Genomic DNA, 57671 nt, shown 5'->3' with positions numbered 1-57671 from the left:
GATCTCCTTAACGCCCGTCAGAGCCATAAACTCATCGTAGACCTTGTTGACGGTACCGGTACCGAAGATGATCATGAGCTGGCCGCTGTTGTACAGCACGCCCTTGACGCCATCGATGTTCTCGAGCTCGGCCTTGTTGTACTTGCTCGTATCCTTGAGCACCAGACGCAGACGCGTAACGCAATGCGTGGCGCCCTCGATGTTCTCCAGACCGCCGACGTTATCGACGACTTGCTGAGACACTACTTTGTAGTCCATGTTCCTCTCCATTCCTTTACGAAATCATAAGACGTTTTGATGCCATTACAGAGACGCGATCGTTGCATTTGCGCACTTAAGCGTACCGTCGGTGACCGTCAGCGCCACACCCTGGCCCTGCTTATTGCAGAATCGAGCGTTAAGCGCAACATCATCGACAAAGATGGTCGCGATATCGTCGTCAACGACCAGGCGCACATGATGAGTGCCCTCGCCCTTAAAGAACAACGGACGCTCGAGGCCCATGTTGTTGACCTGGAACCACGGATACTGGGGGGCCGCCGTAAACTCGAGCTTGCCCTCACGCAGGTTGGCGCGGAACTCATAGGCAAGACCGGACTCGGCGTCCTCGGCAAGCTTCACCGAGAAGCCGGCAGCGTCACCGGCGAGCTCGATGTCGGCGTCGAGCATATAGGTGGAACCGGCATCCGCGGCGAGCACCTGCTCGACCTTGCCCGACTCGCAGGAGAGCTCAAAGGCCTCGACTGCCTTAGCCTCGCCAAAGGCGCCAAGCATGCTGTCAGGAAGCTTGGTGCCGAGCGTTCCGTCGGCACGCTGAACGATCTCGAGGGGCATAAAGGTGCCACCCCACAGGTAAGAGCTGGGGTCGCCGCCCTCGTCACGCGTAGGAACCCAACCAAAGAGAACGCGGCGCTCGCCGTCAAATGCGGTACGCGCGGCATAGTACGCGCGGCCATCGAAGGAATCGTCCGCAGGAGTGATCCAAGGACCGTTGATAGAGCGAGACATGCGATAACGGGTCTTGTTGCCATCACTGTACTCGGAGAACACCAGATACCACCAGTCGCCCATCTTAAAGAGATCAGGCATCTCGAACATGGTGTACAGGCCCGGATTCCACCAGTCGCCTTGGAACTCCCAGGTATCCAGGTCCTTGGAGGTGAACTTGACCAGACGACCGGTCATCAGACGCTTGTCCTCGCCCACACGCGTGCCGAGGATGAGCATGTACTCTTCGTTCTCCTCATCCCACAGCACAAAGGGATCGCGCCAGTTGCGGTCATCGTAACCCTCCTGGGGCGGAAGCAGCGTCTCGGCGATGTTCTTCTCCCACTTGACGGCGTCGTCACTCGTTGCGTGAAGAAGAACCTGCTTCATCAAGCGTGCCTTGACCTTATCGCGATTGCAACCAGTGTAGAGCGCATGGTACTTGTCGCCCACCTTAAACACCGTGCCGGCATAAACATACTGGTCGACTTCCTCGTCGCCGCCACGCTCAAGGCTCTCGCCAAAGTCTTTGTAATTGACGAAGTCCTTGGTTGTCGCGAGTGCCCAGCCAAACGGCTCTCCGAAAGGTCCGGGGTTTCGCGTGTCACGCTGATGATAGAGATAGAACGTGCCGTCCTCGCCGTACGGCATGATGTCGCCTACCCAAATTCCCTCAGGCTGGTAATACACCTTGTGCATCCGAGACTTCCTTTCTCACGAGATACTAACTCGGTACAACTGCAAGATATGTCAATCGTTTTCATATGTCAAACGTTTTCACACCAATACGTCTTTTCGCAGTTCCAGTCGTCGGCAAACGGTTGACATATGCCGGCGAACGGTCATCAGAGGTGTTTGAGGAATTCTTTTGGCACGGGATGAACTACGCGGTTTTACCCTCAATGAGTTCAACGGGGAGCTTGATATTCGATTCGGGCTTTTCGCCGTTAATAAGAGCAATGATGGATTGCGCCGCGAGCTCTCCGATGCGATCGATATCTTGGCGTACGGTTGTTAAGTCAGGCATAAACGTCATAGTGCGGCGGGCACCATCCGCGCCCACGACCTTAATATCGCCCGGAGCGCTCAAGCCGCGCTGCTTCATCACGTTAAGACAGATAGCCGCCATCGTGTCGTCTCCCGCAAAGATGCCGTCAATATCGGGGTTCTCATCGAGGATCTTCGCAACGACCGCGCTCTTTTCGTCGTCGGGCTTAACGAACTCAACCTCACGGACAAGCGCGGGCAAACCGGCCTGCTCAACAACATCGAGGTAGGCATCGGTACGCTTATTGGCAGGCATGCGCATGCGGCTATTGCTGCGCAGGCACAGGATGCGTGAACATCCGTCATCGATCAGGCGACGCGTGGCAAGTTCGCCGATGCTATAGCTGTCGCTCGCAATCTGAACAGAGGCTTCGCCAAGGTCGCAGTCGATACCAACCAGACTCAAGCCCATCTCGGCATACGCTTCGGCACCGATATTAAGCGAGTTGACGATGACGCCATCAACCATATTGCGTCGAAGCATGTCGATATAAGAGCGCTCAAGCTCGGGTCGATTGGCGCTATTGCACAGCAGCATCTTAAAACCGTTTTCGGCCAGGGTATGCTCAATGACTTGAACCACTTGGGCATGAAACGGACTGCTGACATAGGGGACGATCATACCGATAAGATTCAGGCGACCGTTGAGCATGGCACGGGCGATATCGTTGGGCGTATAGTTGATGCGCTTCATCGCGGCATGGACCTTATCGCGGGTCTCTTGGCTAATATAGCCGCGATTATTAAGCACGCGAGATACCGTAGTAGGCGAAACCCCCGCCACCGCTGCAACTTCCTTGATGCCAGGCTTAGCAGAATCCTTAGAACGAGCGCCCTCGCGAGCCATAGCACCCTCCCCCATCAACATGTCAAACGTTTACATACGAACAAAGCATACCCCAACAACAGCGGGAAGACGGTAACAGCACAAGTAAGTAAACGACTCATCCAAATAATTAGGAGAGTTCCGCCTAAAGGGTGACTACACAGGACCCCCGCCGGGCCGCTTTGGGTTACTTTCCAAAACATTTCCGCAGGACGCAAAGGGCTCCGCCGCGCGAAGCGCGCAGCGGAGCCTCTTTGCATGCCCGAGGACGTTTTGGGAAATAACCCAAAACCGGCCCCAGTAATCCTACAGGAGTTGAACCCTTTAGAACTTGTCGTGGAAGGTACGCGCAATGACCTCGTCCTGCTGCTCCTTGGTGAGCGTGTGGAAGTTCACGGCGTAGCCGGAAACGCGGATGGTCAGCTGCGGATACTTCTCGGGGTGAGCCTGAGCGTCGAGCAGCGTCTCACGGTTGAAGACGTTGATGTTCAGGTGGTGGCCACCCTTCTCGGCGTAAGCGTCGAGCATGTGGACCAGGTTATCGGCCTGAGTCTCGGAAACTTCAGAAACCTTCATAATGTGTCTCCTTCGATCGATAGGCGCCGGCCGAAACCGGCGCACTAATCAGTAATCGTTATTGTTAGTATAGCACTAACAATAGTTACTCGCCCAGCTGATCAAGGTCGATATCGCCAAAGAACACCTGATCCTCCTTGCCGAGCGCACTCGGGATGATGGAGAAGGTGTTGGAGATGCCGTCCTGAGCATCGCGGAACGGGAGCTTGGAAACCGAAGACAGCGAAGCGATGGCGCCGTGGCTATCGCGCTTGTGCATGGGGTTAGCACCCGGGGCGAACGGCTGGCCAGCCTTGCGGCCGTCGGGCGTGGAGCCGGTCTTCTTACCGTACACGACGTTGGAGGTAATGGTCAGAACCGAGGTCGTGGGCACGGAGTTGCGATAGGTGTCGTTCATGCGGATGTACTCCATGAACTGGTGCACAACGTCGTGAGCGATCTGGTCGACGCGGTCGTCGTCGTTACCGTACTTGGGGAACTCGCCCTCGGTCTCGAAGTCGACGATGATGCCGTTCTCATCACGGACGGGGTGAACCTTGGCGTACTTGATGGCGGACAGGGAGTCAGCCACGACGGAAAGGCCAGCGATGCCCGTAGCGAACCAGCGGTGCACGTGCTTGTCGTGCAGAGCCATCTGGATGCGCTCGTAGCAGTACTTGTCGTGCATGTAGTGAATGATGTTCAGCGAGTTGACGTACACGCCAGCAAGCCACTTCATCATGTCGTTGTACTTGGCCACAACGTCGTCGTAATCGAGCGTATCGCCCTCGACGGCGCGATACTTGGGGCCGACCTGCTTCTTGGAGACCTCGTCAACACCGCCGTTGAGTGCGTACAGCAGGCACTTGGCCAGGTTGGCGCGAGCGCCGAAGAACTGCATCTCCTTGCCGATGCGCATGGAGGACACGCAGCAGGCAATGCCGTAGTCGTCGCCGTGATAGACGCGCATGAGGTCGTCGTTCTCGTACTGGATCGAGGAGCTGGCGACGGAAGTCTTGGCGCAGAACTTCTTGAAGTTCTCGGGCAGACGGGTCGACCACAGAACGGTCATGTTGGGCTCGGGGCTGGTGCCCATGTTCTCGAGCGTGTGCAGGTAGCGGTAGCTCATCTTGGTAACGAGCGTACGGCCGTCAACACCCATGCCGCCGATGGACTCGGTGACCCACTGCGGATCGCCGGTGAACAGGGCCTGGTACTCGGGGGTACGGGCAAACTTGACCATGCGGAGCTTCATGATGAAGTGATCCACGAACTCCTGGATCTGCTCCTCGGTGAAGGTACCGTTGGCAAGGTCGCGCTCAGCGTAGATGTCGATGAACGTGGAGGTACGGCCGATGGACATAGCGGCGCCGTTCTGCTCCTTAACGGCAGCGAGGTAGGCGAAGTACATCCACTGGATGGCCTCCTGCGTGTTGGTAGCAGGGTTGGAAATATCGAAACCATAGGTCTCGGCCATCATCTTAAGCTCGCCGAGGGCGCGGATCTGCTCCTGCAGCTCCTCACGATCGCGGATGTTGTCGGCGGTCATGACCGTCGGGGTGGAAGCCTTCTGGGCCTCCTTGTCCTTGATCAGGTAGTCGACACCGTACAGGGCAACACGACGGTAGTCGCCGATGATGCGGCCGCGGCCATAGCCATCGGGCAGACCGGTGATGATGTGGGCCGAGCGGCAAGCACGCATCTCGGGGGTGTAGACATCGAAGACACCGGCGTTGTGGGTCTTGCGCTCGAAGGTGTAGCGCTCGACAACGTTCTCGTCGACCTTATAGCCGTGCTGGCTGGCAGCCTGGCAAGCGATGCGGATACCACCGTTGACGTGCAGAGCGCGCTTGAGCGGCTTGTCGGTCTGGAGGCCGACGATGGTCTCCTTCTCGCGGTGGGCGTTATCGATGTAGCCAGCGGGGTGGCTCACGATACCCGTAACGATCTTGGTGTCCATATCGAGGACACCGCCCTGCTCGCGCTCCTTAAGCAGCAGGTCGAGAACCTCGCCCCACAGCTCCTTGGTACGCTCGGTCGGGCCGGCGAGGAACGACTCGTCGCCCTCGTAGGGGGTGTAGTTCTTCTGGATGAAGTCTCGGACGTCAACCTCTCCCGTCCAAATGCCTTCCTTGAAGCCTTCCCATGCCTCCTGCATTGTGTAACCACGCTCCTAGTTACGTGTAATGCGGCGCTCTCTCACACCGCTGCTTATTGAATTCTTGAATGTTCGGCTTGCACTACCGGCTTCTTCCGTTCTTCACCACACGTTGGTGTAGGGAAAACGTTTATCCACCTTGGAACTACAACCCAAAACCCAAGATTTCACCCGTTTGAGAAGGATAACATAGCCACCCCCTTCATCATGGCTATTATATGTTTCTTTTTTTATACCATTAGGACGTTTTTAACAAATCCGCAGGAAATGCGAGCGTGAACAACTACCGTTCACCGATTTGTTTGGTTTTTTCCTTGCCTTTGTACGACGTTCACTCTAGCTGTTATGCCAGCTTTATCAGGGTAAAGTGTCCCAGAGACCCTACAGAAACTGCAGGGCGGCCACGGGATTCCCCGTGGCCGCCCTGTGGCGTAGCTAGTTTTTAGCTTTGATTGCCGCTTGGCATTAGGCGGCTGCGGCGGCCTTGTCGGTCGTTGTCTTGCTATCGCCGTTGCCCTGGCCCTCAAAATGCTTGTAGCACCAGCTGGTGACCAGCGGGGTCAAAATAGCCGTCACGATTGCGCAGGCAGCAACCTGTGCCGTAGCCGTCGCGAGCACCGCACCGCCATACAAGGCCTCGTTGACGCTTGCCATGGCAGCAGGCGTGGCCACATTGGCTCCGGCGCAGCTCGAAATGGCCGCACCTGCGACACCCGTACCGCCCGTGAGCTTATCGACCGCGATAACGGGAATTGCAAAGACCACCGAGCAGATCACGCCGAGCAGAATACCGGGGAGACCGCCATTAATGAGCTGGCCAAAGGTCATGGTCGAGCCCATGGCAAAGAAGACGAGCACGATGACGGCGGAAAGTGCCGGTGCCATCATCTTCTTAAAGCTCGGGAAGAGGTTGCCCAGAATAATGCCGACGACGATCGGTAGGATGGCGCCCACGAGCGACCAGCCGATCGGAGCCTGACCGGCAGCGCCGAGCACGATCATCGTGACCGGAGGGCCGACAACCAGCGTGGTGATGGCGACGGCGCCACGCTCGGCCTCATTGCCCATGGTGCCCATCAGACCAGCGTACATAGCGTTGTTGGCGCCGGTGCAAGCCGCCAGCATCACCATAGCAGAGATGCCAAACAGGTTGTCGTTGAACACATAAAGGATGAGCAGCGACACGGCAACGACCACGATCTGCTTGACGGCGATGATGATGGCGCCGCGTGCAGCGGCGGCAGGAGCACTCTTAAACGAAATCGTCGTACCGACGATGAGCAAAAAAGCGCCCACGAGCGGGCCTGCGCCCTGCTGGGTCATACCAAGCGTAAAGCTGCCGAGCGTTTTGAACAGGTCGGGGAATAGCGTGTTGAGCAGGCAGCCCAGCAAAAGCGGCACCAAAATATTGGCACCCGGGATGGAGGACATCTTAAAGAACGGCTCCTTTGCCGCCGGCGCCTCCACCGCAGTCGATTCACTCATATATATCTCCTTTGGATGCATGCGAATCGTAGCCGCACGCGCCTATGTCAGAAAGAAGGCGACGGTCCCGAGTCGCAGGAGCCGTCGCCGAATAATCATCGCGGGGTATTACCCGTCCAGGACGATGCCGCCGTCGCAGTCACCGATCTCGCCGTTCACGAAGCTGGCGAGGTCGGAAGCGAAGAACAGCACCATCTGCGCAGGCTCGCTGGCCTGGGCAGCGCGGCCCAGAGGAATACCGTTGATGATGCGCTGAGAGTTCTCGTCAGAGAGAATCGAGGTCATATCGGTCAACGTGAGCGACGGGCACACGGCGTTGCAGCGAACGCCAAACTTGCCGCCCTCCTTGGCGACCGCCTTGGTAAGGCCGTTGACACCGGCCTTGGAGCTCGCGTAGGCAGCGGTGCCAAGCAGGCCGCCGCCGATCTTGCCAGCAACGGAGCTCACGTTGACGATAGTGCCGGCATGCGCCGCCTTAAAGTGCGGGTACACGGCGTTCATCATAGTGAAGGTACCGTTGAGGTTGATATCGATAGTGCGGCGCCACTCGGTGTCATCGATCTCGTCGAACTTCTTGGTGCTGATGACACCGGCGCAGTTGATCAGGATGTTGGTTTGCGGCAGGTCCGTAAAAATCTGCTCGACGGTCTCGCGCGCCTTGGGTGCATCAGCGACATCGAGCTGATAGAACTTGTTGCCCTCGCCAAGCTCGGCCACCGCGGCCTCGCCCTTAGCAGCGTTCCTTGCGATGAGCGCGACGTGTCCGCCGCCCGCGACGATGCCCTTGGCGATCTCGAGGCCAATGCCCTGAGTGCCGCCCGTGACAATCGCGGTCTTGCCCGTGAAGTCAAATGCCATGACTCCATCCCCCTTTAATTTAGGTGTCTCCTTGCGGGAAGTTGGAGCATCGCACGTGGCGATTATATGAGTCCCAGTCGTCATGGTGGTGACAACCCCTCGCCTAACCGCGTGTATAATAGTTATTTGAAACGCTTCATCAATTGAATGATTTTAAGTCTTAATGAGCTCTTAATATTGCCCACTGTATGAGGCCCGCGTATTGGGGTATCATCTTCCACCGAAAATAGTTTCTAGTGTTAGGGGTTTTCGGTGGAAGATACCGATTTCCGTGAGCTTGGGAGTCAGCTCCTTACCGAGTTCGGCAGCATGCATCAGCGCATTTCGCGCTTTGCGGACAAAGCCCTCGGCGGCGAGATGGCCGTCATGCGCGCCCTCATGCGCGCCGGCGGCTCGCTCACGCCGAGCGAACTCGCCGATCGTGCCTGGGTCTCGAGCGCCCGCATCGCCAATATCCTGCGCGCCCTCGAGGCCAAGGGCTGGATCGAGCGCGAGCACTCAAAGACCGACCGTCGTCGCGTACACGTCACGGTGACCGACAAAGGATTCCAGGATCTCGAAATCAAACGTCGGGAATTCGAGGACCGCACCGCGGCCTTCCTCGAGCAGCTTGGCGAAACAGATACCCAAGAGATGGTGCGCCTTCTTAGACGTGCCAACGAAATTATCGACCGCAATCAAGAAAGGAGAGATGCCGAGTGAGGATTCTCAAGCTCTTTAAAAAACATGTCCCGGCACTGTTTGCAGCTATCGTACTTATCGTAATCAGCTGCAACGCCGATCTGGCACTGCCTACCTATATGAGCGACATCGTCGACGTGGGCGTGCAGCAAGGCGGCATCGCCTCGCCCGTGCCCGACACCATTCGCGCCAAATCGCTCGACGACCTCGAACTCTTTATGAGCACCAAGGACGCCAAAGCTGTGGAGGCCGTGTTTGGCAAGGCGGACAATAACGGCATTCGAACGTACAAGGGCACCGAGGAGGAGCGCGCCGACGGCGGCAAGATTGCCGACATCATGAGCCTCCCCGAGACTGTCGTCCTTTCGTTCAACCAGGGCATCGATGCCAACTCCATGGGCGACATGACCGGCGCATCTACCGAGGCAAGCGATGGCGGCGCCGCTCAGGCCATGCCCACGCCCGAGCAGATGGCGGCGATGACGCCCGAGCAACTCGCCGAGATGCAGCAGAAGGCCGCTGCGGCGCAGAACATGCAAAAACAGATTGATGCCGACGGTGGCAAGATCACCATGAAGAGCCTGCGTCTAGGCGTTGAAGGCGGCCTAATCGACCAGGGCAAGCTCGTCGAGGGCGCCAACGATATGGCGGACAAAATGGGCTCCATGTCGGGCTCCATCGTGACCCAACGCGCCGTGAGCTATGTGCAAGACGAGTACAAGGCGCAGGGCATCGACCCCGCCGACGTGCAGAACGCCTACCTGGGCCGCATGGCGACCACGATGTTTGGTCTGTGCCTAATCTCGCTCGTCGCCACCATCCTGACCGGTGCCGTGGCTTCGCGCACCGCCTGCTCCATCGCCCGCGACCTGCGCCGCGAGACCTTCAACAAGGTTATGCACTTCTCGCCGGCCGAAGTGGGCAAGTTTAGCCAGGCCTCGCTCATCACCCGCTGTACCAACGACATTCAGCAGATCCAGATGGCCGCAACCCTGTTTATCCGCATGTGTCTGATGGCCCCCGTCATGGGCATCGTCGCCGTCATGCGCGTCCTGGCCAACCATACCGGCCTAGAGTGGACCATCGCCGTGGCCATCATCGCGGTCTCGGCCGTCGTCGGCGTGCTCATGGGCCTCACCATGCCCAAGTTCAAAAAGATGCAGAGCTTTGTGGACCGCGTGAACCTTACCGCCCGCGAGCTGCTCGACGGCCTTATGCCCATCCGCTCGTTCAACCGCGAGGAGCATGAGCTCGAGCGTTTTGACAAGGCTTCGCTCGACCTGATGACCACGCAGCTCTACACCAACCGCGCCATGAGCTTCATGATGCCGCTCATGATGCTCGTCATGAACTGCATCACCGTGCTTATCGTCTGGTTTGGCGCGCAGGGCGTGTCCGACGGCGTGATGCAGGTCGGCAACATGATGGCGTTCATCTCCTACACCATGCAGATCGTCATGGCGTTTATGATCCTCACCATGGTTTCGGTCATCCTGCCCCGCGCCGAGGTCGCAGCCGAGCGCGTGGAAGAGGTCATCACCTGCCCCACGAGCATCAACGACCCCGCCTCGCCCAAACTGCCCGCTGCCAGCGCGCCGCGCGGCGAGCTCACCTTCCGTGACGTGAGCTTCCAGTATCCCGATGCCCGCGCAGACGTCATTAGCGGCGTGAACTTCACCACGCATGCCGGTCAGATGCTCGGCATTATTGGCTCCACGGGCTCGGGCAAGTCCACGCTTGTGCAGCTCATCCCGCGCCTGTACGACGTCACGGGCGGCAGCATTTCGCTCGACGGCATCGACGTGCGCGACATGACCCTTTCCGAGCTGCGCCGCCGCATCGGTTATATTCCGCAGCAGGGTCGTCTGTTCTCGGGTACCGTCGAGAGCAACCTCAAGTTTGCCGGCGACATGGTGAGTGACGAGGATATGCGCCAGGCAGCACGCGTCGCCCAGGCGGAGGACTTTATCGCCGAGCGCGAAGACGGTTACGACTCCCCTATCAGCCAGGGCGGCTCCAATGTTTCGGGTGGTCAGCGCCAGCGTCTGGCCATCGCCCGCGCGTTGGCCAAAAAGCCCGAGGTCGTGGTGTTCGATGACTCGTTTAGCGCCCTCGACTACAAGACCGACGCGCGCCTACGCGAGGAGCTGGCCAAAAACGTTACCGACGCCGCGCTCGTGGTCGTGGCCCAGCGCATCGCGACCATCATGCACGCCGACCAGATCATCGTGCTCGACGACGGCCACGTAGTGGGCACCGGCACGCACGAGGAGCTGCTGCGCAGCTGCCCGGCGTACCTGGAGATCGCACAGTCGCAGCTTTCCGCCGAGGAGCTGGGGCTTACCCAAGAAGAAATTGCAGCCGTCATGGAAGGAGGCGAGCGCTAATGGCAGACGAGACCAAGACTCAGATTCCCAAGCCCACCCGCCAGCGTGGTCCCATGGGCCGCATGGGCGGCATGCGTCGCGGCGAAAAGGCCAAGGACTTTAAGGGCACCATGAGGCAGCTGCTCGGCTATATCGGCCAGCACAAGATTGCCGTGTTTGCCGCCGTCGCCTTTGCCGTGTGCTCGGTCATCTTTAACATTGTGGGACCCAAGGTGCTCGGCCAGGTTACGACCAAGCTGTTCGAAGGCCTGGTCGCCAAGGTCAACGGCACCGGCGACGTTGACTTTGACTGGATCGCCAAGACGCTCGGCTTTTTGCTCTGCCTGTATCTGGCGAGCTCTGTCTGCAGCCTGATCCAAGGCTGGCTCATGACCGGCGTCACGCAAAAGATCTGCTATCGCATGCGCAAGGAGATCGCCGCCAAGATCGCTGTCGTTCCGATGAGCTACTTCAACGGTCACAGCAAGGGCGATGTGCTCAGCCGCATCACCAACGACGTCGATACGCTGGGTCAGTCGCTCAACCAGAGCGTGACCCAGCTCATCACGTCGGTGACGCAGATTATCGGCGTGCTCGTCATGATGCTGTCGATCAGCCTGCCGCTCACCGGCGTCACCGTGCTCACGCTGCCGGCCGCTGCGATTATCCTGACCGTGATGATTCACTTCTCGCAGCCGTACTTCCGCGAGCAGCAGCAGGTTCTGGGCGCCGTCAACGGCATTATCGAGGAGGATTTTGCCGGCCAGAACGTCATTCAGGTGTTCGACCGCGCCGAGGCCTCGATCGAGGAATTCGACCGCCAAAACGACCGCCTCTTTATTAGTGGCTGGCGCTCGCAGTTCCTGTCGGGCCTGATGATGCCGCTCATGAGTTTGGTGGGCAACATGGGCTACGTGGGCGTCGTCGTGGTGGGCGCACAGCTCGCGCTGACCGGCAATGCCACGCCCGGCGACATCCAGAGCTTTATCCAGTACGTTCGCAACTTTACGCAACCCGTGCAGCAGCTGGGCAACGTGAGCAACACGATGCAGTCGATGGCCGCCGCCACCGAGCGCGTCTTTGAGTTCCTGGCCGCGCCCGAGGAGGAGCAGAAAGCCGACGCGCAGATTCCCGAAAAGCGCCCCGGCCATGTGGAGTTTGATCACGTCAAGTTTGGCTATACGCCCGACAAGACCATCATCCACGACTTTAGCTGCGAGGCGCAACCCGGCCAGACCATCGCCATCGTCGGCCCCACCGGCGCCGGCAAGACCACGCTCATCAAGCTGCTGCAGCGCTTCTACGATGTGGACGGCGGTTCGCTGCGCGTCGAGGGCGTCGACGTGCGCGACTGGGACCGCGCGGCGCTGCGCGGCGAGTTTGCCATGGTGTTGCAGGACACCTGGCTGTTTAACGGCACCATCCGCGAAAACATCCGCTACGGACGCCCCGATGCGACCGACGCCGAGGTCGAGGCCGCCGCACGCGCCGCACGCTGCGACCACTTTATCCATACGCTCGCCGGCGGCTACGACTTTATGATCAACGAAGAGGGCACTAACCTGTCGCAGGGTCAACGCCAGCTCGTGACCATCGCCCGTGCCATTTTGGCCGACCGTCCGGCGCTGATTTTGGACGAGGCGACTTCCAACGTCGACACCCGCACCGAGGAGCTTATTCAGCGCGCCATGGATGCGCTGATGCAGGGCCGCACGAGCTTTGTCATCGCGCACCGCCTGTCCACGATCCGCAACGCCGACGTAATCTTGGTAATTCGCGACGGCGACATCGTCGAGAAGGGCACACACGACGAGCTACTCGCCCAGGGTGGCTTCTACGCCGACCTGTATAACTCGCAGTTCGACGAGGCGGCGTAACAACCGGCGGCAAACAACCGCAATGCCCAGAAAACGGGGGCGCAGGACAGCCTGCGCCCCCGTTTTTGCTCTGCGGCCCTCAAACCGTCTCCCCTGGGACCTGATTGGCAGCCCCTTCGAGGCCCCGTGGGCAAAAAAGGGCAAATATGAGTACTGTTACCTTTTTAGTAACAGCCAAAACAGCCCCAAATGCCGTTTTCACGGCTTACACGCGTCCCTAAATTGATCAAACAGCCCTATAGCGGACTTATATGTGTTTGCGTTAATAAACATATTTTGCTGTTATGTCTATTATTTTGCGAAGGCAATATGATACTAAGATAGCAACCGTACTCATATTTGGCATTTTTTGCCCACAGGGCATTTCCTGGGGAACTGACAACAGCCTTAGGGTCCCGCGCGGCGCCGCTCCCTCCCGGCATTCGCCGACGTTTGCCCAGATAAAACCTGCCAAAATAAACCTGTCCCTTTTTGGTAGGTTTCGGGGTGACAAAGGCTTGCACTTTAGCGTGCGACAGCGGATAATGCCGAGCATTCGACAATACGCTTATTGCTCTTTCTATAGATTGAGGAGGCCCCTATGGCCATGGAATTCAAACGCAGGCTGCCGATACCCATGGAGATCCGCGAGGAAATGCCACTTTCTGCCGACCTTACCGCCAAAAAGCAGGCATTTGACGCCGAGGTCGCCAAAGTCTTTACCGGCGAGGACGCACGTAAGGTGCTCATCATCGGCCCGTGCTCTGCCGACCGCGAGGATTCAGTGCTTGAGTACATGAACCGACTGGCCAAGACCGCCGAGGAGGTCAAGGACAAGCTCATCATCATTCCGCGCGTCTACACCAATAAGCCGCGTACCAAGGGCACCGGCTACAAGGGTCTTCTGCACAACCCCAACCCCGAGGCTCCCGACGACCTGCTCGAGGGCGTCAAGGCCATCCGCCATATGCACCTGCGCGTTATTGAGGAAACGGGCTTCTTCACCGCCGACGAGATGCTCTATCCGTCCAACTACCAGTACCTCGTTGACCTGCTGAGCTATGTGGCCGTGGGCGCACGCTCGGTCGAAAACCAGGAGCATCGCCTGGTGTCGAGCGGCATTTCGGTACCCGTCGGCATGAAGAATCCCACTGCCGGCTCTACTACCGTCATGCTCAACTCCATTTACGCCGCACAGGCGCACCAGAGCTTCATCTTCCGCAACTGGGAGGTCGAGTGCGACGGCAATCCGCTCGCGCACGCCGTTATGCGTGGCTACATCGGTCTCGATGGGCGCACCTACCCCAACTACCACTACGAGCACCTGGAACGCCTGGCCGAGCGCTATACCGAGCATGCCGGCTACGCCAATCCGGCAGCGGTCATCGACTGCAACCATGACAACTCGGGCAAGCGTCCGCTGGAGCAGTATCGCATTTGCAAGGAGGTGCTCGACAGCTGCCGCCGCAACGAGTCCATCTCCAAGCTAGTCAAGGGCTTTATGATCGAGTCCTACCTGGAGGACGGCAACCAGCCGGTCGACGGCGGCGTCTTTGGTAAATCGATCACCGACCCGTGCCTGGGCTGGGAAAAGACCGACTACCTCATCCACGAGATCGCGGAGCGGGTGTAGGTTACGGCGTTTTACCAAACGCCGTAACGGCTCGACGCTGCGCGGGCCGCACCTGGACAATCTGACGTTCAACTTCAAGGGCGCGACCAGAAGGTCGGCGCCCTTTCGTTTGATGTGGCAGTTAGGGACGCTCCTTTTCTGCCGGCAGTCAGGGACATTCCTTGGGGTAGTCATTGGGGACGTTCTTGTTTGACTAGTCGTTTAAGAACGTCCCCAACGACTACCCGGGGGAGTTGCCTTCCCTCGTGGCGGTCTTCTAGCAGAAAAACCAAGTGAGTAGGCTTTTTGCAGGAGGCCAAGCACGCCCCAAAACGCCACAGCTCTGACCTGCAGTTTTATAGATCATTTGTCACGATGTGCTCGGCAGGTTCAAAAAAGTCTACTCACTTGTATCTGAGACGCACCAGATTGGCAAAAACCGCCGCGAAAGGGCCCCTGGTCCCTTCGCGGCGGTCATACACCTCTAATTTTGCGACGGTTTTGCCCGCTTGTTACTCGCTGTAGCGGGTGGCGATGGCAGCTTGTACCATGCCGGTGCTCATGAGGTAGGTCACCAGGAAGTAGCCACCGTATGCTGCCAGGAAGATTGCACAGGTGAGGCCCACGGTACCGCCAATGCTCATATTTCCGAAAATGCTCACCAACTCGATGATCACCTTAAGTGCCACAAAGGAGTGCGCCAGGCCCACTGCCAGCGGGAACAGGAAGAATACCGCTTGCTGCGCCATCACCGAATGGCGAATCTGGCGGTCGTCGCAACCGATCTGTGCCAGTACACGATAGCTGCGGCTGCCGTCGGCCACGTTGGAGAGTTGCTGGATCGACAGAATCGCCGCGCATGCAACGACCAATACAAAGCCGATGTAGATGGCTAGATAGCTAATAAGACCGTTCATTTGCGCTGCTTGCGCGTACATCTCGGAGCGTGTGATGAAGGTTCCCCACGACCCCGGCTCCTTGCCGTCAACGAGCAGATTGTCGAGCACAGTGTATTTAATACTCTCGTCTGCCTCGGTCGTATCCATCCCCTGTTTGTAGTTAACGAGCAGGCTACTGGAATACGGCTGCAGATTAAGTTGGGACAACAGCTCGTCGGCAACGACAACGGTACCCGGATTACTGCCCATCGCCGAGTTGGCGATGGCCGCCGCATCTTCGTCCGACTTATCGGTTGCGGGCTTGAGCGTATGCCCGCCCAAGGTAAGGGCATGGCCGCCAGCCATATACTTGGTGTACAGGTCGACCAGCTCGCCGCCCATATCACACGTGAGCAGATACTGGTCGTGACCGATGTGCACCGGCTCCTCGCCCATCATCTGACGCAGTTTGTTGTACTGGCTCGCCGGCGTCACAAACAGACCCATCGTATCGGCATTGCTACCCCCGAACGCCTTGGGAAGCTTTTCGCCCATGGCCTTGCACATTTCACTTGGAGTCACCGAAGGATCCGAACCGCCAAGCGGGTAACTCAGATACGAATCGATCTGCACATGCTCACCGGCAACATCGGCAATATTGACCTTCTTGCCGGTCTCGTCGTTGTTGTCCGCCGACTTGCCCTTACGATCGCCGTGCCATGGATCGCCGTGCCATGCGGAGTACAAATCGACCGTACTATCGGCCAGCACCATGCGATCGGCTTCAGACGGATTGATGTACTCTTTGTAGTAGTCGAGCGTATCGGGCGTGTAATAGACATACGTCTGTGACACGTCAACAGGGTTATAGCGCTCCAGGTTTTCGTTCATCACATTGGCAATCGACATACCGCACGTCACCGAGGTGATGGCCAAAAACAGGAGCATCGCGATGACGCCCATCGAAAAGCACACCGTGTTGACCTTGGCCGCAAGCTGGCGCACAGTAAACATGTTGAGGCCGCGCCAATACACGCCGCGCAGGCTCTGCAGCAGCTTGATGAGCATGCCCGAGAGTCCCCAGAACAGGGCAAAGGTGCCCACGGTAACCATAGCGGTCGTAATGCCAAACTGGTTCATGGCCTCTTGCAGCTTGCTGTCCGTCGCGGTTAGCGGGAACCCATCACGTAGCAGACGGTAATAGGCCACGCCCACAAGCACCACGCCCACGGCAAAGATGGCAATCGCAATCCAGGGGTTGCGCGTCTTGATGCTCTCGTTGCGACGCTCGGCACCCATAAGCTCGATGAGTTTGGTACGACGCACGGCGCGAAGGTTCAGCAGTAGCGTGAGCACAAACATTACGAGCATGCAGGCAAGGGTCAGATTGAACGCATGCACCGAGAAAAAGAAGTGGAAATTGGCAATCTGTGTCTTAAAAAGCGAGGCCGTAAAGAACGTCATGAGCTGGGAGAGTCCCACACCCAGCACAATGCCGGCGACAAAGGCCACGACCGAAACGATCACGGTCTCGAGCGCCATGATCGTGGCGACGCGCCCGCGCCCCATGCCGAGCACCTGGTACAGGCCAAACTCCTTCTTGCGGCGTTTCATGATGAAGTTATTGGCATACACCATCAAAAAGGCCATGACACCGGCCAAAAAGTACGTCAGGTCGCCGAGCATGCTGCCCATTACCTGCGCCAAGCCCTTTTCATCGATTCCGGCGATGTCGACCTGCATCGAGATGGTGTTAAAGGCATAGAAGACCGTGACGCCCAGGGTGAGCGTCAAAAGGTAGACGAGGTAGTCGCGGCCGGCGCGGCGGACGTTACCCCAAGCGAGTTTACAGAGCATCGGAGCCCTCACCGCCCATCATGGCAACGACCTCCATAATGCGGTCGAAGAACTCTCGGCGGTCGGTGTCGCCGCGGCGCAGCTCGGTGAAGATCTTGCCGTCGCGGATAAACAGCACACGGCTCGTGTAGCTGGCGGCAAAGCTGTCGTGCGTGACCATGAGTACGGTGGCTCGCAGGCGGCGGTTAAGGGCCTCCAGGCTCTCGAGCAGCAGGCGAGCGCTCTTGGAATCGAGGGCGCCGGTGGGCTCGTCGGCCATGATCATGGTGGGGTCGGTGACGAGTGCGCGAGCCGCGGCAACGCGCTGCTGCTGCCCGCCGGACATCTGGTAGGGATACTTGTCGAGCACCTGACTGATGGACAGGCGCGCTGCCACATCCTGCACGCGGGTCGAGATCTCTGCCGAGTTTGTGCGGGCAATGGTGAGCGGCAGGGCGATGTTCTCGCGTGCCGTGAGCGTATCGAGCAGGTTGGAGTCCTGGAAGATAAAGCCGAGCTCCTCGCGGCGAAACTGCGAGAGCTTGGCCTGCTTCATGCGCGTCACGTCCTGCCCGTTGATGCGGATCGTGCCGCTCGTGGCGCTATCGATGGTCGACACGCAGTTGAGCAACGTCGACTTGCCCGAGCCCGAAGCGCCCATGATGCCAACAAATTCACCGCGGTTGACGGTAAAGCTGACGTCGTTGAGCGCACGGGTCACGTTGCCCAGCGCTCCATATATCTTTTCGAGATGCGCGACCTCCAGTACCGGGGTCGCCATGTGCGTGGTTTGCATACCGAGTCCTTTCTTGCGATTAGTCTACGGCATCTATAGTCGCAAGAAGACGAGTCGGCTACCATCGATATGGCTTACGCTTGCCTTACCGTTGTGTAAGGTAGGGGTAGTCTTTTTGGGACGGGGCTTTTTAGCTACCCCATCCGAAGCCTTCGAAGCATGAGGCCGCATTTGACATAGGGCAGCTAAAAAAGCCCCGTCCCAAAAAGACTACCCTGCCACTTGTTGATGTTGAGGGAGGACTCCTGTTGAAGACTGTTCATGTTGCCGCTGGGATCATTCGCAAGGAAGGATCTGACGAGCTGCTTGCCGTGCAGCGCGGCTACGGCGACATGCAGGGACTTTGGGAGTTCCCCGGTGGCAAGCTCATGCGCGGCGAGTCGCCCGAGGACGCCGTACGCCGCGAGCTTATGGAAGAGTTGCAGGTCAAAGTCACCAATCTGCGCGATTTCTATACCGTTGAGTACGACTACCCCGATTTTCATCTCTCCATGGAGTGCTACTACTGCTCGCTGGCTAAAGAGTCTGGCGAGCCCCAGAAGCACGACCGCCAGCTCGATATCCGCTGGATTCCGCGCACCTCGCTTGCCACCGTTGAGTGGATGCCCGCCGACAAGGGACTCATTGATGCCCTAATTGAGTTGAAGGAAGACCGGCTTGAGGCCAACGGCGTTGCCAACGACGCCGAGGCCACCGCGACCGACGAGCCCGCCACCAAGCCCAAGCGCGCACCTAAGCGCCGCAGCAAAAAGCGTCCAAAGCCCGGTCTGTTGGACGGCATCGACACCTCGGACCTTTCCGCCGACGAGCGTGAACTCGTGCGCCGTCGCGCCGCCATCAAAAAGTCCATGAAGGGCAACAAGCGCGCCAACACCAAGCCCGAGCTGCTCGTTCGCCAGTGCCTGCGGGCAGCAGGCCTTACGGGATATCGCTTGGAATGGAAGGTTCCCGGCAAGCCCGACATCGCCTTCCCCGGGCGCAAGATCGCCATCTTCGTCAACGGTTGCTTTTGGCACCGCTGCCCCAAGTGCAACCCGAGCCAGCCCAAGCGCAACGTTGAGTTTTGGGAGGCAAAGTTCCGTCGCAACGTCGAGCGCGACCGCGCTGCCGTGGCAGCACTCACTCAAATGGGCTGGACGCCCATCACCGTCTGGGAATGCGAGCTCAAAAAAGGCCGCATCGACGCCACGATGGAAAAGGTCATCGAGCAGGTGCGCGCCGCAGAGCCGCAGCGCTAGGAACGAGCCATCCACACGCCCCGCACAGGCGAGCCACATCCGCACCACAAACCTTAGAAAGTCCTTAAGCTCAAAACCTTTCAAGAGTGTTACTCGATACTTCTGACCTGCAGTTTCATCGTAAAACCAAACCAGGTTAAGCCTTTCTTTAGCGCTTCTTTGCAGCAGCCGCGGCATAATACTGCCAGCGCACGGGACCTAGCAGCACACCCCATGCGCAACCTTTTGGTGGACATCGAGGAGGCCGCATAAGCATGCATTCTTCCAATGCCGTAGCACGGCAGCCATCCCTAAAACATGCAGACCTTTTCTCCTTCCCCCCGACACAGAGAAACGGCCTCCTCGACTCCCCCACCACAAAAGCCAAACGCTCAACCGACCAGAGCCTCAACCTGCGAGCATCGTTCGAAAAGCTCCAAGCATCCCTAGACAAGGCGTTCCCCGAACAGGCAAGAGCAATCTAAGCCCATCGCGCTTTATACTGATGCCATGCGAAACATGGATCACATAGAATTGCACCGCGGAGGACGCGAGGAAGCGTTTCCCGAGACCGCCGAAGACTGGCCCTATATTGCCGAACGCGCAGAATTCGCTCGCTATCCGGGCAATTCCGTCCCCTGGCACTGGCATTCCGAGGTTGAGCTTTTCTACATGGAGCAGGGAGCGATTGACTATCGAACGCGCGCGGCTCATGAGCACGTACGCTTTGAGGAAGGGTCCGCCGGCTTTATCAACGGCGGTGTTTTGCACAGCACGCTGCAATCACCCAATTCGGCACCAGCCATTCAAATGTTGCATATCTTTCAGCCGTCGATGCTCGGCGATCCCGCGGGACGCCTTCAAAAGCGCTATATCAATCCTTTGCTGCAATGTCGAGGCGTCGATGTGCTCAAATGGTCGCCCACCAATCCCGACGATATGCCCTTTATTGATTTGCTGAAGAGCTCCTTTAGCCACGACCTTCAACGGCCGCAGAACGAGATGGCGCTTCGAAATAGTTTGTCAGAGCTCTGGATTCAGATTAACGCCAAGGCCGAACCGCTCTTTTCCTCCGACAACGCCTCTTGGATGACCAACCGCGACGTACAGTTCAAGGCAATCCTGGACTATATCCGCGCAAACTATGCAGCCGCTATAGATGTGCCCCAGATGGCATCTGCAGCCGGCGTAAGCGAAAGAGAGTGTTACCGCATTATCGAAGCTTGCGCAGGAACGACCCCGGCGGCATATCTGCGTGCATACCGCGTAAACCGTGCTTGCGAACTTTTGGCACACACCACGCGAACGGTCCAGACAGTCGCGCGCCAATGCGGCTTTGCGACAGCAAGCCATCTTGGCCAGGTATTTAAAGAACAAATGGGATGCACTCCTTCGAGCTATCGAGCAGCGAGGCAGAATCTCGATAGTACCAGGCAGAAATCCCGCTAGCCCTTCTTCTGTCACTGCATCAAACTTGCAGGCAAACAACGGATAGGAGCTACTATATGAAGTACTTTGACCATATCGTGTTTGACGTTGATGGGACATTGGCAGATACAGAAGAAAGCGTGCTGTCATCGCTTGGCCAGATTGTCCAAGAAGAAACCGGCAAAACGCTCCCCCGACACGAGCTTGAATTTGCCCTCGGCATACCCGGCAAGAACGCCCTTGAGAAACTTGGGATCTACTCACAGGCAACTTTGGATCGCTGGTGCCAAGTTGCCGCCAGTTTTAAAAGCACCATCAGCGTGTTTCCAGGTTTGCCTGAAGTCATCGCAACACTCGCCGATAGCGGCTGCAAACTTGGCATCATCTCCTCACGTGCGCGCGACGAATACGCAAAAGAAATTGCACCCCTTGGTTTCGATAGGTATTTTGAGCACATCATCCTTGTCGAAGACACAACCGAACATAAACCGGCACCCGCACCCATGCTCGAATATCTCCGGCGTACGGGCGCGAATCCTGGCAACGTCGTCTACGTTGGCGACACTGTCTACGACGAACAATGCGCAACTTCGGCAGGGGTCAGTTTTGCCAGAGCAGCATGGGGATCACACCAAGACATCCCAAATGCCACCTACAACCTCGAAACCCCCAACGACCTGCTAACCCTAACAACCAAGTAACCCACGCGTCCCACCCTTTCAGCCCCAACGCCACAAGGGCGATTGAGCAGGACGGTTTGGGCGGGTCCCGTACTTAGTTTCCAAAATCATTCCGCAGCGCGAAGGCTTCTTATTATTTTTCCGCCCTAACGCCACAAGGGCGACGACCTCGAGAAGGTCAACTTGGGAGGGACGAGGGCTTAGTTCCCCAATCTTTCCGCAGGGGGCAAAAAGCCTCGCCGCACGAAGTGCGCAGCGAGGCTTTTTGCATGCCCGAGGACGATTGGGGGACTAAGCCCTCGTCCCTCCCCGGGATATGTAGCGAGCCGGAGTACCCTTGCTGTTACTCTGCTTTGCCCACGGAGTTGAGGTTGGTCATGCGGATCTTAACCAGCTCGGTGATCTCACGCATGCCCTCCTTGGCCGGCTTCTTGGGATCGAAGCAGGCGGGGTTCTCGGCCATGTAGGCCATGAAGCCCTTGGTGTAGGCCTGACGCAGCTCGGTAGCGTAGTTAACCTTGCAGATGCCGTTCTTCACGGCCTCGGCGACCTGCTCATCGGGCACACCGGAGGTGCCATGCAGAACCAGCGGCACGTCGACGGCGTCGCGGATGGCCTTGACCACGGACTGCTCGATGTGCGGATCGCTCGTGTACACACCGTGGCTGGTGCCAACGCCAATAGCGAGGGAGGTGCAGCCAGTGCGCTCGACGAACTCCTTAGCCTCGGCAGGATCGGTGTAGGGGCTCTCGCCCTCAACCGCGGGACCGTCGTCCTCCTTGCCGCCAACCTTACCGAGCTCGGCCTCGACGGGCACGCCCATGGCGCAGCCAGCGTCGGCGACGGACTTGGTCAGGGCGATGTTGTCCTCGAAGGACTCGTGCGAACCGTCGATCATGACAGAGGTGTAGCCCGTGCGGAAAGCCTGCATGCAGCGGTCATAGCCATCGCCGTGATCGAGGTGCAGAGCGACGGGCACGGAAGCGCGCTCGGCGGCAGCCTTGACCATACCGTAGAAGTAGTCCAGACCAGCGGTCTTGATGGTGCCCGGGGTGGTCTGCATGATGACGGGGGACTTGGTCTCCTCGGCGGCGGCCAGAACGGCCATAACAAACTCGAGGTTCTCGACGTTGAACGCGCCGACGGCGTAGTGGCCAGCCTGAGCGTCCTTGAGCATCTTTTCGGTGGTAACAAGTGCCATGAGCGTTTGCTCCTCTCCCTCGCCCGCATCCGGACATCGGGCGTAGTTGTTCACAAGGCGTTTTACCTTGCGTTTTGCTGCGCTCATTGTATGAAAATCGATGGTGTCGCACGCATGAGATATCACCGGCACACAGGTCAAGACGCTCGTTTTTGAAAAGCAAACGGAAGAGATTCGCACCGGATTCCTCTATACGACATTGCAGTTTTCAAGCGAATCATCTTTCTTTTATAGAAAAGATAAGTAATCGAAAGGTGTTTTCTTACTCAAAAAGAAAATGAACGAAAATGGACTCAACACAATTCCTGCAAATTTCAGTTGAGGATGGAGCAGCTATGGCCCATGTAACAACCCGAGCCTTCGCCGATGAGCGTCGTGCCGCCATCATGGAGATGCTTGAGCATAACGCCTCGGTGCAGGTGGCAGAAATTGCCCAGACCTTTGGCGTGTCCTCTGTCACCGCTCGCGCCGACCTGGACGCACTCGCGGAGTCCGGCAAGCTGCGCCGCACGCATGGCGGCGCCGTATCGCTCCACAAGCGTCTGACTGTTTCCACGCAGGATCGCCGCATCAATGTCAACGTCGCCGCCAAGCAGGCCATCGCGCAAAGCGCCATCGAGCTCGTCAATGACGGCGACACGCTGCTCGTTGACTCGGGCACCACGGCGCTCGAGTTCGTCCGGCTCCTCGATCAGCGCGACGGCATCACCGTTATCACGGCCGACATTACCATCGCCGATTACATCGACGAAAGCATGCCCTCGGTCGATGTCGTCATGCTGGGCGGGGCGCTGCGCAAAGGTCATCGCTATCTGTACGGCCCGCTCACTATGCAAGCGCTCCAAATGGTCCACGCCGATCTTGCCGTCATGTGCCCTGGAGCTTTTGTTCCCGGCTGCGGCTTTACGACCGACTTTCCGCAGATGGCCGAGACCAAAGCGGCTATGGTCGGTGCCGCCCGTCAAAGCGTCGCCCTTATGGACGCCAGCAAGGTTAACGGACGCGGCATGTACCGCTTTGCCGAGCTGACCGATGTCGACACCATCGTGATGGACCGTGATCCCGATGGCGCCGTCGCCACCTCAATCGCCGAGACCGTCGACGACGCCCGCCCAAATCTCGTCATCGCCGGCGCTTAAACAAAAACCACCACAAAGGTGCCTGTCCCCTTTGTGGTGGTTTTGCTCGTTAAAAGCGAAATATCGCTACTTGGAAAGCTCGTCGGCGAGGACCTCGATCTGAGCGCGCGAGGCGTCGTTGAGCGAGCCCAGCACGGTCACCTTGTTCTGCGCCAAGGTGATGTCCTTCATGCCCTCGAGCTCCTTGGCCATAACCTTGGCAGCGGTGGGCGCCCAGGAGCCGGCCTCGACGAGTGCCACCGTACGGTTCTGATAGGCGTGCTCGGCAAGCGTATGGATAAAGGTGCTCATGAACGGGAAGATCTCACCCTGATAGGTGATGGAAGCGAGCACCAGACGGTCGTAGCGGAACGCATCCTCAACGGCCTCGGCCATGTCGTCGCGAGCCAGGTCAAAGACGGAGACCTTCTGGCCGCGAGCCTCAAGCGCTGCGGCGAGCTCCTCGACGGCAGCCTTCAGATGGCCATACACACTCGCATAGGCGATCGTGATGCCCTCGTCCTCGGGCTGATAGCTCGACCAGGTGTTATAGGTGTCGAGGTAATAGCCCAGGTTCTCGGTCAGTACGGGGCCGTGGAGCGGACAGATGATCTGAATGTCCAGGTCGGCGGCCTTCTTGAGGACGGCCTGCACGAACTTGCCGAACTTACCGACGATGCCAAAGTAGTAACGGCGCGCTTCGCAAGCCCAGCCCTCGGGATCCTCGATGTCGTTGGCGCCAAACTTGCCAAAACCGTCGGCACTAAAGAGCACCTTGTCGGTGGACTCGTAGGAGAAGAGCACCTCGGGCCAGTGAACATTGGGGGCACCGACAAAGGTTAGGCTGTGGCCGCCCAGGTCGAGCACGTCGCCATCTTTGACGACCATCTTGCGCTCGGGGAAGTCGGTGCCAAAGTAGTTGACCATCATACGGAAGGCGCCCATGCTGGCAACAATCTGCGCCTGGGGATAGCGCTCCATAAAGGCGGCGATGCCGGCGGAGTGATCGGGCTCCATGTGATGGACGATCAGGTAGTCGGGCGTGCGGCCATCGAGCACGGCCTCGAGGTTGCCGAGCCACTCGTCAACAAAACCGCCGTCGACTGAATCGGCGACAGCGATCTTTTCGCCCAAGATAACGTAGCTGTTGTATGCCATGCCGTTCTCGGACACATCGTACTGGCCCTCGAACAGGTCAATGTCGTGATCGTTAACGCCAATGTAGCGGATATCCTTGGTGATCTCCATCAGGCAAAGCCTCCTAGATAGACAAAAGAGCCCGTCTATCATAGCACTCGTCTTCATAGCCACGGCTATCTGCCAGCATCCTTATCGATTGTTATTGAGGCGGAATATATCGCCATTGACCTGCAAAAACTATGTGCGCGGAGCTGCCGTGGTATGTCGAACGATAAGCTGGCCGGGAATACGAATGGCAACGGTTTTGTCCGTTGCCCCCGCCTTGGGAACCGCGTGCTCGAACACCTCGCGTCCACGCTGATGCAAATCGAATCGAACGGTCGTGAGCTCGTTGTGTGCCACAAAATCATCGAGCGAATCGTCGACGCCCACCACGCTCACGTCCTCGGGCACGCGCAGACCGCTATCGCGCAGCGCTGCAATCGCGCCATTTGCCATCTGGTCGTTTGCCGCGTAAATCGCCGTCATGGTGCGATCGTGCTCGGCCAGGTACCTGCCGGCCTCGTAGCCGCTGTTGGCAGACCAGTCGCCCTCGAGCGGCTCTGCCGGCTCGATGTGTTTACGCTCGAGTGCATCCTGCCAACCGGCGCGACGAAATTGCTCGTCGACCGAGAATGACGGGCCGCCAATATAGCGAATCTGCTCGTGCCCTAGCTCAAACAGGTGATCCATAAGCAATAGCGAGCAGCCGTAATGGTCGGAATCGACCGTGGTCACCCGCGGGTGCGCGTACATGGTAACGATGACCGTGCCAATGCCCGGCAGTGGATCAAACGTCTCAAAATCGGGCGCCATGCGACTCATACCGATGATGATGCCGTCCACCGGCAATGCGGCCATACGACGCGTGGCCTCGGCAAGCGAAAACTCCTCGGTCTTGGACATCTCGACCAGCGTGATGGCGCAATTATGCTCGCGAGCAGCGCTGGCGATGCCGTCGATCATTGAGAGGTTGCCAAACTTGGTGACATCGTTGACGCACAGGCCGACCGAATGATAACGGCCGTCGCGCAGCGAGCGACCGGCATAACTCGGACGAAAGCCGAGCTTTTGCATAGCGGCCTGCACGCGCTGGCGCGTCTGCTCGTTAACGTTAGGCAAGCCGTTGGCGACGCGCGAAACCGTCTGCTGCGAAACGCCGGCAGCGCGGGCGACGTCGGCCATGGAGACCGGACGCGAACTGGTATCGTTGGACGGGCGCCTTGCCACAGGATCACCTTCACCCTTGCGAGATCTGAATAGCGTGAATGCCGGCCCGGGCAGAAATACATCCCGCGCCGAGGCCCGCTATCGTCGGACGCATGTTAACGTACTCTACTTTTTCTATCTGCATCTCTTCTGCTTTATAAGTCCATACGGCAGTACCGTTCACGGCTGAATTTCTACCGATTACCAGATTCTCAAAAAGTGATAAGCGATGTGTTATGAGTACGTTAACATAGCCCGTAACGTGCGGTATTGTGAACACTTGGTTCATGCCGCTTCAAGTTGTTAACGTACTCATAACGACGCAAAACCCACCCGTGCGCGCCAAGGAAAGGACTCCCATGACCACCCCCGACGAAAAGACATTCGCCACGCTCACCAAGCTGTTCGAGGAGGAGTTTGGCCCCATCGGCGACCGCCAGGTGCTCTACGTGCATGCGCCCGGCCGTTCCGAGATCAGCGGCAACCACACCGACCACGAGGGTGGCCACGTTATCGCCGGCTCGCTCGATGTCGCCGTCGACGGCATCGCCGTGGCAACCGATTCCAACAAGGTTCGCGTAGCCGACGAGGGCTATCCCACGTTTGAAATCGCGCTCGACACGCTAGACGTTCAGGAGTCCGAGAAGGGCACGTCCGCAAGCCTCGTCCGCGGCATGGCACACGAGATCGCAGCCCTTGGCGTTGAGCCCCACGGCTTCGACTTCGCCTTCACCTGCTCCGTCCCCTCGGGCGGCGGCCTTTCCAGCTCTGCCGCCGTCGAGGCCGCATACGGCCGCGCCATGGAGACGCTCTGGGGCGCGCCCGCCATCGAGCCCGTCACGCTCGCTCAGATGAGCCAGCGCACCGAGAACAGCTACTACGGCAAGCCCTGCGGTCTGATGGACCAGGCTGCCGTGTGCCTGGGCGGCCTCGCCTACATGGACTTTGAGGATCAGGCCCAGCCTAAAACCCAGAAGCTCGAGCTCAACTTTGAGGATCACGGCTATGCGCTCGTGCTCGTTAAAGTGGGCGCCGACCATGTGGCAGCTACCGACGACTACGCCGCCGTTCCGCGCGAGATGCAGGACGTCGCCGCCGAGTTTGGCAAGGCACGCCTATGCGAGGTAAACGTGGCCGACTTTGACGCCAAACTCCCCGAGCTGCGCGCCAAGCTGGGCGACCGTGCTTGCCTGCGCGCCGTTCACTACTGGTACGAAAACGGCCTGGTCGACAAGCGCTGGGCTGCCCTGAACGCCGGCGACATCGATCAGTTCCTGGTCCTGACGCGCGAATCCGGCGCCAGCTCTGCCATGTACCTGCAGAATGTCATTGCCAAGCTGGGTTCCGAGCAGCCTTCGATGTATGCCCTGGCACTGGCCGAGCATGTACTCGACGGCCGTGGCGCCGTTCGTATTCACGGCGGCGGCTTCGGCGGCACCATCCAGGCCTTCGTGCCGCTCGATCTGGTCGACACTTTCATTGCCAAGATGAACGGCTGGCTGGGCGAGGGTTCTGCCCGCCACTACGCTATCTCTGACAAGGGGGCTTACGCGGCATGGCTGTAATGACTGACGTGCGCGAGGCCGCGCAGAACCTGATCGAGTACGCTATCCACCGATCGATGATCGGCCAGGACGATCGCATCTGGGCGTATAACACCATTCTCGAGTGCATCGGTGCTACGGGCCCGGCGCTCGACATGGCCTGGGCGCTCCAGGCCGAAAAACTCTCGCTCTTGCACCCCGACACCCTGCCCAACTTTGACCTTGAAGGCACACTTGCCGCGCTTGCCGAGGCGGCTGTTGCCAACGGCGCCGCCGAGGACACGGCATCGGGCCGCGACCGCATCGCCATGCGCATCATGGGCGCGCTCATGCCAAGGCCTTCGGTTGTAAACGAGGAGTTCAACGGACGCATGGGCGTCAACGAGCCCCGCGCCGCGACCGACTGGTTCTACGGCCTGTGCTGCGACGCCGGCTACGTGCGCCGTGCCGCCATCGCGCGCAACATCAAATGGAGCACCCCCACCAACTGGGGCGACCTCGAGATTACCATCAACCTGTCAAAGCCCGAAAAGGACCCGCGCGATATTGCCGCGGCCGGCGCCGCCAAAAACACGGGCGAGAAGTATCCCGCCTGCCAGCTCTGCATCGAAAACGAAGGCTATCCCGGACGCTCCGCTGCAGCCGACGGCGGCGCCCATCCCGCCCGCCAGAATCTGCGCGTTATCCCCATTAAGCTCGACGGCGAGCGCTGGGGCTTCCAATACAGCCCGTACGCGTACTTTAACGAGCACTGCATTGCCATGAGCTCCGAGCATCGCCCTATGCACGTTGACCGCAAGGGCCTGACGTGCCTGCTCGATTTTGTGGACCTGTTCCCGCACTACTTCATTGGCTCCAACGCCGACCTGCCCATCGTGGGCGGCTCGATTCTGTCGCACGACCACTTCCAGGGCGGCGCGCACGAGTTCCCCATGATGCACGCCGCCGAGGTCTCGCAGTTTAGCGTGCCGGGCTTTGACCAGGTCATCGGTACCGTGTTACAGTGGCCGCTTTCGGTGCTGCGACTACGATCGCACGACCGCGCCCAGCTGCTCGACGCCGCCGAGAAGATTATCCTTGCCTGGCGCGAGTGGACCGATGAGTCGGTTGGCGTCATCGCACACACGGCCGACGGCGTGGCCCACAACACCGTGACGCCCGTCATCCGCCGCGTCGACTCCCGCGGCAACGCCGGCGGCGAAATCTACGAGGCCTACCTGGCGCTTCGCTGCAACATCACGACCGACGAGCATCCGCTGGGCGTATTCCATCCGCATGCTGAGTACCACCACATCAAAAAGGAGAACATCGGCCTGATCGAGGTCATGGGCCTGGCCATTTTGCCGCCGCGCTTGGTTCCCGAGCTCGGCGCTGTCCGCGAGCACCTGCTGGCGGCCAAGGCAGATGCCAGCTACGACCTTGCCGGCGCGCTCGAGGGCGACGACCTTTGCCGCAGCCACGCCGCATGGGCTGAGGACGTCTTTGCCCGCCGCGCCGACGAGCTTACGGCCGACAACGCCATCGACATCCTGCACGAAGAGGTCGGCGTGGTGTTTGGCCACGTGCTCGACAACGCCGGCGTCTTTAAGTGGGACGAGGCAGGACGCGCCGCCCAACAGCGCTTTATCGACTCGCTATAGCATGCGAGCTCGAACGCACGCACTCAACAAATAGCGTCTACACGACAACGGCGCCCGCCGGCAACATCACCGACGGGCGCCGTTTTTGAGTGTAGTCATTGGGGTCATTCTTAAGGGGCGTTCTTAAACGACTAGTCATTAAAGAGCGTCCCCAATGACTATTTGCGACCAAGGCAACGCCGGTGTCTTGGCAACGACAGCGAAAACGCCCCTAAGCGAGCAAGGTGACGTGAAAGAGGAGGGCATTGACCTTTTGGTCATGCCCGACGATTGAACGTCAGATTGCCGCTTAGGGGCGTTTGCAGCGTCGCGCCGTTACGCGGTTTGGTAAAACCGCGTAACCCTACAGTTCAGTCACGACAACGCTGTTGTAGACCTCGTCCCAGCGGTCCATGACCAGGTGGCCGGTCTTGGGATCCATGGCGTTGAGCTTGCCGCAGGCATTGGCAGTCTTGAGCACCGTAACGTCGTTGGCGCCAGCAGCAATCGCATGCGCAAAGCCGGCGATGGTCGAGTCACCGGAACCCGTCGCGTTCACAGCCGCAATCGCGGGCGTCTTGGCGCGGAACGCGCGACCCTCATGGAAGCCCACCGAACCGGCAGCGCCCATCGAAACGACGACCCAGGGAATACCGGCAAAGCGGTCATCGGCGGCAAGCGCCTCGCGCAGGGCATCGACATCATCGGTCGTAAAGGACGTACCCAGCAGACCGTTAATCTCGGTCAGGTTGGGCTTTACGAGCTCAGGCTTAGCGTCGGACTCCAGCGCGGCCTCCAGCGATGCACCCGAGGTGTCGAGCAGCACCTTGGCGCCCGCCTTCTCGGCGATCTTGACGAGCTCGGCATAGTAGCCGGCATCGACGCCACGCGGCAGCGAGCCCGAAAGCGTCACAACGTCCGCCTTCGCTGCAAGCTCGGCAAACTTGGCCGTAAAGGCCTCGAGCTCGGCCGGGGCGATCTGCGGGCCGCTCTCCAAAAGCTCGGTCTGATTACCCTCGTGCAGAATATTCAGGCAAATGCGCGTCTCACCGGCGATGGGCACAAAGTCGTTCTTGACGCCGTCGGCATCCATAAGCTCGGCCATATAGGCACCCATGTGGCCGCCGAGCAGACCGGTCGCGAGCACATCGTCGCCCAACTGCAGCAGCACACGGCTCACGTTGAGGCCCTTGCCGCCAGCGGTCTTTTCGGGCGTCACACGGTTAACATCGTCGATGATCAGCTTGTCGAGCTGATAGCGCGTATCAATCGACGGGTTCATGGTAACGGTCAGAATCATATTGAACTCCTGTTTCCGGGGCACGACACGCGCGGCCCCAAACATACGATAGCTCGTTAAAGGATCTCGATCTCAAAGCCGCGGGTAACGGTCTCCCCCGGCTTGGCCACCAGGCAGCCGCGCTTGTGCTCCAGAATATCGTCCTCGTCGGAGCAGGTGGACAGGCCGCCCCACGGTTCCACGGCCACAAAGTCCCCCTCGGGCTTGCTCCACACAATCAGGTACGGCATATCGGGGAACGTCAGGCGCACGCCCTTGTCCTCGGTTTTCTTGGTAAGCGTAACCACGCGGCTCTCGAGCACGTCAAAGATGGTCTCTGCGAAGTCAAAGAGTTCGTGGGTCAGCGGCAGGTCATGGCCAACCATCGGGTTCTTGCTGCGATGCTCAACATCAATCAGGCCCGTCGAGGGAACGGCAGTACAGAGCTCGGCGGCCTCGCGCTGCTCAAAACGGAGCTCGTAGTCGTCATAGGACTCGCCCTCGTCAAGCGGGCACTTAAAGCCAGGGTGACCGCCCACAAAGAACGGCATGTCCTCGGTGCCCTCATTGGTCACCTCGTACGACACGGCCACCTTCTCCGCATCGATCGTGTAACGAGCAACGATCTTAAACGGATACGGGTACTGCTCGAGCAACTCGGCATGGTCGGCAGAGCTTAGGCTCAGCGCGACCATGTTGTCGCCCTGCCCCTCGAGCTTCCACTCCTGTTTGCGAGCAAAGCCGTGACGGGCGAGCTTAACCTCGCGGCCGCCCATGGTCATTGCGCGACCGTCACGAAGGCCGCCGCAGATCGGGAAACAAATGGGTGCCTGGCCCGACCAGACCGCCGGGTCACCCTGCCACAGGTACTCACGGCCGTTGGCCGTAATAGAAGTGAACGATCCGCCAGCCGTGCTCAGTGCTACGCGGATAGAACCGTTATCAAGAACAAACTCCATAGGAGCCTTCCCTTTCTTACGACAGCCCGCCAAGTCAATAGGGCTGATAGAAAACCGGCTCGCGCCCCCTCACAGAAACGCGAGCCGTCAACGGACTAGTTAATTACGCCGGATACCCGCTAATCGTGGTATTCGCCGCGGTCCCACTTCTCGAGGAACTCGTCAAAGAAGTGCGGGTCAGCCTGAGCCTCGGCATCGGCCTTATTGCAGGCATCGATCTTGGCGATCAGGGCATCGTGCTCGGGGGTCTTCTCGTAGGGCTCCTCCAGGAAGGCAAGCATGATATCGGCCATCAGGAACTCGCCGGTGATCTTGCCGCCAAAGCCCACGATGTTGGCGTTGAGCTCGCGACGGGCATACAGGGCAGAGGTCATATCGCGGACCAGGGCGCAGCGGGCGCCGGGAACCTTGTTGACGGCGTTGGTGATGCCGATGCCGGTGCCGCACAGGGCCACGCCAAAATCGGCCTTGCCGCTGGCGACAGCCTCGCCCACGGCCTTACCGTAGATGGGATAGTGCGTACGGGTGTGGCTGTAGGTGCCGCAGTCGAGCACCTTGTAGCCAGCCTGCTCCAGGCGGTCGGCCAGATAGATCTTCTCGTCCGTAACGATATGGTCGCAACCGATTGCGATGGTCTTCTTCATCAGAACGTCCTTTCGTCTGAATTCACAAGTTGAGGTAGAAGTTCGAGTTCTCGGTGGCTCTCGTTAGGCCATCTTGTTGAGCATGTCGACACGGATCTGGTGACGGCCGCCGGCGTACTGGGCACGCAGGAACTCGCGGGCGATCTTCTTGGCGACCTCGGTGCCCACAACGCCCGGGCCCATGGTGACCATGCGCGAGCCGTTGTGCTCGCGGGTCATGTAAGCGGAACGCTCGTCGGAAATGTTGGCGACGACCATGCCCTTGATCTTGACGGCGGCCATATAGGAGCCGACGCCGTACTTATCGAATGCGAAGCCCTGGGAATCCTTGTGCTCCAGCAGGTCCTTGGCAACGGCGGTCGCGGAATCGACAAAGTCCGCGGCAGGGGTCTCGGAATAGTCGACGACCTCGTGACCGTCGGCGATGAGCATCTCCTTGATGGACTCCTTCATCGACATACCGTCGGCATCGGAAGCGATTACAACCCTCATGACATCCTCCTTGAGAGATACGCAGGTGCGTAGTTTCTGTTTGGAAGTGTTGAATCGCGTTCAGGTCCGGGCATCTGAATGTGCGGTTCTTCACTGTTCATGTTTATTTGAACACATTCGAACATCAACTGCAAGAATTATTTGTTTGTCTTTGTTCTTTTTTGAACAAATACCGTTCGCGGATGATTGCTGACCGTTTGGAATCGGGGAAAGCCCACCCTGCCACGTATTCAACAAACAAAAGGGCGGCCGAGAACGTGTCTCGGCCGCCCTTCGGCGGTATTCCCCGGTATATACAGCTGTTTTAGCTACTCGGACTGCCCGCCCTTTTTGGCGTGCTTGGACGGAGCGCTCAGAAAGCGACCCGTCAAATAGTTCGCCGGGCCGGAAATATCAATCCCCAGCAGGGTGTGCCCCAGCCACAAAAACGCCGCGAGCACCAGCAATGGAATCACGCACGAGGTCACGATCATCACGATGACGCCTTCGATAAGGTCGGTCACCTGCTGCACGATCTCGTCGGTCATCTGCTTGGCACCACTGGTTACCGACGTGACCAGGCTTGAGGCACCGTCGGCAAGCTGCTCAAGCACGTTCTTGGACTCTGTGGACTCGGTCTTTTTCTTGCTTGCTTTGGAGCTATCACTATTTGCCGTACCCGCAGCGTCGGCCGCCTTTTGCTCGGCCGCTTCGATGCTCACTCGATACGTTTCGTCGACCTTTTGCGACACCCATACGCTTGCAGGCACCAACGCCATGCCGATCGTGGCGACCACCAGCACGCGAGTCGCCACGCGGCGCAGGACGGCGCTGGTGCTCCAGCGCCCGTGAATGCCGAGCGACACCGCAAGGAGCACCAGCGCAAACGGGATCAGGATGCCCAGGCCAACCGACCACAAAATGGTCAGCAGGTATTTCTCGAGGTAGAGCACGGCAAGCACGATGCCCAAGTTACCCGAAAGCTGCGCGAGCTGCTCGGCAACCGGCGTTCCCGTATCGCCCGGCAGCGCAGTGATACCCGCAGATAGGGCGACGCACGAGGTCGTGAGCGCCAAAACATTGCCCTTCTTTTGATCGATGACCTCGATGGTGGAGTCCCAAGTCTTGGTATCGGCGAAATGCGGACGAGCTACAAAGCCCGACAGCAGCGCCAGTACCACGAGCGCAACGATAAAGCCAATCTGCAGCTTTTTGTTTGCGCACACGACATCGGACAGACTGGGCTGCAGCTCGGTTACCGTCGTGTGCTCGGTTATCTGGACAGGACGCCCATGAGCCATCTCGTGCGCGTCTCTTTTTTGTATTGACCCGTTATCCGGCATTTGGATACCTCCTCAGTCCGGGGCTTAATGCGAAAGGAAGTATACCCACCGAGCAAAAAACGAACGGGAAGACGAACAGAGCGCACCAAGACTGTCCCCAATGACTATCTCCGGATGAGTTGCGGTGGAATAGGGATTGTTTTGCGCCCGCCGGCCCCTATTCAGTCCCCATTTCACCGCAACTTGGAGGAGGACAGAAAAAGCTCTGCCGCGGGTAGCGGCAGAGCTTTTGGAAGGGGACTTGATTGTGCGGACTCGTTAGGCGAGCTTGGCCTCGAGCTCGGCGATGCGCTTGTAAGCATCGATGGTAAAGCGGGCCTGCTTCTCCAGAATCATAGTGGTCATGAGAGTGTCCTGAGCGTGAGCCATGATGAAGGTCATCTCCATCTCGCCACCGCCGGCCTCCTGCGAAAGCAGCTTGGTCTGCGTGTCGTGGGCACCGATGAGCGCATCGCTGGCATCCTTGTGCAGCTGTTCGGCCTTCTCAAAGTCACCCTCGCGAGCAGCATCGAGCGCTGCAAGCAGATCGGTCTGGGCGTCACCTGCATATGCGACAATCTCGAATCCAACCATCGAGATTTCTTCTTTGGTTGCCATATTGCGTTCCTTTCACATATGAACCAATGGAGAGCATCGCGTCCGGGCATACGCGCTGCGTTGTGTATGACAGAAACAATAACATTCAAACAAAAAAGAACAGCGTAAAACGTAATTTCGAGCTATGAACGGTCGCTTTTCGCCCGTGAACGGTTTTTAAACCAATCTGAACAATATCGAACACAATTAGCGGCAACCCAAACAGACCTGCGCCCTAGCGTACATCGCGCACCGTATCGCCCTCGACGAGCACGCCCGGAAACAGCATGTGCTCCACACCGGGCGCAACGCCCTCGGCGCCGGCAATCTTGTCGACCGCCCACATGCCGACGCGCTTGTTGTCAAAGCGCACCGTGGTCAGGCGACGGTCGGGCACGATATCGCCCAGGCTGTCATCAACACCCACCACACTCACGTCCTGGGGCACGCGCTTTCCGCGCGACTCGAGCCCGCGAATGCAGCCGTAGGCCATGGCGTCGTTGGAAGCATAAATGGCCGTACAGGTCGGATCATCCGCCAGGGCCTGACCTGCGGCATATCCGCTCTGCGCCGTCCAATCGCCACGGATAAGTCGCGGTGGCTCAATGCCATGCGCGCGCAATGTCTCGCGCCAGCCTTCCTCGCGCCGCATGCCCGAAAGCGAGCGCTCGGGACACGAGATAAAGTGCACGGTCTTGTGCCCCCGCCCCAGCAAGTACTCGACCACCTGGCGCGAGCAATCGAACTGGTCGTTATCGACCGTTGAACAGAGCGGGTGCTCCAGCATCGTAACGAGCACCGTCTGCATGCCGGGCAGCGGCTCGAAGGTGCCAAAGTCCGCCGGCATGCGATTCATGATCACGACCATGCCATCCACCGGCAGCGCGCTCATGCGCGACGATGCGCTCTCGAGGGTATAGGGATGTCCATCTACTTTAGTGAGGGTGATGGCATAGCCATGTTTGTCGGCCGCGGCGGCAAAGCCCTCCATACGGTCGAGGTTGCCGGTACCGGTAATGTTGAACATGGCGACGCCGACGGTCTTAAACTTGCCACGGCGCAGCGATCGACCGGCGAAATTGGGGCGATACCCCAGCTCGCGCATGGCGGCACGCACGCGTTCCTTGGTCTCGGGGCGCACACTGGGCGAATCGTGCACGGTGCGCGAGACCGTCTGCTCCGAGACGCCCGCGAGGCGCGCCACGTCTTTGACGGATACCGATTTTTTAACAGCGGCCATAGGTCGATCTTTCTATGTCAACGATGCCATTGGTGGCACCCTACGCAGTCAAATGAAACGTCTTCAAGTATATCTAACGCCTCCCCCACCATACGCTCACCACCCAAAACCTACCGTTCACCGACATTTTTGCTTCCCCGAACGGCTTTTGTCGCCCAAATGTTAACGTTGCCATTGTGCAAACACAGAGCCACCGGGCGGCTCAAACGTTTACGCGTAAGGAATCGACGGTTCGCAGGCACAGGAACCACCGGTTCGCGTCTTTTTTTGTGTCACAAAATGGCAACGTCAACATTTTGGCAACCGAACGTCAAAAGCTACCATCGTTGCTAACCCACCGACTCTTAGGAGCATTGCATGGAGCAACTCATCGCCATCATCGAAAAGGGCCAGCCCTTTTTCAACGCGATCGCCCGCAACAAGTACCTCAAGGCGATCCGCGACGGCTTTATCTCCGTCATCCCCATCATCATCTTCTCGTCCATCTTCTGCCTGGTAGCCTCGGTCCCCAACATCTGGGGTTTCTACTGGCCCGATGACATCAACAACGCTCTGTGGAAGTGCTACAACTACTCCATGGGCATCCTGGCCATCGCCTGCGCCGCCACCACAGCCAAGCACTTCGCCGACGCTCAGAACCGCGACCTGCCCAAGAATAACCAGATTAACTTTATCTCATGCATGTGCGCGGCCATCATCGGCTTCTTGCTCCTTTCGAGCGACACGGTCGCCACGGACGCCGCCAGCGGCTTCAACACCACCTACCTTGGTTCCAAGGGCCTGCTGACCGCCTTCATCGCTGCGTTTGTGACCGGCATCATCTACAAGTTCTTCATTAAGCGCAACATCACCGTCAAGATGCCCGAGCAGGTTCCGCCCAACATCTCGCAGACCTTTAAGGACATCATCCCCTTCTCCGTCTGCATCACCGTCTTTTGGGTTTTTGACATCGTCTTCCGCGCTGCTTTTGGCTTCTGCTTTGCCCAGGGCGTCATCCAAGTGTTCCAGCCCCTGTTCACCGCTGCCGATGGCTACATCGGCCTCGCTGTGATCTACGGCGCCATGAGCCTCTTCTGGTTCGTGGGCGTCCACGGCCCCTCGATCGTCGAGCCCGCCATCGCCGCCGCTCTCGTTGCCAACATGACCGACAACCTGGCTGCGTTCCAGGCTGGCCAGCACGCTTCCGCTGTCCTGACCCAGGGTGCCCAGTACTTCGTCGTCTGCATGGGCGGCACCGGCGCCACGCTCGTCCTGGTCTTTATGTTCTGCTTCCTGGCCAAGTCTCAGGAGATGCGCGCCGTCGGTAAGGCCGCCATCGTCCCCGTCTGCTTTGCCGTCAACGAGCCGCTGCTGTTCGCCGCGCCCATCGTGCTCAACCCCGTCTTCTTTGTCCCGTTTGTCTTTGCCCCGATCGCCAACATCTGGATCCTCAAGATCTTTATCGACTTCTTGGGCATGAACGGCTTTATGTACACCCTGCCCTGGACTGTCCCCGGCCCCATCGGCACCATCATGGGCCTGGGCTTCCAGCCGCTCGCCTTTGTGATGCTCGCCCTTATCCTGGTCGTCGACTTCGTTCTGTACTACCCGTTCTTCCGTGCCTACGACGCCCAGAAGTGCGCCGAGGAGGCCGAGATTTCCCAGGAGGAGCTCGCCGCCAAGAACGCCGAGAAGGCCGCCAAGCTCAACGATGCCTTCCAGGGCAAGGCCGATGCCAAGAGCGTTGCCGCCGGCGCTGCTGCCGAGGCCGTGAAGGCCGACGCTCCCGCCGTTGTCGCCACTGAGACAACGGCCGCCAGTGACCTCAACGGCAAGCGCGTGCTCGTGCTCTGCCAGGGTGGCGGCACCTCGGGCCTGCTCGCCAACGCGCTGGCCAAGGCCGCCAAAGAGCGCGGCATCAATCTTGAGACCGCTGCCGAGGCCTATGGCAACCACGTTGACATGCTTCCCGACTTTGACCTGGTCGTCCTGGCCCCGCAGGCCGCAAGCTACCTGGCCGACCTGCAGAAGGACTGCGAGCGCGTGGGCAACAAGTGCGTCGCCTGCCGCGGCAAGCAGTACATCGAGCTCTCCCAGAACGGCGATAAGTCTCTCGCCTTCGTCTCCGAGCAGCTTTCGAAGTAAGTAACGCTCAGGGCCAGCCGACCATCCAAGACCGGCTGGTCCTTCGATTTAAACGATTGGATCATCATGTCCGTTAACCCCGCTAGCGTCACCAACCCGCCTGCGCAGTTTCCCGAGGGCTTTGTCTTTGGCGGCGCCACTGCTGCTTACCAGGTAGAGGGCGAGACCCGCACCCACGGTAAGGGCAAAGTCGCCTGGGACGACTTCTTGGAGGCCCAGGGGCGCTTTTCCCCCGATCCCGCTTCGGACTTCTACAACCAGTACCCCGTCGACTTGGAGCTGTGCGAGGAGTTCGGTATCAACGGCATCCGCCTCTCCATCGCCTGGAGCCGCATCTTCCCCAACGGTACCGGCGAAATCAACCCCGAGGGTGTCCAGTTCTACCACGACCTCTTCGCCGAGTGCCACAAGCACCACGTTGAGCCGTTTGTCACGCTGCATCACTTCGATACGCCGCTGTCCCTCTTTGAGAAGGGCGACTTCCTCAACCGCGAGACCATCGACGCCTTTGTGGACTTTGCCACCTTCTGCTTTAAGGAGTACGCCGACCAGGTGACCTACTGGTTCACCTTTAACGAGATCTGGGCCGACGCCTCCAACACCTACATCGAGGGCACCTTCCCCGGTGGCGTCAAGGCGCATCTGGCCGAGGCTTTCCAGTGCGAGCACAACATGATGCTCGCCCACGCCAAGGCCGTGCTGGCCTTCCACAACGGCGGCTTTAAGGGCAAGATCGGCGTCATCCAGTCGCTGGAGTTTAAGTATCCGCTCAACGAGAACGACCCCGCCGACATCAAAGCCGCCAACAACGAGCACGTGCTGCAGAACCAGTTCTTGCTCGACGCCACCTTCCGCGGCGACTATGCCCCCGACACCCTCGAGTGCGCCAACCGCCTGGCTGCCGTCTCGGGCGGCACCATCGAGATCCTGGACGAGGATCTGGAAATCATGCGCGAGGCCGCGCTCTACAACGACTACCTGGGCGTTAACAACTACCAGTGCCGTTTTTTGAAGGCTTACGATGGCGAGAACGACCTGCACCACAACGGTACGGGCGAGAAGGGCACCGGCCGCTGGCGCGTTAAGGGTATTGGCGAGCATGTGAACAAGCCTGGTATCCCCACCACCGACTGGGACTGGATCATCTATCCCGAGGGCCTGTTCGATCTGCTCGTCTACATTAAGCAGCGCTACCCCAACTACAAGCAGATCTTCATCACCGAGAACGGCATGGGCTACAAGGACCCCTACAAGGACGGTTTTGTGGACGACCAGCCGCGCATCGACTACATCGAGCAGCACCTGCGCTGGTTGCTCAAGGCCATGGAGGTGGGTGTCAACGTGGGCGGCTACTTCCTGTGGAGCCTGCAGGATCAGTTCTCCTGGACCAATGGCTACAACAAGCGTTACGGCTTCTTCTACGTTGACTTTGAAACCCAGAAGCGCACGCCCAAGGCAAGCGCATACTGGTATAAGCACGTGGCGCAGACCCGTCGTCTGGACTAGCGGCTTGCGACGAGCGGTTGGCGGAGTTGCACCGCCCACATAACCTGTCCCCATTTCTCAGCCGGGGGCGGCACGTCACACGGCGAGCCGCCCCCGACCTTTTTGTTCAGGTCGGAAGCCGTTCGTCTCAATCTGTAACATCTAGCTGAGTTTTTTGGTCCTAGCTGTTACAGATTGAGACGAACAGGATTGCTCTTTCCGAAGAATCTAAATCTGTAACACGTAGCCCGCTTTTGACCGTCTACCTGTTACAAATCGAGACAAACGGAGTAGGACCTAACCCCGTATGTCCCTAACAGTCGAGCGTTCGACCAGCGTGCTCGGCACATGAATCGCCTCGATAGACGAGCTCTCTCCAATCGCCGCCTCAAACGCAAGCTTACCGACACCGCGCAAATCAAATCGCAGCGTCGTCAGCCGATTGTGAGGAACAAGTCCCTCGAGTGCGTCGTCGATACCAACCACGCTCACGTCGTCGGGCACGGACAGGCCCGCGTTCTCGAGCGCGGCGATAACGCCCAGCGCCATCTGGTCATTTGCCGCAAGCACGGCAGTCGGCGCCTGCGACCCGCCGGCAAGCACCTCGGCCGCAATCCGCTCGCCCATGGCGTACCCACTGTCCGCACTCCAATCGCCACGCAGCATCGGAGCGGCATCGACATGAGCACGACCCAGCGTATCGCGCCAACCGGCCTCACGAAAACGCGAGGAAATCGAGTTTTCCGGACCCGCCACAAACCGCATATTCGAGTGACCATGTTCCAGCAGATAATTGGTCAACAGCTCGCACGAACCATACTGGTCGGAGTCGATCGTCGTGCAGCGCGGATGCGCATACATGGACAGGATGACCGTTCGCATTCCCGGCTGGGGAACAAACTCCTCAAAATCGGGAGCCATGCGGTTCATGTTGAGAATCATGCCGTCGACGGGTCGCTCGACCATGCGGCGCGAGGCATCGGCAAGTGCATAGGGCTTGTCGCCGCCCATCTCGATCATAGTGACGGCAAAATCGTGCTCGCGCGCCGCTTGCATGATACCCTCGAGCGTCGCCAGGTTACCGACACGTGTGATGTTGTACATGCACAGGCCAATAGAACGATACGACCCGCCGCGCAACGCCGCTCCAGCAAAATTGGGACGAAAGCCCAGCTCTTCCATGGCGGCCAGCACACGCTTGCGCGTCTTTTCCGCCACGTTGGGCATACCGTTGACCACGCGAGACACAGTCTGGCGGCTCACGCCAGCGAGCGCCGCAACCTCTGCCGCGCTCGCCGAACGACCATTCCTTGTCTGCTGATCCATGCCTTCCACGCTAACCTGCTTCCCAACTATTCCCCGCGCCCATGGCGCATCGTACATACATTGATAACGTGCTCATGATACCCGAGCCATATACCACAACATGAAAACTTCTGTCAATCAAAACCGCTTACCGAACAAATACAACCGTTCGCGGCTGTTTGAAGTTGTTTTGTTTCTATACATCCCAGCCGGATGTTAACGTGCTCATTGTCAAATGTTCACGTGCTCATTTTGGTTCTAATCATTTTAAGATAGTGTTTATCGGGCTTTTTCACCGCTGAACGCTAACCAGGGAGCCTCCTAAGCGCAAACGCACAATATCGAACAGCGAGACGAGAGGGTGTATGCATATGTCTTTGCTAAACCGCGTACAGCAGCTGCCGAAGGGCTTTGTTTGGGGCGCCGCAACCGCCGCGTACCAAACGGAAGGTTCCACGAAGGTGGCAGGCAAGGGTAAGACCATGTGGGACGATTACCTTGTCGCCCAGGGTCGCTTTTTGCCCGACCCGGCCAGTGATTTCTACAACCGCTACGAGGAGGATATCCGCCTTTCTGCCGAGCATGGACTCAACGCCATCCGTGTGTCCATCGCCTGGACCCGCATCTTCCCCAACGGCGACGATGCCGAACCCCTCGCCGAGGGCGTTAAGCACTACCACGAGCTGTTCGCCTGCTGCAAAAAGTATGGCGTCGAGCCCTATGTGTCCCTGCATCACTTTGACTCCCCCGCCGCCCTGTTCAACCAGGGCGACTGGCTCAACCGCAAGACCGTCGACGCCTATGTGCGCTATGCCGAGTTCTGCTTCCGCGAGTTCCGCGAGGTCAAGAATTGGTTCACCATCAACGAGCTCATCAGCCTCTCGCACTCCCAATACATCCAAGGCAACTTCCCGCCCAACCATCACTTTGATGTGACGAGCGGCATCCAGAGCCAGCACAACGAGCTCGTTGCCCACGCCCGCGCCGTCAACCTGTATAAGGATCTTGACGAGACCGAGCACCTGGGCGGACGCATTGGCATGGTCAACGTCCTGACGCCGGCATATCCTGCCACCGACTCGCCCGCCGACCAGCACGCCGCCGACCTGTACAACGCCTTCTACACCGACTTCATCATGGACGGCGCCTTCCTGGGTCACTACTCCGCGCGCACCCTCTCACTCATCAACGAGATTCTGCGTGCCAACAACGCCACACTTACGGTTGAGGACAGCGACATGGAGGAGCTCGCCAAGGCGGCGCCCCGCAACGATATGTTCGGCCTCAACTACTATCAGTCGGCGTTTATCGCCGCCTACGATGGCGAGTCAACCAACAGCTTTAACGGCACCGGAGACAAGGGCACCTCGTGCTTTAAGTTTAAGGGCGTCGGGCAGCAGGTCGATATGCCGGGTATCCCCACCACCGACTGGGATTGGCTCATCTACCCGCAAGGCCTCTACGACACGCTCAAGCACATCAGCGCCACCTATCCCAACCTCCCCGTCATCTATATCACCGAAAACGGCCTGGGCCACAAGGACCCCGAGCCCGACGCAAACGGCATCGTCGCCGATCCCGAGCGCATCGACTTTGTCGACCAGCACATGGAGAAGGTGCTCCAGGCGCGCGCCGAGGGCGTCGACGTCCAGGGCTACTTTATCTGGAGCCTGCAGGACCAGTTCTCGTGGGCCAATGGCTATAACAAGCGCTACGGCCTGTTCTACATCGACTTCGACACGCAAAAACGCTACATCAAGCAGTCGGCACTCTGGTACAAGGAGCTCGCCGACACTATGGCGGACGCGCAGTAGCGCATCGCCTCGCTTTCCCCCGAGAAGGGAGCGGCCCTATGCGATACAAACCCAGCCGCTCCCCTCTCTCCCCCTGGGACCGACCCCGCCTGCACCCGGGCTTTTAGCAAGCGGGAGACCATATAGGTTTTCAACGTCCATGCCATTAAGATTTCATGCAAAGAGGAGCGTGAACTATGGAATCGATCGTTAAGTTCTTGGAGAAAGGTCAGCCGTACTTCGACAAGGTCTCTAAGAACATCTACCTTCAGGCCATTAAAGACGGCTTTTTGGCAGCAATGCCCATTATCCTGTCTTCTTCTGTCTTCCTGCTTATTTCGACCCTGCCGGGCGTTGTCGCCACGGTCGGCGGCTTTACGCTGCCCGACTGGTGGAACGTCGACGTCGTGAACTTCTGCAACAAGGTTTACAACTTCACGATGGGCGTCGTGGGCATCATGGTCGCCGGCACCACCGCAAGCGCGCTGACCGGCTCCAAGAACCGCCGCATGCCTGCCGGCAAGGCCATCAACGCCACGAGCACCATGGTCGCCGCCATGTGCGCTATGCTCATCTTGGCCGTTACCCAGACGAGTGCCAAGATCGACGGCGCCGATGTCTCGGTGTTCTTTACCGACAACATGGGCACCAAGGGCCTGCTGAGCTCCTTTGTCGCCGCATTTGCCACGGTCAACATCTATGCCTTCTGCATTAAGCGAGACATCACCATCAAGCTGCCCAAAGAAGTCCCCGGCGCCATCGCCCAGAACTTCCGCGACATCTTCGCCTTCAGCTTCTCCATCCTGTTTGTCGCCGTCATCGACGTTATCTGCCGCACCTGCTTGGCCGTCCCGTTTGCCAACGTCATCTCCACGCTGGTGAGCCCGCTGTTCGCCGCTGCCGATTCCTACGCCGGCCTCGCCCTCATCTGGTTCATGATCCCGCTGTTCTGGTTCATGGGCATCCACGGCCCCTCGGTCGTTAAGCCTGCCCTCAACGCCGCGCTGTTTGGCAACATCACCACCAACCTCGCCACGCTGCAGGCCGGCGGTCACCCCGCCCTCGCCCTGACCGAAAACTTCGGTAACTACATCGGCGAACTCGGCGGCACCGGCGCCACGTTCATTGTCCCGATCATCTTCCTGCTCTTTATGCGCTCCAAGCAGCTCAAGGCCGTCGGCAAAGCCTCTGTCGTACCCGTGATGTTCGCCGTCAACGAGCCGCTGCTGTTCGCCGCGCCCATCATCCTCAACCCGTACTTCCTGATCCCGTTCCTGTTTGCCCCCGTGGCCAACGTCCTCATTGGTAAGTTCTTCATCGACTTTTTGGGCATGAACGGCTTTATCTATGCCATGCCGTGGGCACTCCCCGGACCGATCGGCACCTTCATCGACACCAACTTCCAGCCGATCTCTCTGGTCCTGGTTGTCGTCCTGCTGGTCGTTGACTTCTTGATCTACTACCCATTCTGCAAGGCCTACGACAACGTCCTGTGCAAGCAGGAGGCCGAGACCCTGGCCGAAGAAGAGGCCGAGGAGACCAAGGCCGTCAAGACCGCTGCCGCCCCCGCCGTTGAGGCTCCTGTTGTCGAGACCGCTTCTGCCACCGAGGCCTCCGCAGCTCCGTCCGCCCTTAAGGGCAAGGATCTGAGGGTTCTGGTTCTGTGCGCTGGCGCCGGCACCTCTGCACTGCTCGCCAACGCGCTTAAGGAAGGCGCCGACGAGCTGGGCATCGACATTACCGCCAACGCCGGTGCCTACGGCAGCCACTACGCCATCATGGACCAGTACAACGTCATCGTCCTGGCTCCGCAGGTTCGCACCTATTACAACGAGATGAAGGCCGACACCGACCGCCTGGGCATCACGCTGCTGTCGCCCAAGGGCAAACAGTACATCGACCTCACTAAGGATCCCAAGGGCGCCGTCGCCTGGATCGAGGAAAACCTCGAGGCATAAGACGCTGACACCACCTGCCGCTTGCAGACAATAAATGGCCCGTGCATCGATGTGTGATGCGCGGGCCATTTTGTTTAGACCGCACCCGTCCTCCTGTTCATCTCAATCTGTAACATCTAGCCGAGTTTTTCGGTCCTAGCTGTTACAGATCGAGATGAACGCACAGGCCAAGCCGAAAATCTCAATCTGTAACATGTAGACCACTTTTGACCGTCTAGTTGTTACAGATCGAGACAAACGGAATAGGCCGAGCACGTCTACGCCCGCAAGTCCTTTACGCTGGAACGCTCGACCAGCACACCCGAGACAAGCGTACGGCTTCTGGAGCTCGGGGCTTCCAGACCTGCGACGACCTCATTAAGCGCACGGACGCCCAGCTCGCGGTGGCGGAACTTCACCGACGTCAGAATCGAGTTGGGAATCGTCTTGTAGAGCTCATCGTCGAAGCCGATCACGGACACGTCGTCGGGCACACTGAGCCCTTTGTCACGTAAAGCCATCATCACGCCGTTTGCCATGCAGTCGTTAGCCGCAAGGACCGCCGTGCAATCGGGTTTATCGGCAAGCACAAGGCCCGCAGCATAGCCACTATCCGCATTCCAATCGCCTTGCAGAGGCTCGGGCGGCTCAATGCCACGCGTCTCGAGTGCCGCACGCCAACCTTTCATACGGCACTGGCTCGACAGCGACTCTTTCTTACCAGAGACGAAGTACACATTCTTGTGTCCGCGATTCAAGAAGTACTCGCATGCCATGCGCGCGCCGCCCTCTTGGTCGTCACTGACGGTAGAGCAGGTAGGATGTTCCATCGACGTGATAATCACCGTCTTGAGGTCTTTCGGCGCCTCAAAGGTATCAAAGTCATCGATCATCTGGCGCAGGTTGAAAATCATGCCGTCGACGGGAAGCTGCGACATCCTACGTGCCGCTTCGGCAAGGGTCATCTTCTCCCCCGCCCGCTTTTTAATCATCGTGAGCGCAAAGCCTCGCTCTGCGGCGGCATCGGCGATACCGTCAATCATGTCCACGTTGCCGCCCGACAAGTGGAACAGCACCACGCCGATGCACCCGTAACGGCCCAACTTGAGTGAACGCGCGGCAAAGTTCGCCCGGAACCCAAGCGCTTCCATGGCAGCATGGACCCTATCGCGTGTCGACTCTCGCACGCTATCGGGCTCGTTGATCACACGCGACACCGTCTTGAGAGAAACGCCCGCGGCAATCGCCACATCGTTCATCGAGACATTTTTCTTGTCCATCGTTGCCACTGCTTCTCCACTCGGTTCTCTATCGCTTGCTTTTTGCGTTCTAGCATACACTACCTGCCCGACTGACAAATCAACCGTTTATCGGACGATATCGACCGTTCACCTGTAAATCCTTGTTGCTCTTCGAAAAATGTCTTACGTTGTCATTAACGAAATGACAACGTTGTCATTTCGCAATGCCTTCCTTGAGCAGGAAGGTTTCCGGGCAGTCCTGACCATCCATCGACGACCAGTTCCATCCACATGCATCGCGCATCAAGTAGCAAAGGAGCTTTATGGACGCCATCGTAAAGATGCTCGAAAAGCATCAACCGTTCTTCGAGAAGATCTCGAGGAACATCTACCTCCAGGCCATCAAAGACGGATTCCTTGGGTGCATGCCCATCGTCCTTACCTCTTCGATCTTTCTGCTGATCGCCACCCTTCCCGGCGTAGTTGGAATCACGTTGCCCCAGCCGCTCATCGACTGGTGCAACAAGCTGTACAACTTCACCATGGGCGTCATGGGCATCATGGTTGCCGGCACCACCGCCAAGAACTTTACGGCTTCCATGAACCGTCGCATGCCCGCCGGCAAGGTGCTCAACGACGGCTCCACCATGGTTGCCGCCCAGTGCAGCATGCTGCTGCTCGCTGTTACGCAGTTCACCACCAAGTTCAACGGCTCCGAGCTTTCTGTCTTCGATTGCACCAGCATGGGTACGCGCGGTCTGTTCTCGGCCTATATCGCCGCGTTCATTACCGTGTGGGTCTATAAGTTCTGCGTCTCGCGCGATCTGACCATTAAGCTGCCCAAGGAGGTTCCGGGCGCCATCGCCCAGAACTTCCGCGACATCATCCCCTTTGGCGGCGCTGTCATCATCTGCGGCATCATCGATGTTGTCGTGCGCAACCTCATGGGCGTTCCGTTCTCCGAGCTGCTCATCAAGCTGCTCTCCCCGCTCTTCACTGCGGCAGAAACCTATCCTGGCCTTATCCTTATCCAGGCAGCCACCGCGTTCTTCTGGTTCATCGGTGTCCATGGTCCCTCGATCGTCCAGCCGGGCATCGACCCCATCCGTCTTGCCAACCAGGCTGAGAACCTGCAGGTTCTGCTGGCCGGCGGCCACCCCGCCCACTCCCTCACCTTTAACATGTCGCTCGTGGGTGAGTTCGGCGGCACCGGCGCCACGTTCATCGTGCCGCTTCTGCTGATTCTCTTTATGAAGTCCAAGCAGCTCAAAGCCGTCGGTAAGGCCTCGATCGTTCCTGTTGCCTTTGCTGTCAACGAACCGCTGCTCTTTGGCGCGCCGATGATCCTTAACCCCTACATGCTCATCCCCTTTGTTGCCGCCGGCTGCGTCAACGTAAGTGTTGCCAAGTTCTTTATCGACAACGTGGGCATGAACGGCTTCTCCTTCGTGGTGCCTTGGGCTACCCCTGCCCCCATCGGCATCTTCATCACCACGAACTTCCAGCTTATCGCCCTGGTATTTGTCGCGATCATCATCTTGCTGGACGCCATCATCTACCTGCCGTTCTTGAAGGCATACGATAAGCTGCTCTGCGACCAGGAGGCCGAGCGCGCCGCCGAGCTGGGTCTCGAGTCCGATGGTGCTGCCACCATCACCGCCAGCACCTCTGCGCCCGCTGTCGAGCAGACCGCCGCTTCCGTCGAGCCGACCGCCGCTGCCGCCGACAGCAAGCCTGTCGCCGATCAGCCCGAGCCCGCCTCCGACGCATCCGCTAAGAAGGATGTCGATGGCCTGAAGGTCCTCGTCCTGTGCGCCGGCGCCGGCACCTCTGCCATGCTCGCCAACGCCATCAAGGAAGGTGCTGCGCAGACCGGAGAGAACATCGCTTCCTCCGCAGGCGCCTATGGCCAGCACACTGCCATCATGGATCAGTACGACGTTATCGTGCTCGCCCCGCAGGTTCGTAGCTACTACAACGACATGAAGGCCGACACCGATCGCCTGGGCATTAAGCTGCTCGCTCCCCGCGGTAAGGAATATATCGACCTTACTCGCGACCCCGCTGGCGCCATCAAGTGGCTCCGCGAGAACCTCGACTAGTTCCTCCCTCTGTTGGTGCCCGGATTCCCGGTTCGGGCACCTCTCCCTATTCGTATCCCACAGAAAGGATGACTCATGACCAACCCCATGCAGTTCCCCGACGGCTTTGTGTTTGGCGGCGCCACCGCTGCTTACCAGGTTGAGGGCGAGACCCGTACGCACGGCAAGGGCAAAGTGCCCTGGGACGATTTCCTGGCTGCTCAGGGTCGCTTCTCCCCCGATCCCGCGAGCGACTTCTACAACAAGTACCCGGTCGATATCGACCTGTGCCAGCGTTTCGGCATCAACGGTATCCGCGTCTCCATCGCTTGGAGCCGCATCTTCCCCAACGGCACTGGCGAGATCAACCCCGAGGGCGTCGCCTTCTATCACGAGCTTTTCGCCACCTGCAACAAAGCTGGCGTTATCCCCTATGTCACGCTCGATCACTTCGATACGCCCGAGGCCTTTTACCAGAACGGCGGCGAGGGCTTCCTGACGCGCACGACGATCGACGCCTTTGTCGAGTACGCCAAGTTCTGCTTTGCCGAGTTCACCGAGGTCAAGCACTGGTTTACCTTTAACGAGATTCCCGCGACCGCCGAGGGCAGCTTTATCGTCGGCAACTGGCCGCACGGCGAGAAGTATCGCCTGGACAAGGCCTTCCAGCTCATGCACAACATGATGGTGGCCCACGCCAAGGCTGTCGTCGCCTTCCATGAGGGCGGCTTTGAGGGCGAGATCGGCATTGTCCAGAACCTGGAGCCCAAGTATCCCCTCGATCCCAACAGTGCTGCCGACTGCGAGGCAGCTCGCATGGCCGATGTCATCAACAACCGCTGGGTGCTCGACGCCACTTTCCGCGGCCACTATGCAGCCGACACCATGGAAGCCGCAACCAAGCTGGCCCATATCGCCGGCGGCGAGCTCGACGTCCGCGACGAGGACATCGCCGCGCTGACCGCCGCGCTCCCCTACAACGATTGTCTGGGCGTCAATACCTACAAGTGCCAGTTCCTGCGTGCCGCCGAGGGCGAAAACGACATCAACCACAATGGCACCGGCGACAAGGGCTCCTCGCGCTGGTTCCTCAAGGGCGTGGGCGAGTCATGCGTGCGCGAAGGCGTACCCACCACCGATTGGGACTGGATCATCTATCCCGAGGGTCTCTACGACCTACTGCTCCGCATTAAAAACGATTACCCCAACTACAAGAAGATCTACATCACCGAGAACGGCATGGGCTATAAGGACGACTTCGAGGATGGCTTTATCGACGACGCCCCTCGTATCGACTACATGCGTCAGCATCTCGCGTGGATCCTCAAGGCAATCGACGGCGGCGTGAACGTCGACGGTTACTTTGTGTGGTCGCTGCAGGACCAGTTCTCCTGGACCAACGGCTACAACAAGCGCTACGGCCTGTTCTACATCGACTTTGAGACCCAGAAGCGCTATCCCAAGGCGAGCGCGTACTGGTACAAGAACGTCGCGGAGACCGGCCTGCTCATGGCCTAACTTTTGCCGCATACTCCCTGTCGGCCGCATGCGAATCCCTCCACGGGTTCGCATGCGGCCTTTTTTGTTTTGGCTCGACCCGAGCAGGCCGTTTGTCTCGATCTGTAACATCTAGTCGAGTATTTCGGCCCTACCTGTTACAGATCAAGACAAACGAGCGGCCCGAACTTGAAGATCTCGATCTGTAACACGTAACCGAGTATTCCGGCCCTAGCTGTTACAGATCAAGACAAACAGAACGCCCGAGCAGAAATATCTCAATCTGTAACACGTAGCCCACTTTCGACCGTCTACCTGTTACAGATCAAGACAATAAGATAGTCAAATCCAAACTTTCCAAGCAGTTATGAAGCATGGTTTCTAGTTTTCGGTATCACGAACATACTTTCGGTATCATTTAATGGTATTATGATATCGAAAGTATGTTCGTGATACCGAAAGGAGCCGCATGCGCCAGTTCGATTACACCACAGTCCCAGCGGAACTCGAAGCAACTCCAATCACCAACCTCCTCCTCTCGATACGCGAGCATAAAGGCCGACAGCTTGCTCTGAGTCAAGTCAAACCCGAGCTTCTATCGTCCCTAATGGAGGAGGCTAAGATCCAAAGCACCCGATCCTCCAACGGACTTGAAGGAATTGTTACCACCCAAAAAAGACTCAAAGCGATCATGGCGTATTCCGCCAAGCCAAGCTCCCGCGCAGAGGAAGAAATCGCTGGATACCGAGATGTGCTGTCGCTTATTCACGAGCAACACGATTCCATTCCCGTAACGCCATCGGTCATTCTGCAGTTGCATCGTGACCTCATGGCGCACACGGCAATCTCGTATGGAGGCCATTGGAAGGATAGCGATAACGAAATCGTCTCCATTGACGATCAAGGTAATCGATTTGTGCGCTTTAGGCCCCCTTCGGCTCTAGCAACCCCGGGACTTATTAAAGAAGCCTGCCAGTCCCTCAACGATGCTTTATCTCGCCAAGTTTGCGATCCCCTCCTTATATCGCTCCGCTTTATCTTCGATTTTGTTAGCATTCATCCCTTCAACGATGGCAATGGCAGGATGAGTCGGCTCCTTACAACGCTGCTGCTCGAAAAGACTGGATACGACGTTGCGCGTTACATCAGCATCGAGCGACTTATTGAAGACAACAAAGCGCTTTACTACAACGCCCTCGCTGCAAGCTCCACTGGATGGAATGAAAATCAAAACACCGAAGTACCCTTTATCCGTTTCATGCTCGGAACAACCCTGGCCGCCTACCGTCAGCTCGAGCAGCGTACCTTAATTGAATCAAGCACTCGTCCCATGTCGAAGCAAGCGCGCATCGCTGTTCTATTTCAACAGAGACCCGGCGTCATTAAGAAATCCGACATCCGGTCCAACTGCCCCGATATCAGCGAGGTAACCGTTAAACGAACCCTCGGTCAGCTTGTTAGTTGCAGCGCAATCGAAAAAACAGGAGCTGGTCGTTCGACGGGCTACATACTCAAAGACGCCCATGCTCTAGAACTATTCTTACAAGCCACAATACCCGATGGCGAGGCCGCAATAACAAAAGAGGCTCCAAAGGATAAACTCCTTGAACGTGTAAACCACGCCGAGGATGAAAGCAGAGAAGGGCTCTATGAAGACTACGATTCATTCTCAATGGACATAAAGACGAAATACGGAGTCTAGTCATATCTCAGAATAGCCTCATCCTTGTTGCCCAAAGTCATTTACGCGTCATTTTAAAGCGGTACCCCTGCGCCGGCAGGGGGGCAGAAGTATCGCCTGCCGATCTTGCTGGAATCGGCGATCAGATAGCGCGAGTCGGCCTTGCTAAAGGCGAGCTGCTGGATGCGGCCCTCGTCCATGTTGGACGTAGACACGTCGCCGTCCAAAATGCCGTTTGCGCCGATAAAGGCTGCGTCGATCCCCAGTGCGCGCAGGGTATCCTCGGCCATGGGGCCCACAAAGGCGGCGGTGCGGCGACGGTACATGCCGCCCACCGGGCACAGCTCGCAATCCTCGCGCGCCTCGAGCAGGCTAAAGGCCGAAAGCGAATTGGTCACATAGATGGAAGACAGTTTGTCGGTGACTCGGAGAGCGCCAATGCGATCTCACGACGGTTGCGCGCATTGTCTCAATTAGATACTCAACGAAATACGGCCCCGCAGCTCAATAAGCTGCGGGGCCGTACCATACACCGACGAATCAACGACGAAGTGCATCCACTATTTGGCCAGCTCCTGAACGATCCAGTCAATTGCACCTTCGGGATCGTTGGTAAGGTCGATATACTCCTTGCCCCTTGTGGTGAGCAGTTTAATTCCAAGGCGATCGGTATCGGCCTTCATAGCGTCATAGTACATGCGTGCCTGGGGCGCCAGAACAATCACGTTGTACTGATCCATCGTCTCATAGTGGCTTCCGTACGCACCGGACTGAGAAACCAGATCGATACCCTTAGCAGCGGCACCTTCGCGAAGAGCATTTGCCAAGAGAGTCGAAGTGCCGGCACCCTGGCAAAGCACAAGCACGCGGATCTGCTCCGCCTTGTCCTTTACCGCCTCGAGAGCTTTTGCGACATTTTCCTGTGCGGCAATAGCATCTGCATCCGAGGTTCCTGCAGTCTCCTTTGCAGACTCTTCCAAACAAAGCTGATGGTCATACGCCTTGCAGAACGGATAGTAAATCACAAAGTCGACGACCAACAGCACTGCCATCAATACGAGAGAACGCAGATCGAGACCCGTGGTGAGGAACGCACCAATTGGGCCGGGAAGCGCCCACGGCATGGTATACATGGGGGCGTTCATTCCAATGACGTCAATGAAAAATTTACCGATAATGGCGTTGACCATAGGAGCCACTAGGAAGGGCACGAACATATAGGGATTGAGAACAATCGGCATACCGAAGATAACGGGCTCGTTAACTCCAAAAATCACCGGGATAATCGATGCCTTGCCCATGGCTTTAAGCTGCTTGGAGCGCATAAACATGATCAGGATAATAGGAACGATGAACGTGCAGCCAGAACCGCCCAGACCGCCGATGAAGCTTGTAAAGTCCTGCGTGAGAGCAATTGACGGATGTCCACCTGCTTGGAAAACCTCAAGATTGGTAACGGTATTGCCGTAGAGCGCAGCATTAATCGGACTCATGACAACCGAAGCACCGTGGATACCCATAAATTGGAAAAGTGCGACCGCGCCTTCGATAAGCGCCATGCCAGGATAGGTGTCGACCGCGGAGAACAGCGGCGAGATGAGAGCGGATACCAAATTGGCGAACGGCACAGCAAGCAGCTTGCGGCTCGCAAGATCGATAAAAGCGCACGCAAGGATCGAAAACCCAAATGCAAAGATATCGCGAAAACTCTGCGCAATAGAGCCAGGGACCTCTTTGGGAAGCTTGATCGTCACATTATGGCTAATGCACACCTTATAGATATTAACGGTCAAGAATGCGGCTACGAACGCAGCGAGAAAACCCTTAGTTCCCATATAGCCGGTTTCAAAAACAGATGTATCTGCTCCGCCAATCGAGACAACATCGTTCGTCACCGATAGCAAGAGCATGCCGCACATGGCACAAACCATGCACGAGGTGGGGTTGAGAGATTTACCCGAAGGCATGCGACGGTTCATCGACATGGCAAGTGAGCTCGCCGTGGTGCCGGCCACCATAATGCCAAGAAGTCCCATGGTATATGCATAGATTTTATTGAAGAAATCCAGCACCTCAGACGGAAGCGTGATGCCTACATAGGCAGGGAGCGTCGAAAGAAGAAGGAACAGGCTCGAGAACAGCACAATTGGCATATTCGAGAGAAAGCCATCCTTAATCGCCACCAGATAAATGTTCCTCGAGATTTTGTCGAATAGAGGCTGGTGTTTTTCAAGGAATTTGACGATAGCGTCCATAACACATCCTTTCATGATTCCCGGGCACACAACGATTTATCCGGACTCAACCGTCGTCGTCCCCGTTTGTATCCACTTATGTAAGTGAATACGTTCTTGTGCGAAATGTAATATCATTTGCGCGATTTGTCATAACCAATTCTTTTTCCGCTTTTTCGGTATGTCAAGAATTCAAATACTTATTCGGTGAACGGTAGTTGATTAATATAAGGTTTTCCCAGCTAAAGGCTATTTTTTTCGAGCAGTACAATAAGTTTGCAACCGTTCACCGATTGGATATAACATATTGAATATATTGTTGTAACAATATTAGAGATAATGTCACAAGCCTGTCGTTCTAGTCAAAGGAAGTAACAATGCCCAAACGATTACTGAACATGTCCGCATCCGATTTTGCCGCCACGTCACCCATGGATCTAAAACAGGCAATTCTGGCTTCCGAGGGACGTACCATCATGGCGGAAAACGTACCCTCTTCCCAATTTCTCGGCGGCGTTACTAATGCAGAAATCGAACGTGCCGCAGGTGCCGACCTGCTTCTGTTTAACGCGCTCGATGTGTTCGATCCAGTTATTGCCGGTATTCCAGATGATCTCAATGAAAACCCGGTCACTTGGGTGAAGCGAGCATGCGGAAGGCCCATTGGCGTCAATCTGGAGCCAGTTGATAACGAGGCAGAGATGTCTGAATCCCGAACGGAAATCCCCATGGGTCGTCGCGTCTCTCCCAAGACCTTAGAAAAGGCTAACGAACTCGGATTTGATTTTATCTGCCTGACGGGCAACCCTGGAACCGGCGTCTCCAACGATGCAATCGCCCATTCGATTAAACTCTCCAAAGAGCATTTCAATGGCCTGGTCATAGCCGGAAAAATGCATGGAGCGGGCGTTGCGGAACCTGTCATGACGCTCGAAATTGCGCGCAAGTTTGTTGACCTCGGCGTCGATATCCTTCTCGTGCCAGCCCCCTACACCGTCCCTTGCTTCCAAGAAGCAGACCTGCGCGCCATCGTAGACTTTGTACGATCCCACAACGTAGGCAAGTCAATTGAAGAGAAGGTTCTCGTCATGGCGGCGAACGGGACGAGTCAAGACTCCTGCGACAGCGAGACCATTAAGAAAATAGGCCTTGCAGCAAAAGCAGCCGGCGCTGACCTCCAACATATCGGGGACTCCATGAACGGTATTTGCCTGCCCCAGAATATCTTCACGCTCGGACAAGCCCTTCGTGGATACAGGCATCAGATCGTCATGCTGAGCCGCTCTGTGATACGTTAAGGTTACCTTGCCCACGTTACATCCCGACTGAGGCAACCATCAGGTATAACCAACATGCAAACTGAGGCTCTAATGCTCGATACACACGAAAAACGGCCACTCTATTTACAGCTCACCGACGCGCTGCTCAAGCAGATCGTCGATGAATATCAAGCAGACGATAAACTTCCAACAGAAATGGAACTCTGCGACGAATACGCCGTAAGCAGAACAACCGTCCGACTTGCCATGAGTGAGCTGGAGCGTCGTGGAAGTATCTATCGAATCCAAGGTAAGGGGTCGTTTGTTGCACCGAAACGCGTTAGCGAGCTCAATTCACTTTTAGACTTTGACTTTGCAAGCCATTGCGATGGCGTTGATCCAGATGCCATTACCAAACATTTCGGCGGCCTCACATCAGGTCGTCCAATTTCCGTAATGATGCTCCAACAATTTGGATGTCAAAGTCGCGATGAAATTCAGCGTCTTGAATTGACCTACGAACTTGAAGGCAGCTTCATAGGCGCTGATACGTTCTTCATTTCAAAGTCGCGCGTTCCGAATAACCAGTTAGATTTTCAGGCATTTAGCAGAATCATGGACGACTTGTCCAAGTCTATCCAATCTGTTAGGGAAAGCTATAGAGCACGTCAGCTTAGCGATTCCGAAGCCAGTAATTATGGTGTTGCAAAACTTCCGGTCATCGAACTGACTCATTATGCTTACGACTCCGGAGGCAAACTAATCTCAATTGTCTGCCGCACCGTCTTAACTGGGCGGGTCCCTTATCAAAACTTTATTTTCAAGTCCTAATGTTCTTTTTCTTTTGTCTCGATCTGTAACACGTAGCCGAGTTTTTAAGTCCTAACCGTTACAGATCGAGACAAACAAGGTAGACCACGCCGAATTGTCTCAATCTGTAACACTAAGACCGGTTTTGGACGTCTAGATGTTACAGATTGAGACGATTTGATAGTGGAGTCCTTATTTGCGCGTCATATCGCGTAGCGCTGACGCGCTGGTTTCCACAATGACAGGAGGTAAAAGTCCTCCCGCATCACCCGTTGGCAATCCCGTAGCGATAACTAGCAAATAACCTGCGTGTGCTCCTCGATGGCGGCACGATCTTCGGCGGCGATGCCCGGCTCGCACACCACGGCGTCCAAATTGTCCAGGCGGCAGAAGGTATAGAAGTCGCGCTTGCCGATCTTGCTGGAGTCGGCGATCAAGTAGCGTGAATCGGCCTTGCTAAAGGCGAGCTGCTGGATGCGGCCCTCGTCCATGTTGGACGTAGATACGTCGCCATCCAGAATGCCGTTGGCACCGATAAATGCCGCGTCGATGCCCAGCGCGCGCAGGGTATCCTCGGCCGTTGGTCCCACAAAAGCGGCGGTGCGGCGACGGTACATACCGCCCACGAGGCACAGCTCGCAGTCTTCGCGCGCCTCGAGCAGGCTAAACACCGAAAGCGAATTAGTCACAATGCGCAGGCGAAACGCCGGCAGCATCGAGGCCATCTGCTCCACCGTAGTACCCGTGCCCAAAAAGATGGTCGAGCCTTCCTCGATAAGCTCCACAGAACGGCGCGCAATCTGCAACTTTTCCTCGGCATGCTTCGTGCGCTTTTCGCTGTGCGAATACTCATGGCGCAACATAGCGTGCGGGCGACTCTGTGCACTACGGGCTCCACCGTGCACGCGCTCGATCTCGCCTAGGCTCGCGAGCTCCTCAAGATCGCGACGAATCGTCATGTCCGAGACGCCCAGTGCATCCGAAATCTCCTTGACCGAGACCGTGCCCTGCTCTTCGAGCAGCTGACGAACCCTATCCTGTCGCTCTGCCTTAATCACGATGAATCCTCGCCGTTCTTTGCGCGCATATCATTCAAACAGTAACGAACAAATTGTATCAGACTCGTGCGCGTCAAAAATGAATGCCCGCACAGCTCCAATCATCACTTTTTTGAGAAAAATACCCCCTGCTTTAGTGGGGTGTAGTGATAATCTCGCCTGTTCGCGCTACAGTTTGTCGGAAATACCTCGATGTTAGGAACCAAATGATCACTTCCGAGCTTTTCGGCACCGCGCCGTGCGGTACCCCCGTTCATCGTTACACCCTCAACGGGCCCGAGATCTGCGTTCGCATTATGGACTATGGCGCCACCGTGCTGGGTATCGATGTGCCCGACATTCCCGGCAACGTGCGCGATGTGGTGCTGGGCTTCGATAAGCTCGAGGATTACTTTGACAACCCCGCCTGCTTTGGCGCGACCATCGGCCCCGTGGCAAACCGCACCGCGGGCGCCACGATCACCATCGCCGGCACGGACTGGCATATGCCCGCCAACGAGGGCGCCAACAACCTGCACAGCGATCTTGAGCATGGTCTGCACAAGCGCGTATGGGACGTTGAGCTCGACGAGACTCACAACGCTGTGCGCATGACCACCTCGCTTGAGGACGGCGAGCTGGGCCTTCCCGGCAACCGCACCTTCACGGCCGTGTTTACCGTGACGCGCACCGGCGTCTTTCGCATCGAGTATGGCTGCGAGAGCGACCGCGCCACCTACGTGTCCATGACCAACCACACGTACTTTAACCTTGCCGGTCATAATGCCGGCATGGACTGTGAGCACTTCTTTGTTGCTAACGCCGCCCACTACCTGCCCATCAACGAGCAGAACATCCCCACCGGCGAGATCGCTCCAGTCGAGGGCACGCCGTTTGACTTCCGTGAGCTGCGCCCCGTCGCACCCGGCATGGAGGCCGACGACCCGCAGATTAAGCAGGCACGCGGCTACGACCACTGCCTGTGCATCGATGACTATCAGTACGGTCGCAACCTGCGCCGCGCCCTGCATGTCGAGGAGATGTGGACCGGCCGCGAGCTGGACTACTACACCACAGCCCCGGGCGTGCAGCTCTACACCGGCAACTGGCTGGGCGACGAGCACGCCAAGGACGACGCCAACTATGGCTGGGGCGCCGGCTTTGCCCTCGAGGCAGAGATGTACCCCGACACGCCGCACCAGCCGCTGTTCCCGCAGGGCATTGTGGGCCCGGGTCACCCATACAGCAATGTGATCGAATACCACTTTATGAGACACTAGGCCCACAACGCGACATATTGCACAGCAACGCCCGCCGGCACCACCGCCGACGGGCGTTTTTTCATCTTTTGGGCTCAATTTCGCTGTGACTGTATGAGTGACATATCAAAACTATGCCCATTTACTACGTTTAGCCCGGGATGCTCGACCATGCACCGGTTTTTGCTAAATTCGCGAGCCGCCTACCTGCACTGATAATTGTTCTCGGGGGAAGCGGGCACTGCGGGGCGCGGCAACGGCGCGCGATTTCCGCGTCGCA

At 58.0% G+C, this 57671-nt stretch carries 44 protein-coding genes (1 of these 44 running past the window's edge); 20 read left to right on the top strand and 24 right to left on the bottom strand.

Annotated features, from left to right (window positions below):
- The 7 genes from ACESWY_RS05900 to ACESWY_RS05870 all read right to left on the bottom strand — a co-directional run.
- A protein-coding gene (locus ACESWY_RS05900) for a PTS transporter subunit EIIC (RefSeq protein ID WP_040358954.1) crosses the window boundary here: on the bottom strand, positions 1 to 258 show its 5' end (the start). The gene continues 1194 nt to the left of window position 1, outside the view; 258 of the gene's 1452 nt are visible here — the first part of the coding sequence; it begins with the start codon at positions 256 to 258; its stop codon lies beyond the left edge, outside the window.
- A 45-nt stretch (positions 259 to 303) separates the two neighbouring features.
- Positions 304 to 1686 (bottom strand): family 43 glycosylhydrolase, encoded by a 1383-nt coding sequence (locus ACESWY_RS05895; RefSeq protein WP_117743236.1) that lies wholly within the window; start codon positions 1684 to 1686, stop codon positions 304 to 306.
- Between the two features lie 184 nt (positions 1687 to 1870).
- Complete coding sequence (locus tag ACESWY_RS05890; protein ID WP_250787223.1) at positions 1871 to 2881, bottom strand: LacI family DNA-binding transcriptional regulator; 1011 nt, start codon at positions 2879 to 2881, stop codon at positions 1871 to 1873.
- 303 nt (positions 2882 to 3184) lie between these two features.
- Positions 3185 to 3436 (bottom strand): autonomous glycyl radical cofactor GrcA3, encoded by a 252-nt coding sequence (gene grcA3 / locus ACESWY_RS05885; RefSeq protein WP_006234861.1) that lies wholly within the window; start codon positions 3434 to 3436, stop codon positions 3185 to 3187.
- Between the two features lie 85 nt (positions 3437 to 3521).
- Positions 3522 to 5573, bottom strand: coding sequence for a formate C-acetyltransferase (gene pflB / locus ACESWY_RS05880; RefSeq protein WP_195445630.1), 2052 nt, complete (start codon positions 5571 to 5573; stop codon positions 3522 to 3524).
- A 465-nt stretch (positions 5574 to 6038) separates the two neighbouring features.
- Positions 6039 to 7058, bottom strand: coding sequence for a 2-keto-3-deoxygluconate permease (locus ACESWY_RS05875; RefSeq protein ID WP_230318716.1), 1020 nt, complete (start codon positions 7056 to 7058; stop codon positions 6039 to 6041).
- A gap of 108 nt (positions 7059 to 7166) precedes the next feature.
- Positions 7167 to 7916 carry an SDR family NAD(P)-dependent oxidoreductase gene (locus tag ACESWY_RS05870; protein ID WP_006234857.1) on the bottom strand — a complete coding sequence of 250 codons (750 nt, stop codon included), beginning with the start codon at positions 7914 to 7916 and terminating at the stop codon, positions 7167 to 7169.
- Between the two features lie 252 nt (positions 7917 to 8168).
- Between ACESWY_RS05870 and ACESWY_RS05865 the strand changes: the two genes are divergently transcribed.
- The 4 genes from ACESWY_RS05865 (at position 8169) to ACESWY_RS05850 (ending at position 14452) form a co-directional block, all read left to right on the top strand.
- On the top strand, positions 8169 to 8618 hold the full coding sequence (locus ACESWY_RS05865) for a MarR family winged helix-turn-helix transcriptional regulator (RefSeq protein WP_373093310.1): 450 nt from the start codon (positions 8169 to 8171) through the stop codon (positions 8616 to 8618).
- Positions 8615 to 10984 carry an ABC transporter ATP-binding protein gene (locus ACESWY_RS05860; protein ID WP_373093308.1) on the top strand — a complete coding sequence of 790 codons (2370 nt, stop codon included), beginning with the start codon at positions 8615 to 8617 and terminating at the stop codon, positions 10982 to 10984. Before ACESWY_RS05865 ends, ACESWY_RS05860 begins: the two co-directional genes overlap by 4 nt.
- Positions 10984 to 12840 (top strand): ABC transporter ATP-binding protein, encoded by a 1857-nt coding sequence (locus ACESWY_RS05855; protein ID WP_373093306.1) that lies wholly within the window; start codon positions 10984 to 10986, stop codon positions 12838 to 12840. Before ACESWY_RS05860 ends, ACESWY_RS05855 begins: the two co-directional genes overlap by 1 nt.
- 580 nt (positions 12841 to 13420) lie before the next feature.
- On the top strand, positions 13421 to 14452 hold the full coding sequence (locus ACESWY_RS05850) for a 3-deoxy-7-phosphoheptulonate synthase (RefSeq protein ID WP_373093304.1): 1032 nt from the start codon (positions 13421 to 13423) through the stop codon (positions 14450 to 14452).
- Between the two features lie 491 nt (positions 14453 to 14943).
- On the opposite strand, the gene ACESWY_RS05845 is transcribed toward ACESWY_RS05850, so the two are convergent.
- Entirely contained in the window at positions 14944 to 17166 is a 2223-nt protein-coding gene (locus ACESWY_RS05845) for an ABC transporter permease (protein WP_373093302.1), read from the bottom strand.
- Positions 17156 to 17941: an ABC transporter ATP-binding protein gene (locus ACESWY_RS05840; RefSeq protein ID WP_271745658.1), complete on the bottom strand. Its 786-nt coding sequence runs from the start codon at positions 17939 to 17941 to the stop codon at positions 17156 to 17158. The genes ACESWY_RS05845 and ACESWY_RS05840 overlap by 11 nt, the downstream gene beginning before the upstream one ends.
- 248 nt (positions 17942 to 18189) lie before the next feature.
- On the opposite strand from ACESWY_RS05840, the gene vsr reads away from it, so the two are divergent.
- The 3 genes from vsr (at position 18190) to ACESWY_RS05825 (ending at position 21287) form a co-directional block, all read left to right on the top strand.
- Complete coding sequence (vsr, locus tag ACESWY_RS05835) at positions 18190 to 19179, top strand: DNA mismatch endonuclease Vsr (protein WP_373093300.1); 990 nt, start codon at positions 18190 to 18192, stop codon at positions 19177 to 19179.
- A 498-nt stretch (positions 19180 to 19677) separates the two neighbouring features.
- Positions 19678 to 20607 (top strand): AraC family transcriptional regulator, encoded by a 930-nt coding sequence (locus ACESWY_RS05830; RefSeq protein ID WP_158554577.1) that lies wholly within the window; start codon positions 19678 to 19680, stop codon positions 20605 to 20607.
- Between the two features lie 56 nt (positions 20608 to 20663).
- The gene (locus tag ACESWY_RS05825; protein WP_373093297.1) at positions 20664 to 21287 is read left to right on the top strand and encodes an HAD family hydrolase; all 624 of its coding nucleotides are present in this window, start codon (positions 20664 to 20666) and stop codon (positions 21285 to 21287) included.
- 322 nt (positions 21288 to 21609) lie between these two features.
- Here the strand turns inward: ACESWY_RS05825 and ACESWY_RS05820 are convergent, their stop codons facing one another.
- Complete coding sequence (locus ACESWY_RS05820; protein WP_195521209.1) at positions 21610 to 22467, bottom strand: class II fructose-bisphosphate aldolase; 858 nt, start codon at positions 22465 to 22467, stop codon at positions 21610 to 21612.
- Between the two features lie 335 nt (positions 22468 to 22802).
- On the opposite strand from ACESWY_RS05820, the gene ACESWY_RS05815 reads away from it, so the two are divergent.
- Complete coding sequence (locus ACESWY_RS05815; RefSeq protein WP_373093295.1) at positions 22803 to 23606, top strand: DeoR/GlpR family DNA-binding transcription regulator; 804 nt, start codon at positions 22803 to 22805, stop codon at positions 23604 to 23606.
- Between the two features lie 66 nt (positions 23607 to 23672).
- Here ACESWY_RS05815 and ACESWY_RS05810 read toward each other — a convergent pair whose 3' ends face one another.
- Together ACESWY_RS05810 and ACESWY_RS05805 are read right to left on the bottom strand one after the other, a co-directional pair.
- On the bottom strand, positions 23673 to 24833 hold the full coding sequence (locus ACESWY_RS05810; protein WP_175406075.1) for an FprA family A-type flavoprotein: 1161 nt from the start codon (positions 24831 to 24833) through the stop codon (positions 23673 to 23675).
- A gap of 129 nt (positions 24834 to 24962) precedes the next feature.
- Positions 24963 to 25949, bottom strand: coding sequence for a LacI family DNA-binding transcriptional regulator (locus tag ACESWY_RS05805; RefSeq protein ID WP_052044120.1), 987 nt, complete (start codon positions 25947 to 25949; stop codon positions 24963 to 24965).
- Between the two features lie 383 nt (positions 25950 to 26332).
- Here ACESWY_RS05805 and ACESWY_RS05800 point away from each other — a divergent pair, with 383 nt between their 5' ends.
- Together ACESWY_RS05800 and ACESWY_RS05795 are read left to right on the top strand one after the other, a co-directional pair.
- The gene (locus ACESWY_RS05800) at positions 26333 to 27538 is read left to right on the top strand and encodes a galactokinase (RefSeq protein WP_271732096.1); all 1206 of its coding nucleotides are present in this window, start codon (positions 26333 to 26335) and stop codon (positions 27536 to 27538) included.
- Complete coding sequence (locus ACESWY_RS05795; RefSeq protein ID WP_217495577.1) at positions 27529 to 29157, top strand: UDP-glucose--hexose-1-phosphate uridylyltransferase; 1629 nt, start codon at positions 27529 to 27531, stop codon at positions 29155 to 29157. The genes ACESWY_RS05800 and ACESWY_RS05795 overlap by 10 nt, the downstream gene beginning before the upstream one ends.
- A 343-nt stretch (positions 29158 to 29500) precedes the next feature.
- Here ACESWY_RS05795 and ACESWY_RS05790 read toward each other — a convergent pair whose 3' ends face one another.
- The 7 genes from ACESWY_RS05790 to ACESWY_RS05760 all read right to left on the bottom strand — a co-directional run bounded on the left by ACESWY_RS05790 (position 29501) and on the right by ACESWY_RS05760 (position 35648).
- Positions 29501 to 30436 (bottom strand): hexose kinase, encoded by a 936-nt coding sequence (locus ACESWY_RS05790; RefSeq protein ID WP_373202170.1) that lies wholly within the window; start codon positions 30434 to 30436, stop codon positions 29501 to 29503.
- A 56-nt stretch (positions 30437 to 30492) separates the two neighbouring features.
- Positions 30493 to 31374: an aldose 1-epimerase family protein gene (locus tag ACESWY_RS05785; protein ID WP_373093290.1), complete on the bottom strand. Its 882-nt coding sequence runs from the start codon at positions 31372 to 31374 to the stop codon at positions 30493 to 30495.
- A 119-nt stretch (positions 31375 to 31493) separates the two neighbouring features.
- The gene (gene lacB / locus ACESWY_RS05780; protein ID WP_006234831.1) at positions 31494 to 32018 is read right to left on the bottom strand and encodes a galactose-6-phosphate isomerase subunit LacB; all 525 of its coding nucleotides are present in this window, start codon (positions 32016 to 32018) and stop codon (positions 31494 to 31496) included.
- Positions 32019 to 32081: 63 nt separating this feature from the next.
- Positions 32082 to 32510: a galactose-6-phosphate isomerase subunit LacA gene (gene lacA, locus ACESWY_RS05775; RefSeq protein ID WP_006234830.1), complete on the bottom strand. Its 429-nt coding sequence runs from the start codon at positions 32508 to 32510 to the stop codon at positions 32082 to 32084.
- Between the two features lie 308 nt (positions 32511 to 32818).
- Positions 32819 to 33790: a hypothetical protein gene (locus ACESWY_RS05770; protein ID WP_138113293.1), complete on the bottom strand. Its 972-nt coding sequence runs from the start codon at positions 33788 to 33790 to the stop codon at positions 32819 to 32821.
- 300 nt (positions 33791 to 34090) lie between these two features.
- A complete protein-coding gene (locus tag ACESWY_RS05765; protein ID WP_055252615.1) occupies positions 34091 to 34429 on the bottom strand; it encodes a PTS lactose/cellobiose transporter subunit IIA in 339 nt (112 codons plus the stop codon).
- A gap of 214 nt (positions 34430 to 34643) precedes the next feature.
- Positions 34644 to 35648, bottom strand: coding sequence for a LacI family DNA-binding transcriptional regulator (locus tag ACESWY_RS05760; protein WP_373093286.1), 1005 nt, complete (start codon positions 35646 to 35648; stop codon positions 34644 to 34646).
- A 357-nt stretch (positions 35649 to 36005) separates the two neighbouring features.
- Between ACESWY_RS05760 and ACESWY_RS05755 the strand changes: the two genes are divergently transcribed.
- Both ACESWY_RS05755 and lacG (ACESWY_RS05750) read left to right on the top strand, forming a co-directional pair.
- Positions 36006 to 37772 (top strand): PTS transporter subunit EIIC, encoded by a 1767-nt coding sequence (locus ACESWY_RS05755; protein ID WP_373093284.1) that lies wholly within the window; start codon positions 36006 to 36008, stop codon positions 37770 to 37772.
- Positions 37773 to 37838: 66 nt separating this feature from the next.
- Positions 37839 to 39278 (top strand): 6-phospho-beta-galactosidase, encoded by a 1440-nt coding sequence (gene lacG / locus ACESWY_RS05750; RefSeq protein ID WP_373093282.1) that lies wholly within the window; start codon positions 37839 to 37841, stop codon positions 39276 to 39278.
- 276 nt (positions 39279 to 39554) lie between these two features.
- Here the strand turns inward: lacG (ACESWY_RS05750) and ACESWY_RS05745 are convergent, their stop codons facing one another.
- Positions 39555 to 40583, bottom strand: a complete 1029-nt coding sequence (locus ACESWY_RS05745; RefSeq protein WP_368141375.1) for a LacI family DNA-binding transcriptional regulator — start codon at positions 40581 to 40583, stop codon at positions 39555 to 39557.
- Between the two features lie 350 nt (positions 40584 to 40933).
- Between ACESWY_RS05745 and lacG (ACESWY_RS05740) the strand changes: the two genes are divergently transcribed.
- Both lacG (ACESWY_RS05740) and ACESWY_RS05735 read left to right on the top strand, forming a co-directional pair.
- Positions 40934 to 42376: a 6-phospho-beta-galactosidase gene (lacG, locus tag ACESWY_RS05740; RefSeq protein WP_022094683.1), complete on the top strand. Its 1443-nt coding sequence runs from the start codon at positions 40934 to 40936 to the stop codon at positions 42374 to 42376.
- A 176-nt stretch (positions 42377 to 42552) separates the two neighbouring features.
- On the top strand, positions 42553 to 44313 hold the full coding sequence (locus ACESWY_RS05735) for a PTS lactose transporter subunit IIBC (RefSeq protein ID WP_022094682.1): 1761 nt from the start codon (positions 42553 to 42555) through the stop codon (positions 44311 to 44313).
- Between the two features lie 257 nt (positions 44314 to 44570).
- Here the strand turns inward: ACESWY_RS05735 and ACESWY_RS05730 are convergent, their stop codons facing one another.
- Positions 44571 to 45572 carry a LacI family DNA-binding transcriptional regulator gene (locus ACESWY_RS05730; RefSeq protein ID WP_346964012.1) on the bottom strand — a complete coding sequence of 334 codons (1002 nt, stop codon included), beginning with the start codon at positions 45570 to 45572 and terminating at the stop codon, positions 44571 to 44573.
- A 284-nt stretch (positions 45573 to 45856) separates the two neighbouring features.
- Between ACESWY_RS05730 and ACESWY_RS05725 the strand changes: the two genes are divergently transcribed.
- From ACESWY_RS05725 to ACESWY_RS05715, 3 genes are all read left to right on the top strand, one after another.
- Positions 45857 to 47635 (top strand): PTS lactose transporter subunit IIBC, encoded by a 1779-nt coding sequence (locus ACESWY_RS05725; protein ID WP_373093279.1) that lies wholly within the window; start codon positions 45857 to 45859, stop codon positions 47633 to 47635.
- Between the two features lie 75 nt (positions 47636 to 47710).
- A complete protein-coding gene (lacG, locus tag ACESWY_RS05720) occupies positions 47711 to 49132 on the top strand; it encodes a 6-phospho-beta-galactosidase (protein ID WP_229058862.1) in 1422 nt (473 codons plus the stop codon).
- Between the two features lie 448 nt (positions 49133 to 49580).
- Positions 49581 to 50813, top strand: coding sequence for a Fic family protein (locus ACESWY_RS05715; RefSeq protein WP_373093277.1), 1233 nt, complete (start codon positions 49581 to 49583; stop codon positions 50811 to 50813).
- A 53-nt stretch (positions 50814 to 50866) separates the two neighbouring features.
- On the opposite strand, the gene ACESWY_RS05710 is transcribed toward ACESWY_RS05715, so the two are convergent.
- Positions 50867 to 51190 (bottom strand): sugar phosphate isomerase family, encoded by a 324-nt coding sequence (locus tag ACESWY_RS05710; protein WP_373093276.1) that lies wholly within the window; start codon positions 51188 to 51190, stop codon positions 50867 to 50869.
- A gap of 162 nt (positions 51191 to 51352) precedes the next feature.
- Complete coding sequence (locus ACESWY_RS05705) at positions 51353 to 53047, bottom strand: PTS lactose transporter subunit IIBC (protein ID WP_195520962.1); 1695 nt, start codon at positions 53045 to 53047, stop codon at positions 51353 to 51355.
- Positions 53048 to 53403: 356 nt separating this feature from the next.
- Between ACESWY_RS05705 and ACESWY_RS05700 the strand changes: the two genes are divergently transcribed.
- Together ACESWY_RS05700 and ACESWY_RS05695 are read left to right on the top strand one after the other, a co-directional pair.
- The gene (locus ACESWY_RS05700; protein WP_022094155.1) at positions 53404 to 54324 is read left to right on the top strand and encodes a DUF7916 family protein; all 921 of its coding nucleotides are present in this window, start codon (positions 53404 to 53406) and stop codon (positions 54322 to 54324) included.
- A 72-nt stretch (positions 54325 to 54396) separates the two neighbouring features.
- Positions 54397 to 55116 carry a GntR family transcriptional regulator gene (locus ACESWY_RS05695; protein ID WP_226802922.1) on the top strand — a complete coding sequence of 240 codons (720 nt, stop codon included), beginning with the start codon at positions 54397 to 54399 and terminating at the stop codon, positions 55114 to 55116.
- A gap of 272 nt (positions 55117 to 55388) precedes the next feature.
- Here the strand turns inward: ACESWY_RS05695 and ACESWY_RS05690 are convergent, their stop codons facing one another.
- A complete protein-coding gene (locus ACESWY_RS05690; protein ID WP_373093273.1) occupies positions 55389 to 56153 on the bottom strand; it encodes a DeoR/GlpR family DNA-binding transcription regulator in 765 nt (254 codons plus the stop codon).
- Positions 56154 to 56359: 206 nt separating this feature from the next.
- Between ACESWY_RS05690 and ACESWY_RS05685 the strand changes: the two genes are divergently transcribed.
- Positions 56360 to 57412, top strand: coding sequence for an aldose epimerase family protein (locus ACESWY_RS05685; protein ID WP_373093271.1), 1053 nt, complete (start codon positions 56360 to 56362; stop codon positions 57410 to 57412).
- Positions 57413 to 57671: the final 259 nt, after the last annotated feature.

The sequence above is a fragment of the Collinsella aerofaciens ATCC 25986 genome (genome assembly GCF_964237925.1).
Taxonomy (GTDB): domain Bacteria; phylum Actinomycetota; class Coriobacteriia; order Coriobacteriales; family Coriobacteriaceae; genus Collinsella; species Collinsella aerofaciens_BJ.
Note: the sequence above shows the minus strand (reverse complement) of the source record. Positions and strands in the feature narration are given on the sequence as shown.

Excerpts from the sequence above, each read along its gene's own strand:
- lacA (WP_006234830.1), bottom strand. The coding sequence starts at position 32,510 with ATGAGGGTTGTAATCGCTTCCGATGCCGACGGTATGTCGATGAAGGAG.
- ACESWY_RS05830 (WP_158554577.1), top strand. The coding sequence starts at position 19,678 with ATGGATCACATAGAATTGCACCGCGGAGGACGCGAGGAAGCGTTTCCC.
- ACESWY_RS05805 (WP_052044120.1), bottom strand. The coding sequence starts at position 25,949 with ATGGCCGACGTCGCCCGCGCTGCCGGCGTTTCGCAGCAGACGGTTTCG.
- ACESWY_RS05745 (WP_368141375.1), bottom strand. The coding sequence starts at position 40,583 with ATGGATCAGCAGACAAGGAATGGTCGTTCGGCGAGCGCGGCAGAGGTT.
- ACESWY_RS05810 (WP_175406075.1), bottom strand. The coding sequence starts at position 24,833 with ATGGAGATCACCAAGGATATCCGCTACATTGGCGTTAACGATCACGAC.
- grcA3 (WP_006234861.1), bottom strand. The coding sequence starts at position 3,436 with ATGAAGGTTTCTGAAGTTTCCGAGACTCAGGCCGATAACCTGGTCCAC.
- ACESWY_RS05850 (WP_373093304.1), top strand. The coding sequence starts at position 13,421 with ATGGCCATGGAATTCAAACGCAGGCTGCCGATACCCATGGAGATCCGC.
- ACESWY_RS05895 (WP_117743236.1), bottom strand. The coding sequence starts at position 1,686 with ATGCACAAGGTGTATTACCAGCCTGAGGGAATTTGGGTAGGCGACATC.
- ACESWY_RS05695 (WP_226802922.1), top strand. The coding sequence starts at position 54,397 with ATGCTCGATACACACGAAAAACGGCCACTCTATTTACAGCTCACCGAC.
- ACESWY_RS05730 (WP_346964012.1), bottom strand. The coding sequence starts at position 45,572 with ATGGACAAGAAAAATGTCTCGATGAACGATGTGGCGATTGCCGCGGGC.
- ACESWY_RS05735 (WP_022094682.1), top strand. The coding sequence starts at position 42,553 with ATGGAATCGATCGTTAAGTTCTTGGAGAAAGGTCAGCCGTACTTCGAC.
- ACESWY_RS05870 (WP_006234857.1), bottom strand. The coding sequence starts at position 7,916 with ATGGCATTTGACTTCACGGGCAAGACCGCGATTGTCACGGGCGGCACT.
- ACESWY_RS05715 (WP_373093277.1), top strand. The coding sequence starts at position 49,581 with ATGCGCCAGTTCGATTACACCACAGTCCCAGCGGAACTCGAAGCAACT.
- lacG (WP_373093282.1), top strand. The coding sequence starts at position 37,839 with ATGTCCGTTAACCCCGCTAGCGTCACCAACCCGCCTGCGCAGTTTCCC.
- lacB (WP_006234831.1), bottom strand. The coding sequence starts at position 32,018 with ATGAAGAAGACCATCGCAATCGGTTGCGACCATATCGTTACGGACGAG.
- ACESWY_RS05815 (WP_373093295.1), top strand. The coding sequence starts at position 22,803 with ATGGCCCATGTAACAACCCGAGCCTTCGCCGATGAGCGTCGTGCCGCC.
- ACESWY_RS05765 (WP_055252615.1), bottom strand. The coding sequence starts at position 34,429 with ATGGCAACCAAAGAAGAAATCTCGATGGTTGGATTCGAGATTGTCGCA.
- ACESWY_RS05795 (WP_217495577.1), top strand. The coding sequence starts at position 27,529 with ATGGCTGTAATGACTGACGTGCGCGAGGCCGCGCAGAACCTGATCGAG.
- ACESWY_RS05840 (WP_271745658.1), bottom strand. The coding sequence starts at position 17,941 with ATGCAAACCACGCACATGGCGACCCCGGTACTGGAGGTCGCGCATCTC.
- ACESWY_RS05725 (WP_373093279.1), top strand. The coding sequence starts at position 45,857 with ATGGACGCCATCGTAAAGATGCTCGAAAAGCATCAACCGTTCTTCGAG.
- ACESWY_RS05855 (WP_373093306.1), top strand. The coding sequence starts at position 10,984 with ATGGCAGACGAGACCAAGACTCAGATTCCCAAGCCCACCCGCCAGCGT.
- ACESWY_RS05845 (WP_373093302.1), bottom strand. The coding sequence starts at position 17,166 with ATGCTCTGTAAACTCGCTTGGGGTAACGTCCGCCGCGCCGGCCGCGAC.
- ACESWY_RS05705 (WP_195520962.1), bottom strand. The coding sequence starts at position 53,047 with ATGGACGCTATCGTCAAATTCCTTGAAAAACACCAGCCTCTATTCGAC.
- ACESWY_RS05800 (WP_271732096.1), top strand. The coding sequence starts at position 26,333 with ATGACCACCCCCGACGAAAAGACATTCGCCACGCTCACCAAGCTGTTC.
- ACESWY_RS05875 (WP_230318716.1), bottom strand. The coding sequence starts at position 7,058 with ATGAGTGAATCGACTGCGGTGGAGGCGCCGGCGGCAAAGGAGCCGTTC.
- pflB (WP_195445630.1), bottom strand. The coding sequence starts at position 5,573 with ATGCAGGAGGCATGGGAAGGCTTCAAGGAAGGCATTTGGACGGGAGAG.
- ACESWY_RS05770 (WP_138113293.1), bottom strand. The coding sequence starts at position 33,790 with ATGGCTCATGGGCGTCCTGTCCAGATAACCGAGCACACGACGGTAACC.
- ACESWY_RS05820 (WP_195521209.1), bottom strand. The coding sequence starts at position 22,467 with ATGGCACTTGTTACCACCGAAAAGATGCTCAAGGACGCTCAGGCTGGC.
- ACESWY_RS05685 (WP_373093271.1), top strand. The coding sequence starts at position 56,360 with ATGATCACTTCCGAGCTTTTCGGCACCGCGCCGTGCGGTACCCCCGTT.
- ACESWY_RS05785 (WP_373093290.1), bottom strand. The coding sequence starts at position 31,374 with ATGGAGTTTGTTCTTGATAACGGTTCTATCCGCGTAGCACTGAGCACG.
- ACESWY_RS05760 (WP_373093286.1), bottom strand. The coding sequence starts at position 35,648 with ATGGCCGCTGTTAAAAAATCGGTATCCGTCAAAGACGTGGCGCGCCTC.
- ACESWY_RS05700 (WP_022094155.1), top strand. The coding sequence starts at position 53,404 with ATGCCCAAACGATTACTGAACATGTCCGCATCCGATTTTGCCGCCACG.
- ACESWY_RS05890 (WP_250787223.1), bottom strand. The coding sequence starts at position 2,881 with ATGGCTCGCGAGGGCGCTCGTTCTAAGGATTCTGCTAAGCCTGGCATC.
- lacG (WP_229058862.1), top strand. The coding sequence starts at position 47,711 with ATGACCAACCCCATGCAGTTCCCCGACGGCTTTGTGTTTGGCGGCGCC.
- lacG (WP_022094683.1), top strand. The coding sequence starts at position 40,934 with ATGTCTTTGCTAAACCGCGTACAGCAGCTGCCGAAGGGCTTTGTTTGG.
- ACESWY_RS05825 (WP_373093297.1), top strand. The coding sequence starts at position 20,664 with ATGAAGTACTTTGACCATATCGTGTTTGACGTTGATGGGACATTGGCA.
- ACESWY_RS05790 (WP_373202170.1), bottom strand. The coding sequence starts at position 30,436 with ATGATTCTGACCGTTACCATGAACCCGTCGATTGATACGCGCTATCAG.
- ACESWY_RS05755 (WP_373093284.1), top strand. The coding sequence starts at position 36,006 with ATGGAGCAACTCATCGCCATCATCGAAAAGGGCCAGCCCTTTTTCAAC.